The sequence below is a fragment of the Acinetobacter sp. I-MWF genome, from assembly GCF_025433935.1.
In the GTDB taxonomy this organism is placed as follows: domain Bacteria; phylum Pseudomonadota; class Gammaproteobacteria; order Pseudomonadales; family Moraxellaceae; genus Acinetobacter; species Acinetobacter guillouiae.
On sequence record NZ_JAMBAR010000001.1, the window covers coordinates 2,503,527 to 2,561,197 of the forward strand.

Below are 57,671 nucleotides of genomic sequence, written 5' to 3' on the forward strand. Positions count from 1 at the left end.
GTTTGGAAATAATCGGTTCCTGCTTTTTCAGGTTCCAACAGCATATAGTGACCATTGGATTTAGGTGCATCTGTCAATAAACCTAAACGAATACTTTGCACCACCAACTCGCCTGGTGCAGCAAAATCAATATCTGTCGCAGCTAAAGAACCACTACGATTGTTTACAGGATTGATAATACGGATGGATAATCCTGAACGTACCTCATCCCACTTTAACGCTACTGACCATGCCTGTTTAGAGTACATCACCCGCGCTCGATCATCCTGATTAGATTGATCGGAAGCAGCAAGACGCGAAGGCTCTTTTAGATTTACAGTACGTATCAGTTGGTTACCTTGATAAATTTCCGCTTGTAATTTATCAACATCACCCATTGAAACCAAAGGTGTAACCAACAACAATGCATCTTTTTGCGTGGTTAAGCGCGGCATTTTATCCTGTTCATTATTCTTCGGATTTACCACATGGCTTTGGGCAAACTGTAGCATTGCAGCAAAGTTACCATTTAAATCATTGCGTAATAAGCGATTTCCACCCTGTGCATTAAAATCATAAAAGCCTAATACACTGCTTGAGATTTTATTTTTAACTGGTTCTGGATATTTTTCGACTACAGGTGGTGTTGTACCTGTACCACCATTTGAGCCGCCCGAACCACTCTCAGGAGGTTGTGTTGTACCACCATTTGAACCGCCCGAACCACTCTCAGGAGGTTGTGTTGTACCACCGTTTGAGCCGCCTGAACCATTCTCAGGAGGTTGAGTTGTACCACCATTTGAACCGCCTGAACCACTTTCAGGAGGAGTCTCCGTTGATCCACCTGAACCGTTGTCTGGGGTTTCCGGTGTACCATCTCCAGGTAACTCATTTGTACCATCGCCAGGGTTTTGCGGTATATTCGATGGCTGATCATTTGTAGAATGGCTATCACTACCGCCCCCACATGCGATAAGCATTGCTGAAAGCGTACAAATTGTTAAATATTTAAACCGTAATTGCATCACATATCTTCCCCATATTTATAACGACTTATCTCTATCCCTAGTTTCTGAGATTAAATTAAAATAATTATATATTTCAATTATTTAAATATATCATATTGTTTGTAATCATGTGATTTTTATTTAAAAATATAAAAAGGACGTATTGCTCTAAATTTTACTCTTATGGATTTATTAAGTTTCAGGTTGTTATTTAATCACACCTAGTCTGCTTACAACATGGTGTTAGCAATACCATCTAACTTAAGACTTTTCTTTTTACATGCTATTGCTATCGCGTGGCGACTGGTGTCGCCCATTGTGTGTGGGTATGCAGGGGATACAGATTTAGTAGTGCAAGATGAAGCATCGCCTACACAAAGAGAGAAGGAACTTTCAATATCAATATGATTCGCTCAACATAATTATTTTTGGATTTAAAAAGCAACTATTGCTGAAACTCTCGTATCGACAATTCACCACGTTCGCCTCGCCAAATCCATTTTAAATGACTATCTGCAAAACGCTCGCCTTCAAACCAAACAAATAGACCTTCCATCATCTCAGGCCAATCACTTTGACTGATATAGGTACGTTTTGAAATCACCGCAATAATTGCAGCAAGAATCGTATCGTGGCTCACAGCCAAACTAATACCGTTGTTTAGCGTAGGATGCGTTTCATAGATTAATTCAAGCACATCCACCACACCCGTAATAGGATGTTTCATACCAGGTAAGGCATTATTTACAAAACTGTTGATAAAACCTAAAGCACCTTGTGCTCTAAAATAGGGAGCGGCCTGTTTAATATCCAGCACAAAACTTCCTGGCTCAACCAATAAGCCCTTTTCTACAATTTCGATATGATGGGTATTCGGGTAAGGAGAAATTCCGTCAGCGCCTTGAATCATCAAAGCCGCGGTATCGACACAACGCTGAATGGGACTTGAAATACAATGTTGGATCACTCGATCCGTATTTTCAATCAAATAACAGCCCCAAGCTTGGGCTAAATCACGACCTTGGGAAGTTAATTGCAGATCATAGCCTGCCAGCCCCTGCCCATTCACAACCTCACGAATTGAATGACGCGTGAATAAGGTTACAGGTGTTTTCGCATCGGGCAATAAATCTATTGCTTTTAGCATACTGTTCGGCAATAAATCTAAGGCCATATCAACTTAAAACTCATTTTTATACAAGCTTACTATAACATATGCAGCCAAGCGCTCAATCTAGGGTCTGTTAACATTTCATAAATGGCTTGCGTTGTAGGTTAAAATTGAGCAGGCAAGGCAGGAAACGAGGAGAATAGCGAGACTATTTTCGAGTTTCATAACGTAGGCTGAGATAATTTTAGCCACAACCCTCTCAATCTAGGGTCTGTTAACATTTCATAAATGGCTTGCGTTGTAGGTTAAAATTGAGCAGGCAAGGCAGGAAACGAGGAGAATAGCGAGACTATTTTCGAGTTTCATAACGTAGGCTGAGATAATTTTAGCCACAACCCTGAGCAAGAACAAAGCACTGCTTTGTTTGCAGCGCAAGGCGCAGCGGGGGACTAGCGTGTTTTTTGCCGTTACGTCGTTACGAACTACTTATTTAGAATGACTAAATTTCGTATTTCGTGCCTAGTATCGCCTAAAAAACACACGTAGTCGCAAACATAGACGAATTGTCAACAGACCCAATATCAAAGTGTTAAATTATCTATAAAATGCATATGTATATCAGATTAAAAGCTCACATTGCTTAATGCTTCTAAAGCAATTTCTTTATTTTCGACATTCCGAAATGCGATAAATCCATCATTTAACACGGTATCACGTTGATTATAGGTAAATGGTACCGCAGCTAAACTCAGTAATCCGCCACCAATACTTTCCAATAATCCTTGTCCTGCACTGGTATCCCACTCAGAGGTAGGATGGAATCTTGGATAAATATCAATTTCGCCTTCAAGCATCATACAAAACTTATAGGCACTGCCCGCTTCGCGTCTAATGACAGGCGACTCTTGTTCAATATAATCAATATATTGCTGATACTTTGGATTTTTACTGCTATGGCTTAGTCCAATTTGAATTGCATCTTCCTCTACAGCTTTAAACTTGCAATAACGTTCCCAAGTACGATGAATAAAGCAATATTTATAAGGCAATTCTGTTAAATATCCCAAATACATCACTTGCTCTGTTGGTACAGCAATGATTGAAAATATGGTTTGGTGGTTGTGAATTAGACTTAAATTAATCGTAAACTCATCACGTTCATGAATAAATTCTTTGGTTCCATCCAAAGGATCCAACATCCAGCAGATATTCCATGTATGTCGTTGAGAATAATCGCTCTCTTCTGATAGCACTGGAATTTCAGGAGTGATTTTCGCCAATTGTTCAATTAAATAGGCGTTCACTTTTAAGTCAGCTTGGGTAACAGGTGACTGATCATCCTTTTTATCAATATTAAACGCATTTCCAGCACAATAATTTTGGTATTCCTCGAGCAAGATTTGACTTGCAGATGCCAAAACTGGAACTAATTTTAAAATTTGTTCATCTTGTGGTGCTTGAGTGGTAATAAACATTGATCCGACCTGTAGGATGTCTGATTTTTGTCCACAAGCCTACCATTTTTTTATGTTGAGTGCATGAAAACAATAGCTTTTAATTAATAAATATCCTGAGTTTGGGGTGATAAAAAGCACCTAAAGGTGCTTTGTGAGTTTATTTACCACACTGTGAACAAATCCATCGATTTGCAACAGCAGAAGCAGGTTTTGCGATCATATGCCACAATAAAATAATAATCCAAATAATCAGCCATAAACCGCCAGTAAAAATGGTTAAAACCAAATGCATTAGCCAGCTCATCTCTTTGATGTTTTTTTGATGTAATGTTTGTCTCCCACAAGATTTACACATCATCATTTGTTGGGCTACTTTTTTTGCCATTTCATAATTTCCAAATATACATGTGAATGATTTTATTGAGGAAGTGTATCTTCTAAATCAAGAATATTATCCGCCTGAGAACTTGGCAGCTCTTGAACATCTTTTAATTTACGTCCAACTGCTCTTGTTCGGACTTGTGCCTGATCAATACTATTTGAAGCTTCTTCAAGTTTCTTTTTAACCTTATCTAATGCTTCACCATATTTAAACCATTCCGTTTTAACAGCAGCTAATGTATTCCATACTTCACTTGAACGCTTTTCAATTGCTAAGGTTCGGAATCCCATTTGTAAGCTATTTAATATCGACCATAATGTTGTAGAGCCTGCAAATACCACTCGATAATCACGCTGAACCATATCAACAAGATTAGAACGTTTGGTCACTTCAGCAAATAGACCTTCAGTTGGTAAATATAAAATTGCAAAATCAGTTGTGGATGGTGGTGAAATATATTTCCTACTGATGTCATTGGCACTTTGCTTTATACGTAATTCCAATTCTTTTAAAGCTGATTCAACCCCAACTGCATCAGCATTATCTTGCGCTTCGATTAAACGGCTATATGATTCCATAGGGAATTTAGCGTCAATAGGTAACCATACAATCTCTTGATCACTATTCTTACTTGGAATCTTCACAGCATATTCAACACGCTCAGCATTACCCTTCGTTGACACATTCGCTTCATACTGATCAATTGTGAGTACTTGTTCCAACATGGCACCTAATTGAACTTCTCCCCAAGTACCTCGAGTTTTAACATTTGTTAAAACTTTTTTAAGATCGCCAACACCGCTGGCTAAAACTTGCATTTCGCCAAGTCCTTTATGAACTGATTCTAACCGTTCGCTAATCAACTTAAAGGATTCTGATAATCTTTTTTCAAGCGTACCCTGGAGTTTTTCATCGACAGTTTGACGCATTTTCTCTAGTTGCTCAGAATTATCTTTTTGTAGGTTAATTAACTTTTCTTCAATCTTATTTCTAAGTAATTCTGCTTGTTGTGTTTGAGATCGATTTAGACTGTTAATTTGCTCTACAAAGGCATTTAAATGCTTTGTTTGCTCATCAGAAATCTGTTTTAGACTTTCTCGCATTGTCTGTGCATAAGTTAATAATTCTGCTTTAACTGTACCTCCAAGCTCCTCGCGATTAAATCTTGATTGCTGGCTAGATTCTTCCCTGTTTTTCCCCAATTCATTGCTTGTGAATCGCTCAATACGCTCAAAAGATTGACTCATCGGGGATAAAATATCATCTGTATTGAATTTCCCTGATTTTTTTAATAATAGCAATATTTGTAAAATTGCAACGATGATTATGGCAACGAGTATAATTATTTGTATATTTTCCATTGTGTTAGTAGTCTCAGTAATTCATAAAATTAGTTGTAATTTTCACATCTACAGAATTTAAAGCTAAATATATGGTCGTTGAACTAAATCGTATAACAACACATAATAATCTATTCATTTATATCCCCTTTTTATATAGACAGAATATCTTTTGCCTTATTATTGTGCAATATGAAATTCAACCGCCTGTTACTTGTTTAAAAAATTATCGCTAATTTATTAAAAATGAACTCGTTTTACAATTTCAGATGAACTTTGTTAAACTTTAAAATTCTTAGGAGTTTCTTGAATGGAAAAACCAATCCTTCTTTTTGACATGGACGGCACACTCCTTGATTTAGCTTTTGATGATCTGATCTGGAACACAAAACTCCCTGAACGGCATGCAGAAACCCATCAATGTAGTTTAGAGCACAGTCAGAGCATTCTAAATGCATTTTATCAACAACATAATCATACCCTCTGCTGGTATTCTTCAAAATACTGGTCTGAAAAAGTTGGGGTTGATGTCTTACAGTTACAATATGATTTTAAAGATAAAATCACCTCAAGAATGGGCTGTTTTGAATTATTAAAACAATTAAAAGCACAAGGTTATCGTTGTTGGTTACTGACCAATGCAGATTGTTCTGGCTTAAAACTTAAACTTGAAAATGTTGATCTCAGCCCTTATTTTGAAGTAATGATCAGTAGTGAAGAAATTGGCTATTCCAAAGAGTTTATTGAGTTTTGGCAAATCCTGCAGAAAAAGCATCCATTTGATCCACAAAATGCATGTTTCGTGGATGACACCATCCCTGTATTAAAAGGTGCTGAAAAGTTTGGTATAGCGCACTTAATCACGATTACCCAACCTTCCAGTGGTCGTGCTTCACGTCATCAATTAGAATTGGAATACCCTGCAATCAATCATTTAACTGAGCTTTTACCTTTACTGAAAAACGTAGCGTTAGCAAATTTACCGTCAACAGATTTAGAACATAAGGATGTCGATGTCAAAACAGCCTGAGAAACAACAACTTGAAACAATGCGTGTAGACAAATGGCTTTGGGCTGCTCGTTTTTTTAAAACACGCTCTATTGCCAAAGATGCAATCGAGGGTGGTAAAGTTCATCATAATAATGAGCGTGTTAAAGTCTCAAAAGAGATTCGTGTTGGAATGGAGCTCACCATACAACAAGGTTTTGATCGTAAAACGGTAGTGATTAAAGCACTCTCCGTTGTTCGTGGCGGCGCACCGATTGCCCAACAACTTTATGAAGAAACTGAGGTGAGTGTGGCACGTAGAGAGTTGATTTCATCCCAAAGAAAATTGCATAATCTAGCGCGCCCTGATCATCGACCAAGTAAAAAAGATCGACGACAAATTAGCAAATTTAAACAAGAAAATGATCAACAATTTGACCAATCTTGGTCCTATGATGATGACTGAATTCGTTTAGGTTGGGTACGACATCTTATGTCGTACTAATGTTTTTTAATATAGAACCATTTTTTATTTTCTGTCACTATTACTGCCGTGGACGAAAGATCAAATTTAATGACATCCACTTAAGATATTAGTGATATTACATCGTTTGAGGTTTACGAGATGGATGATAACAAAAGCAAGGCACTGAATGCGGCACTGAGCCAAATTGAGAAACAATTTGGTAAAAACACAGTGATGCGTTTAGGTGATAACACTGTTCAAGCGGTTGAAGCGGTTTCTACAGGCTCTTTAACACTTGATATTGCATTGGGTATTGGGGGCTTACCAAAAGGTCGTATCGTTGAAATTTACGGTCCTGAATCTTCTGGTAAAACGACAATGACACTACAAGCCATTGCACAATGCCAAAAAGCAGGTGGAACATGTGCCTTTATTGATGCGGAACATGCTTTAGATCCACAATATGCACGTAAACTTGGGGTAGATATAGACAACCTTTTAGTTTCACAGCCAGATAATGGTGAGCAAGCACTTGAAATCGCAGACATGTTGGTTCGTTCAGGTGCAATTGATATGATCGTTGTCGATTCTGTAGCAGCGTTAACCCCTAAAGCCGAAATCGAGGGCGAAATGGGTGACTCTCACATGGGTCTACAAGCACGTTTGATGAGCCAAGCTTTACGTAAAATCACAGGTAATGCCAAGCGTTCAAACTGTATGGTTATCTTTATTAACCAGATTCGTATGAAAATTGGGGTGATGTTTGGTAGCCCTGAAACCACAACTGGTGGTAACGCATTGAAGTTCTATGCTTCTGTACGTTTAGATATTCGTCGTATTGGACAAGTTAAAGAAGGCGATGAAATTGTAGGTTCTGAAACCAAAGTCAAAGTTGTAAAAAACAAAATGGCGCCTCCTTTCCGTGAAGCACTTTTCCAAATTATGTATGGAAAAGGTGTAAACCACTTAGGTGAATTGGTTGATCTTGCAGTTGGACAAGAACTTGTACAAAAAGCAGGGGCTTGGTACTCATATCAAGGCGACAAAATCGGTCAAGGTAAAAACAATGTCATTCGACATTTAGAGGAAAACCCTCAATTGGCTCAAGATCTTGATCGTATGATTCGTGAAAAGCTTTTGACTACTGCCAATGCTGCACCAGCAGAAGAGAAAGAAGAAGAGCCTGACTTTTTAGATGTGTAATCTACATATTTAAAGCTCAACAAAAAGCACCTCATGGTGCTTTTTGTTTTTATATCGCATCATAAACGCTAATAGATCTTATTCGATAAACCAAAATATGATCATTTCAAATCAATCATATTGATATTGAAAGTCCCTTCTCCCCTCGGGCATAGGTATCTACACATCTTTTTGTAGAGACTCTAATGCAATTTCAGCAATCAGCTTAAGGTCATCAACCGAATGTTCAGATAATAATTGTAGTGTATTCAGTAATATTGACAGACCAGCCAAAATTGCAGGAGCACGCAGTGCTTTGTTCTTGCTCAGGGTTGTGGCTAAAATTATCTCAGCCTTCGTTATGAAACTCGAAAATAGTCTCGCTATTCTCTTCGTTTCATGCCTTGCCTGCTCAATTTTAACCTACAACGCAAGCCATTTATGAAATGTCAACAGACCCTAATTTCCCCTCCCCTGTTTATTCAATCAAAGGAAAAAATTAAGGTTATGTTCAACAACAACAAATCATTTAAATGTTTTAAAGTAAGATTAGCCGTTACGTTGAGCAAAATCATCCATAAAGTTGACAAGTGCTTGTACGCCTTCCAAAGGTACAGCGTTATAAATACTTGCTCGCATACCACCCACTGAACGATGACCCGCAAGATTGAGCAAATGATTTTCTTCAGCTTCTTTCAAGAATAATTTATCCAGTGCTTCATCTGCTAAAGTAAACGGTACATTCATGATTGAACGGTTTGGAAGTGCGATCGGGTTATTATAAAAATCACTAGAATCAATATAACCATATAGCAGTTTAGATTTTTCAAGGTTGGTTTTATACATTGCGTCTACACCGCCCTGCTCAAGTAACCATTCAAAAACCAAACCAGACAAATACCAAGCATAAGTTGCTGGCGTATTCACCATAGAATCATTCTTCGCTTGTGAACCATATTTTAACAAGCTTGGAATTTCAGGTTTTGCTTGATCCAATAAATCATCACGCACGATCACGAGGGTTAAACCTGCAGGACCAATATTCTTTTGTGCTCCAGCATAGATCAAACCAAACTTAGATACGTCTAATGGTGCAGATAAAATACTTGATGAAAAATCAGAAACTAAAGGTTTATCTGTTTCTGGAATATTGGCAAATTGAATACCGCCAATTGTTTCATTTTCAGCATAATGGACATAAGCTGCATCGTCTGACAAGTTCCATGCACTTTGCTCAGAAATTGCAAGCTTTCCATTGATGCTTGTTGCCGCTTCAACGATATTGATATCGCCATAACGTTGCGCTTCTTGAGTAGCTTTTTCTGACCAAATCCCAGTATGAATATAATCAGCTTTAGAATTTTTACCCAATAAATTGAGTGGAATTGCAGAAAACTGAAGTGATGCACCACCTTGTAAGAACAATACTTTATAGTTCTCTGGAATGTTCATCAATTTACGTAAGTCTGCTTCTGCTTTTTCAGCGACAGCCACATAGTCTTTGCTACGATGGCTCATTTCCATGATGGATAAGCCTTTACCATGCCAATCCAATAACTCAGCCTGAGCTTTTTCTAAAACGGCGGTAGGTAATGCAGCAGGACCAGCACAGAAATTGTACGCGCGCATGATTTTTCCCTTTTTAAAAGTGAAACGAATGAAATAGGCGCATTTAACCACAAATCGACCTTTCATGCAGTAGCTTTGTCAGTCAATATTTCAATCTGTTTAGAGATTTAGAGTTGATAATTCAATTAACTATCGATATTGAGAGAAGCAAAATATTGTCGCTAGACTGCTCATTGATATTTTTAAACACAACGCTAAAACAATGACTTGTTATCGACCTGCTTTTCTAGCTGACTGCACAAGACTAGAACATTCGTTGTGCATAACCATATACCAATAGAAAACTCAATTTATCAGCTGAACTCAGTTATAATTTATCCAGCTTAAACTTTATTCATTGGTAGATGTTCAATGCCAGCATCAAATCATCAGGATTGGATTCGCACAGCATCGGAAACAGATCGATTTGAACGTATCGAAGCATTTTTTAATGATCATGCCTATGAACCGCATCGGCATGATACCTATGCCATTGGTCGCACACTTTCAGGCGTTCAAAGTTTTCATTATCAAGGTGTCATGCAACATAGCCAGCAAGGTATGACCATGGTGCTGCATCCTGATGAAAAACATGATGGTGAATCAGGTACACAAGATGGTTTCCGCTATCGTATGGTGTATATAGAACCTGCAAAAATTCAATCTATTTTAAAGGGTAAACCTCTCCCCTTTATCCAACACGGGATCAGCACAGATCCTCGATTATTTAAAGCCACCAATACTTTTCTACAAAGCATCGAAAATCATATGGAAGTCTTGGAAGAAGAAGATGCGCTGTATGATCTGGCCATGGCTTTGAATGAGATTTCTGTTCAACCATTATCACAACGACTGAGTTTTGATTATCGTGCAGCAGAACAAGCTCGAGAATTTATTCATGCTGTATCTGAACGAAATATCAGTTTGGACGATTTAGAAAAAAATATTGGACGCGACCGCTGGAGTTTGTCACGCGACTTCCGCTTATTGTTTGGAACCAGCCCACATCGTTATTTAACTATGCGCAGGCTGGAAAAAGTTAAAATCAATTTAATCAAAGGGGCTTCTTTGGTTGCGGCAGCAACAGATGCTGGATTTTATGATCAAAGCCATATGACCCGACATTTTAAACAAGCGTTTGGGCTCAGCCCTGCACATTGGAAAAAGATCAATCACTTACCTTAGGCCTAAAATACACACAGATTCATTTCAAACTGGTGACTGATCACAGCAAATTCATTCCTATAATAAAATCACGTAGCATTCCAAGTCCTGTAACAATCAGCATGATTGCCATAATTTTATTTAAATAATTAAACCATTTAGGATCAGAAATTTTATCCCCTAAAAACTTGCCTGCCAAAGCATATACAAACGGCGCTCCAGCTGCACCCATTGAAATGATCAAAGATACAACGAAAATCATGACGCCTGTAATTTTAGCAGCAGGATACATAATTGTCGTGACGGGTAAAATAACCAGAATCCCTTTAGGATTAAACAATTGAATTAAGAAACCATTTAAGAAGCTCAGTTGATGTTCGGCTTTTCCAGTACTTTCTAAATAGGCTGTCAACATTTTAACAGCCATATAAAAGGTATACACCGCCCCGACTAAAGAAATATAATGTAGCCAGTTGTGAGGAATAACAGCTTCACCAACATAGCCCAAGGTCAGAAATAGAAATAACATTGCACAACCCACCCCAATGAAAAAACCGATGGATTGTTTAAGCTGCCCAAGCAGTCCTGAATTCAATCCAATGAAATTTACAGGACCAGGGCTATACATCACACTCAAGGTATAAAGAAAGATTTCCACAACAACACTCAACTTTAATCTAAACGAATTTCAGAAGATCAAAGTAAGTCTGTGGAAATGTTTTGTATTGTACGTTTGTGCAGAACTAAACTTTATTTTCTACATAACGAGCAAAATTATCTAAAATTGCTTGCCAACCTGCTTGCTGTTGCTCAATCGGATAGATCGTTTCAGGATCAAAACTAATTCTCACCACAACAGCATCATTTTTCTGTGCAAAGTGAACTTCAGCATTTCGCTCGCCAAAAGAATAGGCAATTTTTTTATGCGGAATAATTTCAGTATATGTACCCGCAAAATCAAAGCCCATACTGCCATCTTTGGCTTCCATACGATTTGAAAATTGACCACCCACACGTAAATCATTTTTAGAATTGACCGTGTGCCAATCCGATGAAGCGGTATTCCATTGCTGTATATCCTCAGGATTATTATAAATATCCCAAACCAATTCAATTGGTGCTGTGACCACGGACTCAACGGTAATTCTTGCCATTTTTATTCTCCCTATATCTATTTTGAGATTTAATTTATTGATTGAATTATCATGGTTTTGATTATAATTTAATCGGATTTATACTGATGATCGAAACTACAAAAACCACACATATTAAAGTATACATTTAGATTATTTATTCTAGTCATTCAAGGTTAGAATAGTCTCAAATTTAAACAAATGCTGATGATTTTTCAGATGAAATTTAAAACTTGCTATTCACTTAAAGCATTATCAAAATTGATACAAGTAAGCAGTTTTGCAGCCTTAAATACGGCCTTTGTATCTGTCACCTTTGCTGAAAATCTAAGCTATGTACAAGCAGAACAATATTTACTTGAAAATTCTTATACCACCCAAGCCAATCAAGCACTCAATCAAGCATCTAAACTTCAAGCAGAGGCTGTCAAAAATATTGGTCTACCTCGCATCGATTTAAATATACGTGCCTATAAGTTTCATACTGAAACAGATATTCCGCTAAATGGGGTCAAAAATAATCTGGAACAGACGCTTTCACAAGGGGTGAATGATCGGGTTGATCAATGGCAATCTGAACAGAACATTCCATCGAATATCACAGATCCTTTAAAACAAGGACTAAACCAAGGAATTCATAGTGGTATTGGCTTAATTCCAGATACAGCCAATGTTGTCCTTGAAGATGAAGTTGTTCGCCCTACAGTTTCTGTGATGATGCCAATCTATACTGGCGGGATTACCTCAACAACAAAGCAAATTGCCAATTTAAAAGTTGAACGTAGTCAACTCGATGCTAAACAACAGCAAGATACACAACGTTTTGAAGTGATTCAGGCGTATTTTAATGTGCAATTACAACAACAGCTGTTCAATGCCAGTCAATTCAATCTGAGTGCAATGCAACAACACTATGACAATTCACTCAAACTTGAAAAACAGGGATTTATTAGCAAAGGACAGCGCATGCAATTTGAAGTTGCGCGCAATAATGCCCAGCGTTCAGAACAAAATGCTTCGGCAAATTTACAAGCCAGTCAGTTCCAACTTCAAAATTTATTACATAAATCTAAAATTGATCAACTGACGACACCCTTATTTGTCAATCGCCAGCAAAGCCAATCACTCAACCAACTCCTTGCTTCTTATCCTGAAACTTCAAGCCTAGTTCGAAAAATGCAAATGGATACGCAGCTTGCCAATCAAAATGTCAAAATACAGAGCGCCGCAAAAAAACCAACCCTTTTTGCGTTTGGGGAATATAGTTTAGATCAAAACCAAAACTGGATTGTGGGTGTTGCTGCTCGCTACAACCTATTTTCAGGGATTGATAAAAACAAAAATGTCCAAGCCGCTGAATTACAAAGATATGCAACAGAGCTTATGACAGCGCGCACCCAACAAGAGATTGAGAATATTATCTACAAATCCTATAGTGAGCTCGCCACAGCACAGCAGTCCAATCAATTACTGCAACAAAATGAAAAAGCAGTGTTAGAGAACTTAAGAATTCAACAATTATCATTTAAAGAAGATATGGGCACCGCCACTCAAGTCATCGATGCACAGAATCAACTCAGCCTACTCAAAACAGAAAAAGCACTCAATGCCTATAAATACGTGCTCTCTCTAGCAACTTTGCTACAAAGCCATGGTTCTATTGAACAATTTAAAGACTACGTCAATCAAACCAATACAGATTATATTCGTTAAGATGGAGCATAAAATGACAAAACAGCATGACCATCACAATGGACAAAATGATTCATCTTCAACTTCGCAAGCTGATGCAAACTCAGATATTTCATCAAATGAAAATTTAGTTCATCCAGAAATGAATACACAAAACAATTCAGATCCAACTGCTTTATCTGATACAGCTGTAGCACAACAACCTACAGCCGATCAAATTGAAGCTGAAAAAGAAACACCAATCAGAGACTCAGCACAGGAACAAAGTGCTGCGACAAACATCAACGCTGATCAAAAACCTTCTAAAAAGAAAACAATTCTGGTCATTGGCGCAATAATTTTAATTCTATTATTGGGATTGATTGCGTTTGGTCTATGGAAAAGTTATCAACCTAAAACAGTCGATGTTCAAGGACGTGTTGAGGCTGAAACATTACATGTCAGCACTAAAGTTCCAAGTCGGATAGAAGGCATCTTTGTCAGCGATGGTCAAAAAATTGAAAAAGGACAATTGTTAGTTACCCTAAGTAGTCCAGAAATTGCTGCCAAAAAACAACAAGCACTGGCAAGTTTACAATCCGCCTTAGCCTTACAATCGACTGCTGACAGAGGTTCTCAACAAGAAAATATTGATACCTTATATGCCAATTGGCAAAGTGTAAAAGCGCAAGAAAATCTTGCAAAAACGACCTATCAACGTGGTGCTAACCTCTTTGCACAAGGGGTAATTTCGCGTCAACGCCGTGATGAAATGCATGCCGCTGCGCAATCAGCCACACAAATGAGTGAAGCCGCTTACCAGCAATATGCACGTGCAAAACGTGGCAGTACCGCTGAACAAAAGTCTGGGGCTGATGCACAAGTCGAAATTGCAAAAGCCGCTGTTGCAGAAGCCAATGCTTTAGAGGCAGAAACCAAACTATATTCTCCTGTAAACGGCACTGTATCTAAAACTTATGGTAAACCCTCAGAACTGGTGGCTATTGGTGTCCCTGTTGTGAGTATTATTCAAGATGAAGAAAATTGGGTCAGTTTAAATGTCCGTGAAGATCAATACACCCAAGTTTATCAAGCAAAAAGCTTAGATGGTTTTATACCTGCACTCAATAAAACAGTGTCATTTAACATCAAAAATATAGATGCTGAAGGTGAGTTTGCAACTATTAAAACCACACGTCAGACAGGTGGATATGATATTCGTAGTTTTAAAGTCAAGCTTACTCCCACTGAAGCCGTGCCTGAATTAAAAGTAGGCATGAGCGTGATCTTTAAATTAAAAGAGAGCCAATAAACATGTGGGCAGGCATGTTAAGAGAGCTTCAATATTTGCTCAAGCATAAATGGGATTTATGCTTAGTCACACTTGCCCCGCTCTTTGTGATTATTTTATTCAGTAGTATGTTTTATGCAGGAAAAGCTGAACATTTACCGATTGCAATTATTGATCAAGATCAGAGTGAACTCAGTCGCAATATAGAAAAGTATCTTAGTCATAATCACACGCTTTCAATCTACACTGTATCAGACAATCCCAATGAAGTTGAACATCTGCTCAATCAGACCAAGATTTGGGGATATGTGCATATTCCAGCAGGTGCTGAACAACGTATGGTTCAAGCACAAGATGCACAGATCAGTATTGCTTTTAATCAGTCCTATTTTAGTATTGGTAATGGAATTTCTTCAGCAATGCTGCTCTCTACAGTTGAAGCCATTGCTGATTTTGCCAAAAATTCATATTTTGAAAATAAAATACCTTATGCTGAACTTTCCACCGCAAATATAAAAATTTCTCCCCTGTTCAATCCAAATCTCAGTTATGAGTTCTATTTAGAACCCTTTATGATTCCAGCAATTTTGCACTTATTGCTGTGTTGTTGTGTGGCTTTTGCAGTGGGTCAAGAATTGAAATACGGCACTTTAAATCAATGGGTCCAAGACAAATCTGTATTGAATGCACTTTTGGCAAAAAATATGGTCTATGTGTTAATTTTCTGTTTTTGGACTTGGGTATGGCTGTTTTGGCTGGTGGTGATCCGAGGTTGGTTTATTGCTGGCAGTCTATGGATGATTTTACTTGGACAGTTCTTACTTTATTCAGCCTATGCACTGATCAGTAGTACCGTCGTTCTCGCAACTAAAAATTTATCTAAAACTTTTGGATTTATTGCAGTCTATGGTGGCTCCTCGCTGAGTTTTGCAGGCGTAACGCTTCCCTTAAATAATGCACCAATTTTTACCAAATTTTGGGCCAATATTATTCCCTATACACCTTATGCGAAATTACAAACTGAGCAATGGGTTGTTGGCAGTCCTAGTTTTATTTCGATGATTCCTCTAGCTATTCTTGCCGCATATTGTATTTTCTATTTTGCATTATCAAGTTTACTCCTCAATAAAAATTTAAAGGGAGTAAAACATGATTAAATTCTTTAAAGATCTTGCTCGATACTATATAGACACTTTTAAAAATATTGGGAAAAACTCGTCTATTTTGACCACCATGGTGCTTTCAGTATTTTTTTATAGCATTTTTTATCCTACAGCCTATAAAGCGCAAACTGCTGAAAGTTTGCCTATTATTATTGTAGATGAAGAACAAAGCTATCTGAGCAATACCATCATTACTGAAGTTGGCAAAAGTCCCAATGTAAAAATTACTGAAATTACTGGAAATTTTGAACAAGCAAAACGGATGGTTCAAGAGCAAAAAGCCGATGGTATTTTGTTATTACCTGAGAACCTATCCAATAGTGTGGTTCGAGGTGAGGCTGGTGGTATTGGTTTATATCTCAGTAGTGCTTATTTTCTTAAAACCAAACAGATTGGTTTAGGCTTAGCCACTGCAATTGAAAATGCTGTTGCAGAACAAGCCGAAAGGTTTGGCAAAATTTCACATTTCCAAGTCGCGCTTCCGATCCACCAAATCCCGTTGTTTAACACACTTTCAGGATATGGCAGTTATATCTTTCCTGCAATTGCACCGCTGATCATTCACCAGACTATTGTTCTGGGTTTGTGCATGTTGATTGCGGGGTATCGTGAACGACAATGGCGAGCCACAACCGCTGAGTTTTTTGGAATCTATCTAGCAGCACTCACGATTGGCTGCCTCGGCTGCTATTATCTATTTGGTTTTACTTACTGGATCAATGATTACCCGAGAGGCGGCAATTTCTGGGGCATGCTGTTTTCCGTTCCAATTTTTATTAGCTGCGTGATTGCAATGGCAATGCTTTTAGCCAGCTATCTAGATATTTCAGAACGTGCTGGGCATCTGATTGTTTTCACCTCAATTCCATTGTTTTTACTATCAGGTGCAGCTTGGCCCCTGCAAGCAATGCCAACTTGGATGCAGTATTTTGCTCACCTCTTCCCGTCCACTCAAGGGATTAATTTATTTATTCAGTTAAATCAAATGGGTGTGCCGATTCAAGTGGTTATTCCTAAGTTAATTTATCTCGTATGCTTAACAGGAATTTTGATGATATGGGCATATATACGCCTAACGCAAACATATAAAAAATAAGAATAGTTGTGTGAAATTTAATTTATATAATGAATTAAAATTAACAATAAAATCGAATATTTTAATCAAACTGAACTATTTTTAATCATTTGAACGCGTTTTTGATAAAAAAGTTAGTATTGCTGACGCAAATAGCGTCAGAATAGGCCATTTTCGAAATACTCTGAATACTCAGAATCTCCCACCCTAAGGCACCCACATGCTTTAGCGGGATTTCTTTTGTGTTTTTTTGATAGAGTTTTCCTTTTCGCCAAAATCTGAATTTTAAGGGCTCAGTATGAAGAAAATGAGAATTAGCCTTGCTTGGCAAATTGTTATTGCGCTCTTCTTAGGTATTCTTGTTGGTGCTTTTTTGCACAACGCACCTGAAATTCGCGGTGACATCATTGCAAACTTTTTACAACCATTGGGTAAGATTTTCATCAATCTGATCAAAATGATTGTAATTCCACTTGTGCTTTCCATGCTGATTTTAGGAATTGCCAATGCGGGTGACAGTAAAAGTGTCGGTAAACTTGGTTTTAAAACCATTGTTTATTTTGAGATTATTACGACAGTTGCAATTATTGTAGGCTTAGTTGCTGCCAATGTATTCCAACCTGGTGCAGGCATTGATATGTCTACACTGACAACCTCTGATATTTCGCAATATAAAGAAACGACACAGGAAGTCAGCCATGAAGCTCATGGCTTAGTGAATACAGTTCTTTCACTTATCCCACCGAATATTTTTGCTGCAATGGGTGATGGGCACATGTTGCCGATTATTTTCTTTGCAGTGATTTTCGGTATTGGTCTAGGTTCATTGTCTAAAGAAACCAAGCAACCGTTAATTGACGTGTTAAAAGCTGTTTCTGAAACAATGTTCAAAGTAACTCACATGATCATGATGTTTGCACCATTTGGTGTATTCGGTTTGATCGCTGCGACTGTAGCAAACTTTGGTTTTAGTTCATTATTACCGTTAATTAAACTAGCCGTTTTAGTTTATGGGGCAATCTTGTTCTTTATCTTTATTGTGCTTGGTTTTGTGGCTAGATTCTGTGGTTTTAGTATCTGGACAATTATCAAAATCTTAAAAGATGAACTTATTCTTGCCTACTCCACTGCAAGCTCTGAAACCGTTTTACCACGTATGATGGAAAAAATGGAAGCTTATGGTGCGCCAAAATCAATTACCAGTTTTGTTGTTCCTATCGGTTATTCATTTAACTTAGATGGTTCGACACTCTATCAAAGTATTGCTGCTATCTTTATTGCACAACTTTACGGTATTGATTTAACCATCACTCAACAGCTTGTTTTGGTTTTGACCCTGATGATTACCTCTAAGGGTATCGCAGGCGTTCCTGGTGTGTCTTTCGTGGTTCTATTGGCAACTTTAGGCAGCGTGGGGATCCCACTAGAAGGCTTAGCATTTATTGCAGGTATTGACCGTATTTTAGATATGGCTCGTACGGTATTAAATGTGATTGGTAATGCACTTGCTGTTCTCGTGATTAGTAAATGGGAAGGCAAATTCGATACTGAAAAACAAAAATCTTATAATTTTGATGCCACACATTAATTTTTAAGATCAGAGAAACCACCTTCGGGTGGTTTTTTTGTACATGCTTGACTGAGATTACCTCCCTTTTAGACTGCTTTCAATTCCACAAATCGCTCAAAAGATTGAATATATGATATGCAGAATAATTAACCTTTTAGCATTGATAAGAGTACTGTTTTAATGGCGTTTTACCCTTCTTTAAAATGATTTTAATCTGCGCTTTTTTACCTACTTCGACAAATTCTTGGGTGATATAACCATCTTTTGCAAGGCATAGATTCCAATCCTAAACTTGCACCCCATGAATCATTAAGCTTTCAACTTTCCATTCGGCCTGTTTTTCAAAATTCACTATCCCCAATTTATTTGTAAACTTTTCATCATATTGATCATCTAATTTTGCAGGATGTACTGCCGTTACTAACACGACTTTTACATCAGGAATTGCTACTCCCTGCTCATTTACAACAGTCACAGTCACTTGAGGCTTCTGTGTTTTATATATCGGATAACAGCTAGTTAAAGAAATCAGGATTGGTACTAGAAATATGCTTCTTTTCATAAACTCATCTATTTAATTTTTTTGATTTTTCTAAATCAATTTTGACATATGGGAAATTATAGTCACCTTATTCTAAGGGTATTGTTCTGGCATTTTTGATTCACTTTTGGATCTTCCAAACTTTCTAAATGTATATCAAAAATACTTTTATCTGAAATACTATAATATTGCTTTTTATAGCCTTGTTTAGATACACAGAGCGACCATGTATATTTTCTCTCCACCCCCATATTCAGTGCAAAAGATCTATTAACATCAAAATACGCTTTGCCATTTTTAGTATATTGGGTCTTGTAGTTTTTGATCGTTTTACCCTCTTTAACTGTCGTCGTTAAAATGACATAAGCAAGATCCACCAATTTCCCTTCAGAATCTTTTACAGTTACTTCAATTTCAGGTATGGTTTTTCTATATATGGATAACATGCGCTAAGTGAAATCAGTATTGGTATTAGAAATATATATCTATTCATTCATTTACCTTGTATAGCCACAGCTCAATTTTGAGTTTCCTTGTGGTGTTTCATCTAAAGCGTTCTCAATATTCCAATCATCACCCACAACCTTACGTAAATGATAGAGCACCGTTGTCGGTGTACCCTTAAATACAAAATAGTAACCATTGGATTGAGTTTTACCCGATTTATGTTTTTGTAAGGCAATTTTGATCAGTTGTGATCCAAAAACATGATGATCTACTGCTAAATCATCCTGTTCAGTATGTGCAGTTTTATAATAGCGATAACCTTGCACACCATAATATGTATTATTATCAATAATCATCGTCTGTTTAGATTTATTCAGCTTTACATTTTTCTGCCCATCGCGGCTAAAATCTTGTAAAAGTACAGCTATTTTACTTTCAGGATGTTGAAAAAGTGCATAACAATTGATCGCTTTAGTATCGATAAGCGTGTCTATTTGAATATTCTGAGCATTTACCAATTGTGTAGAAATCAAACCGACGATTAGTAAACTTATTTTATTTATATTCTGAAACTGTTTCATAGATTATTTTCCAGCAGTCGTTTGTGAAAGCAATAAGTTTTATAAGGACTCTAAAGTCACGATTAGGTCATTTATTTTTATGAACAAAAAATTATAAAAATTCATAATACACAAAAACCACAATAAAGTGGCTTTTGTCATTAGCATTTAAAATTATCAATCAGAAAACGTACTCGTTTCTTTAGCTATGCAATTAAATATGCACTGAGAATAATCAGCATTTGTACAACTAAAATAACACTAAACCATTTCCAGCCTTTTTGGCGAAGGATGACCTTATCTGCTGTTGAATAATTGACTGTTCTTATCATTTTATCACCTCATTCTTGCTACATCATGGAACATCTTTGGGGCAAAACATCAGTCTTTTAATAGACAATGTATAACATGCAAAAAATAAACCAACGTTAAAACTGTAACTAAAATTATCTTATACTTATCTATATAATTAACTTGATAGAAATCAACTCATTCTGATGTTTCATTATTTAATCATACATAGTGCCACTATCACACGTAGCAGCATAAATCTCACCCTTGAGTGGAGATAATGAAAATATTGATCAGTTTAAAACAAAAAAGCCCCTTACGGGGCTTTTTTAATCTATTGGTCTAGTCTAATTAACCAATAAACTTACGCGCATTACGGAACATACGTAACCATGCACCATCTTCAGTCCACTCTTCAGGTTTCCAAGAATGCTGAATAGCACGGAAATTACGTTCAGGATGCGGCATCATAATCGTTGCACGACCATCTTTTGAAGTAACCCCAGAAATCGCTTCAGGAGAGCCATTTGGGTTCAATGGGTATTGTTGAGTTGCATTACCCAAGCTGTCTACATAACGTAAAATTACTTGATTACCAGCATTTAACGCGGCAAAGTTTTCAGCAGAAGTTTCTGCACGACCTTCACCATGTGCAACAGCGATTGGTAAAATAGAGCCTTCCATGCCTTCTAAAAGAATCGATGGAGATTTCTCAACTTTCACATTCACAACACGTGCTTCAAATACTTCTGAAGTATTACGGCGGAAACGTGGCCAGTTGTCTGCACCTGGAATGAGTGGCGCAAGCTGAGCCAGCATTTGACAACCATTACAAATACCTACAGAGAAAGTATTATCACGGTTAAAGAATTTCTCAAATTGATCACGAAGTTTAGGATTAAATAGTACAGACTTAGCCCAACCACCACCTGCACCTAAAACATCGCCATAAGAGAAACCACCACAAGCAACCAGACCTTCAAAGTCGTCTAAATCTACACGACCTGAAAGTAAATCACTCATGTGAACATCAACCGTATTAAAACCAACTTTATCGAATGCCGCAGCCATTTCAACATGACCATTTACGCCTTGTTCACGTAAAATCATCATGTTTGGACGGCGTTCATTGATATAAGGTGCTTCAACAGGCTCATTTAAATCAAATGTTGGTAATGCAATTATACCTTTATGGTTTTTATCACCAATTAATGCAAATTCTGAATCAGCGGTTTCTACGTTATCACGTAAACGTTGAATTTGATGTGACACCTCAGTCCAAGCTTGTTGCAATTCAGCACGATCAAGTAGCAAACCGTTCACTGACAATTTATCAGAATCATTGACAGTACCAACAACGCAAATCGCTTCTTTTAAACTTGAAGTTGCAACCTCATCTGCCAGACTTGCCCAGTCTGCTCTAGAAATTTGCAATACTGCACCAATTTCTTCGGCAAATAAACTTTCAGTAGATTGATCTTCAAGTGCTACACCTAAGCGTGAAGCAAACATCATTTCAGCAACAGTTGCCAATAAGCCACCATCACCAATGTCATGATATGCCTTGATCAAACCGCGATTATTCCAATCTTGTACCAATGCAAAGAATGCTTTGAACTCATCAAAGTTATCAACATCAGGTGTAACAGAACCAATTGCCTTATACACTTGTGCAAGGATCGAACCGCCTAAACGGAACTGACCTTTAGATAAATCAATACGTACCAAAACTGAATCTTCATTTTTCAATTCAGGTGTCAATGTTTTACGAACATCCAACACAGGTGCAAATGCAGTGATGACACCAGACATTGGTGAAGTCACAGATTTATCTTCGCCGTCGTCATTCCAAGTCGTACGCATTGACAATGAGTCTTTACCCACTGGAATTGCGATACCCAATGCAGGACACATTTCCATACCGATAGCTTTTACGCCTTCGAATAATGCTTGATCTTCACCTTTTTGACCTGCGGCCGCCATCCAGTTAGCAGACAGTTTAATATCGCTGATCTGTTCAATATTGGCACACATGATATTGGTGATGGACTCAGCCACAGCCAAACGTGCCGAAGCAGCAGGATTTAACAATGCAACAGGAGGACGTTCACCCATTGCCATTGCTTCACCGGTATAGCCTTGTAAGCTTGTTGTGGTTACCGCAGCATCCGCAACTGGAACTTGCCAACGACCCACCATCTGATCACGCGATACCATACCTGTAATTGAACGGTCACCAATGGTGATTAGGAATGATTTTGAAGCCACTGTCGGGTTTTTCAATACACGGAAGATCGCATCTTTTAAATCGACTTTAGATGCATCAAACTCGTCACCTTTACGTTGAATCGTTTCGTATGAACGGCTCATACGTGGCGTGCCACCAAGCATGACTTGCATTGGCATATCCACTGCTTTGTTTTCAAACAATGGGTCGTTTACAGTCAATTGACGTGCTTCAGTCGCTTCACCCAATACCGCAAATGGGCAACGTTCACGTGCACAAATCGATTCAAATAACTCTAATGATTCTGGTTTGATGGCAAGCACATAACGTTCTTGCGCTTCATTTGACCAGATTTCCATTGGCGACATGCCTGGTTCAAGCGATGGGATTTTACGAAGATCAAGAGTTGCACCCAATTCGTGATCATTCACAAGTTCAGGCATTGCATTGGAAACACCACCCGCACCTACATCGTGTACAGATACGATCGGGTTAAAGTCTTCCATTCTCCAACATGCATCAATCACTTCCTGACAACGACGCTCCATTTCTGGGTTTTCACGTTGTACAGAAGCAAAATCTAGGTTTTCACCCAATTTACCACTATCTACAGAAGAAGCTGCACCACCGCCCAAACCAATGAGCATCGCAGGGCCACCCAGTACAATCAGTAAATCGCCTGGCTGAATTGCATCTTTTTCAACATGGTCAGGACGGATATTTCCGTAACCACCTGCAATCATAATCGGTTTATGGAAACCTTTTACTTCGCCATTAACATTTTGCTCAAAAGTACGGAAGTAACCATTTAACGCAGGGCGACCAAACTCGTTGTTAAATGCTGCACCACCTAAAGGACCATCAATCATGATCTGAAGTGGTGATGCCATACGAGATGGTTTACCGTAGTTTTCTTCCCAAGGCTGTTCAAAACCGGGAATATTAAGGTTAGAAACCGTAAAGCCCGTTAAACCCGCTTTTGGTTTACCACCACGGCCTGTTGCACCTTCATCACGAATTTCACCACCAGAACCTGTCGCAGCACCTGCAAATGGAGCAATTGCTGTTGGATGGTTGTGGGTTTCCACTTTCATGAGAATGTGAGCAGCTTGGCTCTTGTATTTATAAATATGGTGGCCCGTAGCTTCATCTTTTTTCGGATAGAAACGCTGTGTGTCAAAACCAACAATTACAGAAGCATTATCTTTATATGCTGACAAAACATCTGTAGGTGATTCTTTATAGGTGTTTTTAATCATTTGGAACAATGATAATGGTTGTTTTTCACCATCAATTGTCCACTCTGAACCAAAGATTTTATGACGACAATGTTCTGAGTTTGCTTGAGCAAACATCATCAACTCGATGTCGTGTGGGTTACGCCCCATCTTATTAAATGCTGCGGTTAAATAGTCAATTTCTTCATCTGACAATGCAAAGCCAAACTCAGAGTTTGCTTTAACCAGTGCATCTTTACCTTGCCCCAAAATATCAATTGAGTTTAAAGGTTTAGGCTCAGTTTCAGAGAATAAAGCTGTTGCGTCATCAATTTTATTGAAAACGCTTTCTGTCATACGGTCATGTAAAATTTGTTTTACTTCATCAGAAATTTCAGAAATTCCCTTTAAAGTAAACAAAACACCGCGTTCTAAGCGGTGTACAGGTGTATTACAGTTGGCAAAAATATCGGTTGCCTTAGATGACCACGGTGAAATTGTACCGACACGTGGCGTGACTAAAATCTGGACTTCGTCACTTGCAGCCTGACGAACTTCAAACGATGCGCCATCGTTTAAAAGCTGTAAAGCAGATTGCTGTTGTTGCTCGTTGAGCGTTTGGTCGAAAAGGTAAACCCATTGGCTTTCTATTGATTGAACAGAACTGATCGACGCAAGGCGTGTTAATAGTTGTGTTTGCTTAAAAGAAGAGTGTGCAGGTGCACCGGCAACGATAAACATGCTGTTTTTGGCTCCACGGGCAGGTTTTGGCAACCTACCTCAATGTGACTTGAAGAGAGCGCATATTCTACTGTGAAAGCAAGATTTCAGCTAGTCATATCCCACTTAAAAAACGCTGAAATCTTGGTTTTAAATATCCGATTTACTTTGACTTTCGCCTTTAAACATGATTCGTAACAATTGAATTATTGAGCTGTATAATGAAACTCACCCGTTTTAGGATCTTCTTTCGCAATGATTCCACTTTTTTGATAAAAGACTTTTCCACAAGAAATCTCAGGATCGATTTCACCATCAATATCGTAGGATAATTGGACATTGATATATTCTAAATATGGGTTTTGAGATGTAGAGTCAATGAAAAATACATCTAAACTTTCCATGTTATAGCACACATAGATTTTTTCAGGATGCGAGTTCTTATTCAGATCAATTGTATAGGTATGATCCGCATTTTGAGTCATTCGATCGAGTTTCAGTGCCACCGCATTGACCAAATCACCACTTTTATTGATCGCATATGCATAGTTTGCCGTGTCATTTTTATAAGCTTCATTGCAGTTTTTAATTGGTTGCCCAATCCTCACCTTGCTAGGCGTAAGATCCTCTATTGTAAATTTAGCTTTTCCATTCAACATACTGCTTGGTAAGATGCTCCAATACTGTTTATTTTGCGCATTTGGATCATCTGTCCAAATACAATTATTTGTAAGATGACCATCTGGCGTTTCTTGAAAGGCAAAAGTTGCTAAAGCTTGATCTACTGCTTCAGGCTTGGCAGGAATGCTTTCTTCGATTATAGGTTTGCTCACTTCAATCTTTTTCTGAGTTTCGATTTCTTTGTTTTGATTGGATCTATTTTTATCAGTGGGGCTACACCCTGCAAATAGAATAATCATAGTTAATAAGAAGAAATTTTTATTCATGCTTTACTCTTTTTTTAATGATACAAGGATAATGCTTATTCATATTAACTGTTTAAAAGTCTAAACATATTAACTTTAATCATGGAAATTTTCCTAGTGTTTGGACTATCTAGATTATAAATTGCTTTACAGATTATTCAAAAATTTACTGCTCAATATTTAGTGGATAGAAAAGATCAAAAATTAACAGACGATTGTATTATTGGATAATTTTTAGGTGAGGGTGAACAGCTTTTAATTCGCCTTGATTCTGAAAAACCTGATTATGGCTCTGTTGTTGTCGTGAATCCAATTATAGCGAGAGATGATTAGTTTAGTGTTGAGGCCAATTTTTATAACTTCATTATGAATTATTTTAAATATAAGGGTGAAAAATACTGGGAAAATATTTCTCAAATATAAACCGACCAAGACAACTTATGTCGCCCGCCCCTAGTACATTTTCAATAAATTTGGCATCATACGATTAACGAAAGAATGAATAATGATAAATGACTCAAATGCGTTGGTTAGAACTCCTTTCAACAGTTCGTTTAGGTAGTAAAAAGCAAAGTACAGAACAGGCACGAAGTCCATTTCATAAAGATTATGACCGCATTATATTTTCGCAAAGTTTTAGACAACTCAATCGTAAAACTCAAGTTCATCCACTGACCCAACATGATGGTATTCATACACGGCTTACGCACTCTTTAGAGGTGTCATGTATTGGGCGTTCTTTGGGAATGCTCGCTGCTGAAAAAATCAAAAATGAACTCCCCGTTTGGATCTCCCCAGCGGATGTAGGGGCAATTATTCAAGCTGCATGTTTGGCACATGATATTGGTAATCCACCCTTTGGACATGCTGGTGAATACGCGATTCGTGAATGGTTTGATGACGCTGCACATACAAATTTTTTACAAGACCTGAGCCCTGAACAACAAGCAGATGTACGACAGTTCGAAGGTAATGCCCAAGGTTTAAGACTGCTTACTAAAATTGACTATCATCCTCATGATGGGGGTATGCGTCTTACTTACGCAACGTTAGGAGCTTACTTAAAGTATCCTTGGCTCTCAAAAACCATCGAATCTCAAGGGAATACCCCTGCAAGCAAACGTGCTAAATTTGGCTGTTATCAAGCTGAAAAAGAAATTCTTAAACAGATTGCAGATCAACTCGGTTTAATTCAATTGGGTGAGTATCATTGGTGTCGTCATCCGCTGACGTATTTACTCGAAGCTGCTGATGACATTTGTTATGCCTTAATTGATTTAGAAGACGGCATTATTCTCAATATGCTCAGCTATGAAGAAGTTGAACCTATTTTTCTCGATTTATTAGGAGATTATGGTGTTCCCGCTGAACTCAGTATGCCGTATATGACTTGGCAACAAAAAATTGCCGCTTTGCGTGGTCGTGTCATGAAACGTTTGGTCGATGAAGTAACCACTGCTTTCTCAAAACAACATTATCAAATTTTGTCAGGACAGCTAAAAGGTTCATTACTGCAATACTGTGCTGAGGACATTGAGATCGGGATAGATCGAGCAAAAAATCTTGCTCGTGAAAAAATCTTTGAACACCCGCAAAAATCAGGTTTGGAAATTATTGCTCATCAAAGTTTACAGCATATTTTAGATGCCTTTATTCCCCTTACCACACCAAATAAAACATTAAGTTTTAAAGATGGTCGTTTACTGTCTATTTTAGAACGGTTTGGTGCACGCTTTAGTGATCATCACTATGACAATATTATGCAAGTCTTAGATATCGTGAGTAAATTTTCAGATCATCAAGCCTATAACTTAGCGCAAGAACTCCAAGGTAATAAAGTAGGATTCTTTTGATGAAACGGTTTGTAGATGATGGAATCACATTGAATAGATTTTCTCGGCGACCTATTTTAGTAGAATGTCCATTTTGTTTAAAAAATGCCACCGTCTATACGAAAAAAATTGATGATGTTGATTTCGAGCAACCCTTTTTTAGTTGCCAAAATTGTTGTAAATCATTTGACCAAAAAGCCAAACAGGAAAATAACTTAGGCTATTTCTCTGGGGTTTATTTAGATATTGAAGAAACTTGTCGTTGTAAACGTGGAAAATTTCAGTTTCATCAATACTATGCAAAAAGGAGTTTTGTTCCTCAATTTATTGAATTGAATTGCAACTTTTGCCCAATTTCCAAACGGATCTATCCTAACCAATTTGATATACGCAAACAATTTAATCGCGGCTTCAATACAGATCCTTATTTTGGTTATTGCCTAACACTATGTGTATCAACAAGAAATGGACTTGTTTTCGCCTATAATCAAGAACATGTTAACTGTTTAAAAGATTATATTTCTGCAAACCTTAGACAAAGAACTTATTTAAATACCAATAAAACCTATTTTAATCGTTTACCTGCTTGGATAAAATCTGCCCGAAATCGCAAAGAAATTCTTAAAGCAATTTTGCGTTTAGAGCAAATGGCATCTACTATTCAACCATTAACAAATAAGTGAACAAACTCAATGATCGGATGTCTTATTGGTGAAGTCTTAGCTTTAGAAGCACCTACCGTACTTTTAAATGTAAATGGCGTGGGGTATGAGATCGACACGCCACTCTCAACATTTTGCCAATTACAAAAAGGTCAAAAAGTTACCTTATGGACACATTTAGCCGTCCGTGAAGATGCTCAATTACTTTATGGCTTCTCTAACGCTCAAGAAAAAACCATCTTTCGCACCCTGCTAAAAGTGAATGGTGTCGGCCCTAAAATGGCTTTAGGCATTCTCTCTACACTGAGTGTGGAAATGTTGGTACATACTGTTGAGAATGGTGATGTGAAAACTTTAGTTAAAGTCCCTGGCGTTGGTGCGAAAACAGCCGAACGTTTAATGATTGAACTTCGTGATCGCTTTAAAGCCTTTGCTACAGGTACCACACCGAGTAATTCGACTTCAACTCAAATACAATTTACGGGCAATTCTGCTGTTGCTGAAGCTGAAGCGGCATTGCAATCTTTAGGTTATAAACCTTTGGAAGCACAAAAACTGATTAATGCCGTGAAAGCAGACTATACTGAAGCAAGCGACATTATCCGTGCTGCACTTAAATCCATGAATAAATAAGACAGATTAAGACACTCATGCAAGACCGTTTAATCAGTGGGGCTGAAAAACCCGAAGATCATTTTGATCGTGCCATTCGTCCAACCTCTTTGGATGATTATATAGGCCAACCTGTTGTACGAGAGCAAATGGAAATCTTCATTGGTGCTGCTCGTGGTCGTGGTGAAGCACTTGATCATACCTTGATCTTTGGCCCACCCGGTTTAGGTAAAACCACATTGGCCAATATTATCGCCCGTGAAATGGGGGGGAATCTTAAATCTACCTCTGGTCCAGTACTGGAACGTGCAGGTGATTTGGCTGCAATGCTGACTAATCTGGAAGAAGGTGATGTGCTATTTATTGATGAAATTCATCGCCTCTCTCCAGTGATTGAAGAAATTCTTTATCCCGCGATGGAAGATTACCAACTCGACATCATGATTGGTGAAGGCCCTGGTGCACGTTCGATAAAATTAGACTTACCACCATTTACCTTGGTTGCTGCGACAACGCGTGCAGGTCTACTCACCTCACCTTTGCGTGATCGCTTTGGAATTGTGCAACGTTTAGAGTTTTATTCAGTTGAAGATTTAACTCATATTGTGGCGCGTTCAGCAACATTAATGAATGTTCCCACAACAGCAGATGGTGCAAAAGAAATAGCTCGTCGTGCACGTGGTACTCCCCGTATTGCTAACCGCTTGTTACGTCGTGTCCGTGACTATGCGCAAGTTAAAGGTACTGGTGAAGTTACTCAACACATGGCACAACGTGCATTAGATATGTTAAATGTTGATAAAGATGGTTTAGATACGTTAGACCGTCGTTATTTATCGATGCTATTAGAACGTTTTGATGGCGGCCCTGCTGGTGTTGAAGCTTTAGCTGCAGCAATGGCTGAAGATTCAGGTACGCTAGAAGATGTGATTGAACCTTATTTGATTCAGCAGGGTTATGCTATGCGTACCGCTCGTGGGCGTATTGCAACCAACCAAGCCTATTTACAGTTTGGGATGACACCACCTGAACCAAAATAATATAAATAAGGGAGTATTGAATATTCCCTTGTTTATATTATGGTTTTATATAGAAAAGCCCTATACAAATAGGGCTTTCCTAATGCAAATCGAAGATAAGTTTTATTAGAATTTAAACGTTGTGCTCAATTGAACACGGCGTCCTTCTTGAGTGTTTCTATATCGATTATAGTAACTGGAACCAACTTTCTGATAATCAACAAAGTTTTTATCAAAAATATTATATAAACCCACAGCAATATCCCACTGATTATTTACATTAAAGTTCGATCCCATATGCATCAAGCCATATGCTTTAAAATCACCCAATGCATCATAAACGCCTTTTTCAACTGCTGTTAAATTATTATAAGTGGAGGTGTATCGAGCACGTTCACTCCGGTACTCGCCTCGCGCCCATAATTGAATTTTATCATCTGCTTGCCATTTTAATGATGCATTAACAATATGTTTAGGCGTATCATTTAAAGGCGGATTACCCAGAGTTTTGTCCTTAATTTCTGTTTCGGTCCATGTATAGTTTAGGCCAAATTTCCAAGTCGGTACAAACTCCCAATTTAAGCCTGTTTCAATACCATAGATATCTGCTTTTTGAGCATTGGTTGGGCGTCTTACACTCCAAGTTCGTTTGTCAGTATCACCAGACTCCATTAGCCATGGTGTACCAAGATTTGCCATAAATTCTTCACATGCAGCTTTATTAACCTTGGCATCACAGGTTCTCTCCACTGGTCCATTGACTATTTTATCTTTAATCTGACTGAAAAATGCTGTGATGTTGGCATCAAAATTAGAACCGTTTTTAAAATAAGTACCCAGCTCAAAGTTATTACTGGTTTCAGGTTTTAAATCTGGATTTCCAAAAAGAGGGCTTCTACCTTGTCCACCAACATTATAAATTCCATTGGTCAGGCGTTCTAAGCGAGGCGCTTTATAGCCTTCACTATAGCCACCTTTAAACGTCCAATTGTCATTTGCATTCCAAACTAAATACGCTCTAGGTGTCCAAAAGCTACCAAAAGTATCGTGATTATCAAAACGTAAACCCGTCGTTAAAGCTAGATCAGGGGTAAGTGCCCATGTATCTTCAGCAAAAAGACCCAATTGCTGAAACGACACCTCTTTATTTACCCTTAATCCATCTTTAATACTCGCATCCCACCATTGCCCACCAAGGGTAATATTGTGTCCTTTAAAATATTGAGTGGCCAATTTAGTATCAAAAATCGTATCCTCACTTTCTAAAAGACGTGGCGTGATTACGTTTGAACCCGCTTGGGCACGTGATGGAATAAGGCGACCAATGGTTTCAGTTTGAGTATTACTTATACTCGACTCCAAATTCCCTATTCTATTGCGCCATGTATGTACAAATATTAGCCGATCTCTATTAAATTCTTTCGATTTATCATAACCACCATTTGCACCAAGCGTACCGAGTTGACTCTTACTGTTATCGTACCATTGCTCAGTTTTTTCATATTCTACCGAGAGGTCATGTTGCTTTGTTGGGGTAAACGTTAAACGAGCACCAATGGTTTCTAAATCTGATTTGGTTGGATTATTCCCCATGTTCAACTCTACTGAATTATCATTTACATCGAGATAACCCACATTGGATTGACTCCGTTGAGCTTTTCGAGCACGAAGCTGCACTCCTAACAAATCCTTAATAATTGGACCAGTAATAAATCCATCAGCAGCACGTTGATTACCAAAATCAGAACTGTTTGGGAGTAAAGTCCCTTCTAATGTAATGGAGCCTGTCCATTCATTTGAAACTTTTTTAGTGATGATATTGATAACGCCACCCATGGCATCGGAGCCGTATAGTGTAGAAGCAGGTCCACGAATAATCTCAATTCGTTCAATTGCTGAGATTGGAGGAATAAAACTATTATTTGATTCACCAAAACCATTGGGTGAAATATCCCCTGTACTGTTCTGACGACGACCATCAATCAGAACAAGAGAATATTCAGAATCCATCCCTCGAATACGAATATTTAAACTACCAGTTTTTCCACCCATATTGCTAACATCAACCCCCTCTACATCGACTAAAGCATCTCCAATTGAGTTTATTCGTTTGTCTTTTAGGTCTTGTGCGGTGATCACAGTAATACTTGCCGGTGCATCTTTTAGTTTTTGCTCATAACCCGCAGCAGAAACAACAATCGTTGAAAGTTGTTGTGTAGCATCGGATTCTACCTTGCTATTTGCAAAGGCTGAAGTTGTTGTAATTCCTAAAAGTGCGATTGAAATAGGACGAAGGTTAAACTTACTCATAAATAGAATTCCAGTAGATGGACGACATAAACAATTGAAAACAAATAAAATACTTAAATACGAATGATAAGAATTATCATTTTCAATAAAAAGCATACAAAAAACAACAAGCATAGTAAAGAGTTATTACACATTAATTTAATTAAAACTTAATAAAAAACTTTTGTTGGTTTTAATAGGCTGATTTAATTACATTGCTCTCATTAAAGACTTGTTATTTAAGGCCAATAAGTTATTGTTAATATTTAATTTTATTATTTTATAAAATTATCCTCGATACATCCTTTTCACTCAGCTCTGGATATAGACTCCTACATTCAATTGGCTGTTCATAAGTAGTTTAAAGATAAAAAACACCAAAGCATCATATAACCATGCTGGTTATTTAAACAATTACAAAAAAATAATTTTGGAATGAACGGGTTTGTTGAGAGTTGAAGTTATGAAATATAGAACGGATGTTCAATTGACATCATTTATTTCACGTTGCAAATGCAGATTGGCATACATTTTTGATTGATGAGTTTTTCTTATTGTACGTTTAAAACTTTAAATTTATAAAAAAGCCAATTCAATGTTAATAATTTAATAAAAGGACAGTTGCTAATTTTGACTGAGCAACACAAAAAAGGAATCAAATTGAGTGAACTTGCATGGAATGTGAGTTTAGAAAAAATTTAACAGTGCATATACCTAAAGCTCATTCGAGAGTCTTTTATACAAATCTTCAAACTCACTGATATTGATCGTTATCGCCCGAAAATCAATATTTTCAACATGGATGTACTGGTTTCATAATCGAATAAATAGGATATTTAAATATGGATAACACTCAGAATATATTACAAAAATTTGCAATAAAAGTCAGTGATTGGTCAGAAAAATGGTTTCCTGATTCCTATATTTTCGCCCTGCTAGGCGTCATCATTGTCGCCATAGCTGCGATTGGAATAGGAGCATCTGTTCAGGATGTCGCAATTTCATTTGGTAATGGTTTTTGGAGTTTGATTCCATTTACGATGCAAATGTGTATGTTGATTGTCGTTGGTTATGTGGTTTCAGTATCTAAACCCGTCGAAATGCTGATCCAAAAAATGGCTCAGATTCCAACATCTGGAAGAAATGCTATTGTTTTTGTAGCGACCGTCAGTCTGTTGATTTCACTGATTAACTGGGCCATGAGTACAGTTTTAACTGCCCTTTTAGTGATTGCACTATCCAAGCGTAAAGAGCTCAACATGGATTATCGTGCAGCTGCCGCAGCCGCTATTATTGGTATGGGTGCAACTTGGGCACTGGGTATTAGTTCTTCCGCTGCTCAGTTACAGGCAAACAAAGCGAGCTTACCTGAACCGCTTTATAACTTAACCGGTATCATTCCTTTTACTGAAACGATCTTTTTACCACAGTCTATGATTATGACTGCCGTATTGATTATCGTGTCAATTGCCATTGCATTCTGGTCTGCACCTAAAGGCAATAGCATAAAAACCATTGATGAATTTGATATTCATTTTGAAGATGAAAAGACCGAAGTTCAAAGCAAAAAACGCCCAGGTGACTGGCTGGAAAACTCCCCTATTCTCAGTATCTTAATTGTGGTTTTAGGCCTAATCTGGATGTTTAATGAGTTTACAAAAAGTAATCCGATTATTGCCATTTCCAGTTTAAACACTTACAACTTTATCTTCTTAATGCTGGGTATTGCTTTACACGGAACACCTCGAAATTTTTTAAATGCAGTTTCTAAAGCTGTCCCTGCGGTTTCTGGCGTACTGATTCAATTTCCACTCTATGGAAGTATTGCTTTTATCATGACAAGTGCTATGAACGCACAGGATTTATCTCTATCTCATTATATTGCTGAATTTTTTGTATCGATTGCATCCAAGGAAACTTTCGCAATTGTCATGGGGTTATATTCGGCTATTTTAGGCTTTTTCATTCCATCTGGGGGTGGTAAATGGATTATTGAAGCACCTTATGTCATGCAGGCTGCACACGATCTGAAAGTACATTTAGGCTGGTCTGTTCAGATTTATAATGCAGCAGAAGCTTTACCCAACTTAATTAATCCATTCTTTATGTTACCTATGCTGGGAATTTTAAAGTTAAAAGCTAAAGATGTCATTGGATTTACAGTTACCCAGCTTGTCTTCCATTTACCTTTAGTTTTATTCTTATTGTGGATTCTTGGTCGTACTTTAACGTATCTGCCACCTACTTTTTAGGATGTAAAAGATTTCGTTGTAAAAAGTTATTTAAACGGCTTATTCAATATAATCTTCTGATGAATAAGCCGACATTTAAATTGATCATAGCAAGTATTGATCCTCTTACAAACGAGCTTTAATTAATTGTAGGAATATCGTTATGTTCTTTATTGATAGATATGCAATAAACAACACAGGAATGCATAGCAACATGAGTGATAAATTCGAATTCCAAATTCTAAAACTTATATTAAATGTAGCAACAATATCTGCCAGTTGCATAAGCTAAGGCTAAATCTTTTTGTGCACGTATATTTCCCTTTTCTGCAGACTCCTTTGTCAATTTAAAATCTAGTATTATTACACCATCAATAATTTCAGCAGTTCCATTTTCATCGTTTTTGGACATTCTTCTGCAAACACATTTTGTAAATTTACAAATAACTATATTGCTAAACTAGTTTAAGTTAAAAATTTCATATATGAGATATTCTTAATAAGTATAATTCTTCACTTAATTCCTTCCATCACTCGATGGAATATAGCTTAACAATCCTTCTTTAGAAACGAATAAAGGTAAATTTCCAGCAAGAGCATACGTTAAGTTTTTATTTTTCAAAAACTCAACTGTATTATAGGCAAATATCCACCCTGTCTCAATATCTCCTTTAATGCTATAAATCATACATTCCGTACCATTATCTTGTGATATTTCATTCAACTTATTATCTACTAAAAGTTTTGCTGACTCAAAATCAATCATATATTTTCCCTCATTAACTGATAATAAATAAACCCAGTCATATTTACTGAATAACCCGTAATAGAATTATTTTTCTGAGCATCATAAAATCTAATTATTTTTTCTTGATTAACTAAATTAAAGATATAGATTCAATTGAGTTCTATACATAATCGCTTCTTCTAATAAAAATTTTATCAAATGCAAATACTCAACATCAGGATATTTTTCAATATATGCTATTGTAAATTGAAAAATATCCTCTAAACATTTTTGTCCAGAGATAATCTCCTCTTCAGATTCACCCACCAAAAAATCAAATTTTTTATTTAATTCATTGAAGTAACCTATTCTCCACAATATTGCTAATTTTTTTCCTCTAAAGGAACAATAGTCATTATTTCTTGATCAAAAACACCGTAATTGTCTTTTTCAACAGCATCTTGATTATGTGGTACTATAAAATAAAGCATTATTTAATTCTCTTAAGGTAAAGCATTAAAATGTGATACCATTTGATATTCAGGGCCTATACACCCTATCTGCTTACCATTTTGTAATGTTTTATTGCTGAGACTTTCTCTGTTCAATCTCACAAACCGCCTTGTCGAATTAATATTAGTGTTCTCTATTCTAAAATAATTCCCTGAAAGATCTCATAAATAACTCTCATAGCAGTTGTTGGATTTTCAAAATATTTTTCTCTATTTGTACTATTATAAACTCGAGGGTTACTACCTGCAAATTGTCTAACTGTTCTACTAAGACTTGTAGATTGCCAATTCATTGTAAAACGCTCTTGTCTCACCCCTCCTTACAACCTTTCGATTGAGTTGTTATTTTGTTTAGTAAGGTCATTAAGCATTCGCTGTACTCGCGATACACCTCTTGCATTGTGAATGTTAATTGCCCTGTTAGAACTATCCGAGAATTATCATAGTTAGGATTACGTAACCTAATTTCTTGTTCTAATCTTTATACAGTTGATGTTAGAGCAATTTGAAGATGTACATGTTTCAGGTTTTGGATAATACTTAACAGAATTATTCGCAGGATCCAACACCCAATCCACCGCCCCTAATAACTGCTCAACAGCAAATGTAAGCGCATATCCAGCTATTCCACCACGTAAGACTTTGGCAACTTGCGAAGCATTAGGTGATATTAGGACTAATGAGGTAGCTGACCCTTTTGTTGCGTCATATAAGAAGGATCCTCCAACAGCAGTTGGATTTAATAGATTCCATCCATTAATTGTTACAGCATTAACCAATGCTGAATTCAATAAAAATAATAAGGAAGCTAGGAAAATTACTATTCTTCTAAACATGTATATTTCTCTCTTTGTAAGTTTCTAAGGAATATTAATAATTGTTTTCAACCTATTAGTATAAACATGCTCAAAAACAACATGAAAATGATGAAATGAACTTTGGTAAATTTACTCAAAATTATTTTAGTTGGGATGAGTTATTTACCGTTATTTGATTTTAAGCACGATTTTTTCCAGCCAGTGACAAACTCATTTATGACCTTCTGCTGTCCTAGCATTGTTACATACACGGGCTTAGATAGCGCATCAGCAATCATGTCCTCTAATAATTGAACTTGATGTTCCATTAACCCATCCTTTGTATCATCAAATACTTTCTTTAAATCAATCCCTCCTTGGCGCATTTGAATGATCATGTCGGCTGTCTCTTCAACAATTTTGCATTCATCAGCTTCATTTGCGAAAACAGAAGAACTTAACAATAAAAGTAATAGAATTTTAAATTTCATATTTTTGCTCTTAGAATTTGAAATATTAAATAAAAATTGGCTAAAACTAGTTACACAAACTAACATTTTATGAAACTTTTCTACATTACAATTTTATCAAAACTACATAAAAAGGGAATATATGAATAAATATCTAAAATATACACTGATTACGGTTGGGGTTTTACTTATTCTTGGAGTGCTATTTTTCTTAAACTTCATGATAATTTGTTAATTTAAATAAGCCCTCACTCAGAGGTCCATGCTTCAATCAATCTTTCTGAATCAGCTGCTTTACCATTGCGTGATATTTAGTAATTAAACTTTTACTTTTGAGTATGACAGTGAGGGTAATACTACACTCAGTGATACCACTTCATTTACAGAATCCCCTAACCTAATCTCCTTCGTCCCTTCTCTCCTCATTCGGATTGTAATCTTGTGCCATTTGAGAAAGCATGCCTTGTGCTAAAATTCGCGCCAAAGTCAGGGTTAAACTCTTGTGCAAATTTATAAGTGGGGCAAATCAATTTACTTTTCTACAACATAGCCTCTAAAGCTTATATACACGTACTGTTCAAGCAACCAGTCCGCTGTTCATGTAGATTTCAGTTTCTCTCAAAACATCTTATAGATGCTTTTGGCGTAGTTGATAGGTTTCCTTATAAATATTGTAAAATTCAATCAAGCAATCAGATCAGCAAGATAAAGCTCTTGTTTTTTCAACTGAATGATTTGAAATTGAATCAGCGCAAGTAAATACTGGCAAGCAATTGATAGATATGCAATAAACAACACAGGAATGCATAGCAACATGAGTAATAAATTCGAATTCCAAATCCGTGTATATATCGAAGATACAGATGCAGGCGGTATCGTATACCATGCCAATCATATCCGCTTTATGGAACGCGCACGGACAGAATGGCTACGTGCATCCGGTATTGACCACTATTGGCATCAAAAAGATTACAATTTTGTCGTGCATAAAATTGCATTGAAATATTCTCGCCCTATACTCATGGACGATCTTATTACTGTTACAGCAAGTGTAGTTTCATGTAAAGCTTCGTCATTTGTGTTGCAACAGAATATATATCGTGGTGAAATCATGCTTGCTTCTGGCGAGGTGGAATTAGCATGTTTAAGTACAGATATGAAACCTCGTAGAATTCCTGACGAAATCCGTGATTTAATTCTTCGAGAATTAGCTCACGAATAAAAAATACTTTTGGCACATGTAACTATGGCAACACAACTAGAATCTTCTTTACACATCTCTGATTTAATTTTACAAGCGAGCCCTGTGGTTCAATTGGTGATGCTAATCTTAGTACTCGCATCCGTTTTTAGTTGGTATTTGATTGCCAAGTTGCATATGGGCTATAAGAAAGCACATCAAGGCGATGAGCATTTCCAAAAAATCTTCTGGTCTGGTGCTGAACTCAATACCTTATATAACAATGCTCAGCTTAATTCTAAGCGAAGCGGTTTAGAAGATATTTTCTATCAAGGTTTAAGTGAGTTTTTAAAACTTAAAAAACGCCATGCAGAAACTGCATCGATGATTGAAGGTACTGAACGTATCTTGCGTGTAGGACTCAGTCGTGATCAAGGCCGTTTAGAGCAAGGCTTAAGCTCTCTCGCCAGTATCGGTTCTGTCGCACCTTATATTGGTTTATTTGGTACTGTTTGGGGCATTATGAGTGCATTCATTGGCTTAGCTCAGGTTGAACAAGTTACCTTAGCCACTGTTGCACCAGGTATTGCTGAAGCATTGATTGCAACTGCGATTGGTTTATTTGCTGCAATACCAGCGGTACTAGCATTTAACCATTACACAGCAAAAGGCGAAGAGATTTATTCAGATCGTGCATTATTTGCAGAAGAAATGGTGGCGCTATTACAACGTCAGTCTGTGGGAACTACACAGGAAGATGAATAATGACAATCCAACGTTCTGGACGTTTTGAGCGCGTCAAAAAGCCTTTAAAAAGTGATATGAATGTCGTTCCATATATCGACGTCATGTTGGTTTTATTGGTTATTTTTATGGTGACAGCACCCATGATTACCACGGGTGTTAAAGTTGATTTACCTCAAGCAAATAATAATCCAATTCAATCTGAAGACCGACCAGCCATCGTGACTTTAGAAGCAGATGGTACGATTAAACTTGAAGACAAAAACCATAAAAATGAGGTTTTAACTTTAGATGAGTTAAAAACAGTACTTACAGAAAATCAGCAACAGGCTCAAGCAAATAACAAGCAATTGAGTGTCTTGATCAATGGTAGTGAATCACGCCCTTATGGTGAGGTCATGAAACTCATGTCTACACTACAAGATGCTGGTTTAAGCCAAGTAGGTTTACTGACAGAGTCTGTAAAGTAAGTTATGAAAAATATTCAAAAGCCACAATCTAAAGAAAAAGCGATTGCACTTGGATTTACCCTAGGTATTCATGTGGTGGCGATTACTGGCTTACTTTTTCTCGGTTTAAGTCAACCACCTGAGCCACCCAAGCAAATTAAAACCGTTTTAATTAAGCCTGAAGATTTACCACCGCCTGAACCCAAGCCTTTAGTAGAAACTGATGCCACTGAAACGGCAGATAGCAAGGTTGCAGAAAATACTCAGCAAACAGCGGAACCCGATCAAACTGCACCAGAAATTCCAACTGAAGCAAATAACACACCAGATACCAAGGCGATAGATGCACAAAAAGCTGCCGAACAGGCCAAGGCAGCCGCATTAGAACAGCAATTGGCTATGGCAGCGGCTAAAGCAGCACAAGAAAAAGCCTTAAAACTTTCTCAAGCTAAAGCAGATGCTGCTGAAAAAGCCAAACAAGAGGCCGCTGAAAAAGTAAAGCAGGCTAAAAATGCTGCTGAGAAAGCTAAGGCTGAAGCTGAAGCAAGATCTAAAGCAGATGCAGCAGCAAAGGCCAAGCAAGAGGCGCTTCAAAAAGCCAAAGCAGATGCTACGGAAAAAGCTAGACTCGCAAGACTCAATGCCGAAGCAAAAAGCAAAGCAGAAGCTGCGGAAAAAGTCAGGAAAGAAGCCGCAGATAAGGCCCAACAGGCCAAAGCCGATGCTGCCGCAAAAGCCAAGGCAGAAGCTGCTGAAAAAGCCAGAGCGGATGCTAATGCAAAAGTTAAAGCGGACGCTGCTGCAAAGGCTAAAGCAGATGCTGCTGCAAAGGCTAAAGCGGATGCTAATGCAAAAGCCAAAGCGGACGCTGCTGCAAAGGCTAAAGCAGATGCTAATGCAAAAGCCAAGTCAGATGCTGCTGAAAAAGCCAAAGCGGATGCTAATGCAAAAGCCAAGGCAGATGCTGCTGCAAAAGCTAAAGCGGATGCAAATGCAAAAGCCAAGGCAGATGCTGCTGCAAAAGCCAAAGCGGATGCGGACGCAAAACGTAAAGCTGATTTAGCACGTGAATTAGATGAAGAAAAAGCCTCTGCTGCTGAAAAAGCAAAAGAAGCTGCTGCAAATAAAAAGGCAGAAGCGAGAACAATTGCCTCAAATGCAACACGTGATTTTACAAACAAAGTTAAATCAGCATGGAACGTTCCATCTGGAACAACTGGAAAAAAAGTAAGTGTAAGGTTTACTTTATCTGATTCAGGTCAAGTTCTTTCTATTGTCCTTACAAATCCTAGTGGAGATGAACAATTGGATGCAAGTATTAAAGCAGCAATTAAAAATGCAGCTCCATATCCTATGCCATCTGACCCAACAGCCAGAAATCTTGCTAAATCTGTAACCTCTACATTTACCGCGAAATAAGATAGCTCCCTGCTTCGGCAGGGTACGCATATGCTTCAATATATGACTAACTGATTTTTTGAAAATTTTATTATTCATTTTTATCAAAGTACTTTAGCAAATCTAAATTCTCAAAATACTGAACCTAATTTTTTATCTATCAATCATTCAGAATTGACTGCAACTACTTCGGCCCTTAGAAAATAAAGAAATCTTACCTATGGGCAAAAAACTGAAACTAAAAAATAGCATTAAGTGCGAAAAAAATTTTGCACTTAAAATTCTCAGAGCTTGGCATATGCCAGTAGTTTCATCTGGCCAAGAAGCCAATACACGTATTAAACTCACAAAAAATGGTGCAATCGACTCAATAATTGTTAATTTGGAAAATAAAATGCAGTTTAAAATAGTATTTATAACGACTTCTCTCTTTTTTCTCACACCGCTATCTCTTGCGAAAAATATTAATGTAAACATATCAATCGAGGCCAATACCCAACAAACAGCTTCAAATCAATTGCTACATGAAATTTCACCATCTGCTCCACTTATACAAAGAAATGCACCTATACAAGCTGAGCAATTCGAACAATCACAAATCATCGGCCAAATTTATAAGAATAGAGCCAACCGCATTACAAAATATTGGAAAAGACCAGCAACTCATTTAATAGAAAGGGCCAATGTACGGGTTTATTTAGATAACAAAGGAAATGTTAAAGATATTTTAATGGATGGGCAGTTTAGTGATGAGTTTGCATTATCGATAAAAACAGCGATTTATAAAGCAGCACCATTTGAAATGTCAAAACAACCCGCGTTCAATAACCAGCTACAAGAAATTCGTATTCATTTCACCACAGAGTAATGCCCAATCATTAAGCAAGACTCATCATTTTTACGATTTTTGCAAAAGTAGAAACTGTAATTCACCTATGTAATACAATTAGATTTAATTTTTATCAACAAATAAGCGAATTATAATCTTTTATTCATAATTACATGCTTTATATAGATTAAAATAATGTCTTTGTGCTACAAAGCTAAGCATAGTTAAAAATTGATATTTGAGTACATGAAGTCCAATGAAAATCATACCTAAACGTCTATTAGGATTAGCGATAATTGCTGCATTGAGCCCTGCATTGATCACCACATCATATGCACAATTGCATTTAGAAATTGCCAAAGCACCTGAATCTGCACCTAAAATTGCCATCATTCCATTTAGTAATGATCAATCTATCTACCCTATTGTTGAACAAGATTTAAATCGCTCTGGGCGCTTTACCAGTTCATCAAAAAATCTTCCTGCAACTGCAAACATAAACAATATAAATGCAGAAGCATGGAAAGCAGCTGGGGTTCCTTATGTGGTTTTAGGTGACTCTAAAACCAATGCAGATGGTTCATTGGCAGTACATTACCAACTCTATGATGTTGAAAAGCAGAAATTCCTATTAAATGAATTGCTCTCAATCCCAGCATCACGTGTACGTTCTGCGGCACATATGATCAGTGACGCAATTTATCAAGCGCTTACAGGGATTCAAGGCGACTTCACAGGACGTATTGCTTATGTGTTACGTAACCCTGCAACACCAGAGACTCGTTATACCTTACAAATTGCAGATACCGATGGTGAACAACCTAAAACGGTATTAAGTTCAAGAGACCCTATTCTCTCACCTGCTTGGACGCCAGATGCGAAAAAAATTGCATATGTTTCATTTGAAACCAAGCGCCCTGCTATTTATATCCAAGACTTAGCCACAGGTGCACGAGAAAAACTCGCTGCATTTCGCGGTTTAAATGGTGCACCAAGTTTCTCTCCTGATGGTAAATCAATGCTGTTTACTGCATCGATGCATGGAAATCCTGAAGTTTATCAAATGGATTTAGATTCACGCCAAGTGAAGCGCATGACCAACGATAGCGCAATTGACACAGAAGCACGTTATGCTCCAGATGGAAAATCATTTATTTTCACATCTGACCGTGGTGGATCAGCACAAATTTACCGTTATAGTTTTGATGATGGCTCGACCAAACGTTTAACTTTCCGTGGTGCATTTAATGCACGTGGTACATTAAGTGCCGATGGTAAATATGTGGCATTGGTACACCGCCCTTCTGGTAGTAACTACAAAGTTGCCATTCAGGAAATTTCTACGGGTATCACCAATATTTTGACACCAACAAGTTTAGATGAATCACCAAGCTTTTCTCCAAATGGGCAAATGGTGGTTTATGCAACACGTGAGGGTAATCGTGGCTTATTGGCAATCATGTCTACAGATGGTCGCTTCCGCATGAACTTACCAAGCGAACAAGGTGAAGTACGTGAACCTGCTTGGGCCCCTAAATAATTTAATCAAGATGTAAATCACTTATTTAAAATTGAAATACCGGAGATCAACATGAAGTCAATTCAATATCTAGCTTTACCCTTATTAGCAGCAAGCTTGGTGATGACAGGTTGTGCAAGCCGTAAACCTGCTGCCACTGTCGAGTCAGGAACCAATCCAAATAGTGCGACGACAGTAAATACCAGTGGTTTAAGTGAAGATGCTGCTTTAAATGCACAAAATTTAAATGGTGCTTCATCTAAAGGCGTGACTGAAGCCAATAAAGCATTTTTAGCAAAACGTGTGGTACATTTTGATTATGACAGTAGTGATCTTTCCAATGATGACTACCAAACACTACAAGCACATGCACAGTTCTTGATTGCCAATGCCAACTCTAAAGTGGCATTAACAGGTCATACAGATGAACGTGGTACACGTGAGTACAACATGGCTTTAGGTGAGCGTCGTGCTAAAGCCGTTGAAAGCTACCTGATCACCAATGGTGTTAAAGCAAACCAATTAGAAGCAGTTAGCTACGGTAAAGAAATGCCGATCAATGCTGGTCATGATGAAGCGGCTTGGAAAGAAAACCGCCGTGTTGAAATCAACTACGAAGCCGTTCCTCCTCTTTTAAAATAATGCCAAAGTTGCATTATTAAAATAGACCATAAAAAATGCCCAATTGAATTGGGCATTTTTACCAGAGCTTATTCTTATCAGCGCTTTCCCATTTCAAGATAAAGTTTTGATTTAGTACAATAAAATAAGAAACCGCTTAGCATGTTCAAGGTAATTTATATTAATAACGCCATTTCTTGAGTATTTGCTCATTAAATAACGCAATAAACCGTTCCTCTACCCATTCATCCACCTCATCTGGATGCGCTTCAGCAAAAAACTCAGACTGTATTAAAATCAGACAACCTTTAATATAGTCATCCACACAGTCCAATATTTTACTTAAATAAGGCGTGTCGTCATGATCAAAGTAATAGATTTCTTTGCTGATGTCATGAAAGCAAAACATATTGCCATTACCAAGATAATCACTAAATGTAATCAGATGAGGTAAAACTGCTAAATCAGTCTGACTAAATTCAGGCGCATATTGCGGTGCATTTGCCCAAATATCTTTTAAGTAGCCAATATCATCAAATTGCTGTAATTGTTCACCAATATCAGCAATCCCAAAGTGTTGATAGAAGATCTTTAAAGATTCAGGTAAGCGACAATTTAAACGCTGTTCAAGTTTTAAAATTTGCTCATCATCAATTGCAGGTGCAATCTCATCATCATTTAAATCAGCAAGAGATTCTAAAATTAGGCGAGTCTTAACATCCCACTCCAGTTCACCAATTTTATTAAACGGAATGATAATGTCTGTTTTGTGATCAATCTCTATCATGAAGATTTATTGTTCGGAGTTAATATAAAATAAATGAATAGAAAAAGCGCTCATATCGCAATGAACGCTTTTTATTGATTAAGCCTTTGACTCATCTGGCTTGGGGCTTTGCATAGATTCAATCATGTCATGCTTATTGAATTCCTTGAATTCAGGCTTAGCTTCGTAATTCTTCCATGCTTCTTTCACTTTTTCAGCACTAATATCTTTTAAATCAATGCTTTCATTTGGAGTCGGAGTCGCTTCAAACTTTGTCGTTGTCATGTCAGTGCTCCTTTACGCTATTGTACGTATATTCAACATAACACTTTCTAAAATACTTTCAAGGGTAATTTCACGACAAATAACACAGGATAATTTCTATTTTGTGCTGAACTCATCTAAAATAGCCTCCATTATTTGGTTTGTAAAAATTTATCGCTTTTGGAGCACCTCTGATATGTCATATCGCACCCTATCCCAATATTTAGAACAACAACAAGGGAACTTAACACCTGAACTTGCCAATGTGATTGAAACAATTGCCAATACCTGCAAAACCATCGATCAGGCTTTACAAAAAGGTGCTTTAGCGGGTGTCTTGGGGAGTGCACAACATGAAAATGTACAAGGTGAAGAGCAAAAAAAACTTGATGTGATTTCAAATGATTATTTGATTGATGCTTTAAAAGCCAATCCAAATGTAGGCGGACTCGCATCTGAAGAATTAGATGAATTTACCCCAGCTCAAGACAATGGCAAATATTTGGTTTTATTTGATCCATTAGATGGTTCAAGCAATATTGACATTAACATGTGTGTAGGAACAATTTTTTCTATCCTTCCTGCGCAAAATGCTGTAACGCAAGCTGAAGACTTCATGCAAGCAGGGATTCAACAAGTTTCAGCAGGTTATGTGCTTTATGGCCCATCGACAATGATGGCTTTGACCGTTGGTGCGGGCGTTGTGTTCTTCACTTACGACCCTGAAGAAAAGCAATTCTTACTCACTTCTGAAAATATTCAAGTTGCTGCGGATACCAAAGAGTTTGCGATTAACTCATCAAATCAACGTCATTGGGAAGCACCTGTAAAACGTTATATCGAAGAACTACAAGCAGGTAAAACATCTATACGTGAAAAAGATTTCAATATGCGTTGGGTGGCGTGTATGGTAGGTGATATTCATCGTATTTTATGCCGTAGCGGTATTTTCTTATATCCATACGATACTAAAGATCCTAAAAAAGCAGGTCGTTTACGTTTAATGTATGAAGCCAACCCAATGAGTATGTTAATGGAACAAGCTGGCGGCGCATCGACTACAGGTCGTACACGTATTTTAGAGATTCAACCGACTGAGTTACATCAACGTGTTCCTGTTATCATTGGTTCTAAGAATGAAGTTGAGCTTGTTACCAGCTACCACAACTAATTCTTCTCTCTTTTCTTACTCTCTATTTAGGGAGTAACGCCAGCTAGGGTCTGTTGCAATTTCTTTATAGAATGATCACAGACCCTACTTAATTTTTTGGACGTACTCTCCCATGCCTACAATTTTCCTTGAATCAAAAGACAATCCCAAAATTAAACACCTCAGAGGTTTAATTGAACAAAACACTTACCGTAAAAAACAAGGACAAACTGTACTTGAGGGAACGCACCTTACGCTTGCATGGTTAGAAAAAGGTCGAAAGATTAATTCAATTTTTACCACTGAACATGCCTTAGATCATGAAGATTTAGGCAGTATCCTTGACCAATATCAAGGTATCGTGTTTGTGGTCGGTGAATCTTTATACAAAGATTTAAGTACCCTTGGAACCAGCCTTGCATGTCTAGCCATTGTGGATTTACCAAGTTCAACTCAGGCACTGAATTTTACTGAAGACACGCTAATTCTTGAAAATGTCCAAGATCCAGGCAATGTAGGTACATTACTCAGATCAGCGGCCGCTGCGGGTATTGAACAAATTGTCTGTACCAAAGGTTCTGCATCATTATGGTCACCACGAGTATTACGTGCCGGTATGGGGGCGCATTTTTCATTACACACATATGAAAACGTGATCCTTGAAGACCTGCTCAAGCAATTTAAAATTCCTGTGTATGTGACCAGTTCGCATCAGGCAGAAAGTCTTTATACTAAAAACCTGCGCAAACAATGTGTTTGGATTTTAGGTAACGAAGGTCAAGGTGTTTCAGATTTCGCCCTTAAACGCGCAGAAGCGGTATCTATTCCGCAACCCGGTGGTCAAGAATCACTCAATGTTGCAGTTGCAGGCTCGATTTGTTTCTTTGAAATGGTTAGACAACGACTATAAGGTTAATTTATTTTAAATATTGCCCGTTATTGGAAAAAATCATTTAAACTGAAAAAAATAATTGATTTACATGTCAACCCAAACCATTTTTTTAACGTTATAGAGATATGAATTTAAAATAATGGTGGGTACCCATGACGGGATTTTCCATCTCTATGGACTTAGCACCAAAGAAGTCACAGTCTGAAACAGCAAGTGCTCAAACGAGTACGAGCGAGCAGCGCCTGCGTTTTTTCATGCAGGACGTGACGGGTCGTGCCCTAGTGATGATGGAAAATGCAACCCAAGGTCACAATGGGATTGCGATGGATTTGGTACAGGAAGCATTTATTTCCTTACATAAATCTTATGCTGAGAAATCTACCGAAGAATGGTATCCACTGTTCTATACAATTTTAAATAACAAATTACAAGATTGGCGACGCAAAGAAGCACGACGCGCTTCTCCATTTTCGTTATTTCGAAAAATTGATTTAGATTCTGATGATGAAGAAGCTATGGAAATTGTGGATGAATCCACACCTAATCCACTTCAATTTCTAGATCAAGATGTCACCGTTGAGGAAATTCAAGAAGCCATTAGCCGCCTCCCTGTACGCCAGCAACAAGCATTTATGTTACGTGCTTGGGAAGGATTTGATACTCAAACCACTGCATCTATTATGAACTGTACAGAAGGTAGTGTAAAAACTCATTATCACAGAGCTATTCAAGGACTAAGAACTTCGCTCTCACATTTAAATCCGTATGGAGGTTCATCACATGAATAATGATGATTTCACCAAACAAGTGACGGCAAAACTGGATGAAGCTGCACGTCATCACCGCAATAAAGCAGTGGTGATGAACAATGTGCTTGACCATATCCAAGATAAACAAACCTCACGTTTTGGTCACTGGAAAATGACTGGTTTTGCGCTTGCAGCGGCAATTACTGGTTTTGTTGTGATTCCTAATGCTTTTGATATATCACCAGAATCACAAACCCCACAACAAGTGGTGATTAGCCCTAAACTTTCACCTCAAATGATGGAAGATTTAGACATGTTATCGGTATTTGGTGAGGATAAAAATTCTCATGGCAGCTAGAAAATTAGCTTTGGCATTCTGTGCTATTGGTTTTCTACAAACAAGTTTTGCTGGATTTGAACGTTTTTGGATTTTTTCTAAAGATGCGAACAGTCAAGTCAATGAAACATGGGATGCTCTTTCTGAGGATGAGCAAAAGGCACTGATTAAGCGCTATCAAAATTTAAAAGAAATTCCGACTGATCAAAGTGCAGCACTGCAACAACGCATGGATTGGTTTACTCAGCTTCCTGAACAAGAAAAGCAAAAAATGCGTGAAGTCTGGCAGCAAATGAGCACCGCTGAACGCAACGAAATGCGTAAAAAAATGCAAAAAGCGTCAACATCTGATGAGCGTAATGAAATTCGTGAACAATATATGGTGAAATATCAACAGAATATCACGGGTTCACACTAAACATTATTTTTTAAATTTCATTCATTGCCAGTTATTTAACTGGCTTTTTATCATTAAACTCAGCATCTTCAAACTCAATATCGTCAAAATCCAAACACAGCATTACTGACAATTCTCCCCTCTCATAATTTTAAAATTAAAATGCTGAATTTCTAATTTTCATGCATAAAAAAACCTGCACAAGGCAGGTTTTTCATCACTTAAATTCGAAAACGAATTACAAGCTATAATACATATCAAATTCAACTGGGTGAGTCGTTGTATTTAAACGACGTACATCTTCAGTTTTAAGCTCGATGTATGCATCCAACATTTCTTTTGTGAATACACCACCTTTAAGAAGGAACTCATGATCCGCTTCAAGTGCTTCAAGCGCCATATCTAGGCTATGCGCAACTGTTGGGATTTTAGCTTCTTCTTCAGGAGGAAGATCATATAAGTTTTTATCAGCTGCTTCACCTGGATGGATCTTGTTTTGAATACCATCAAGACCAGCCATCAATAATGCCGCAAAACCTAAGTACGGGTTCATCATTGGATCTGGGAAACGCGCTTCAATACGTTTGCCTTTAGGGCTAGAAACGTATGGGATACGAATCGAAGCAGAACGGTTACGTGCAGAATAAGCAAGCATAATTGGCGCTTCGAAATGAGGAACCAAACGCTTATACGAGTTAGTAGAAGGGTTTGTGATCGCATTCAATGCACGTGCATGCTTGATGATACCACCGATGAAATAAAGCGCCATTTCTGAAAGACCAGCGTATTCATCACCAGCAAACAAGTTCTTGCCATCTTTAGAGATAGACATATGAACGTGCATACCTGAACCGTTATCACCAACCATAGGCTTAGGCATAAACGTCGCAGTTTTCGCATATTGATGCGCAACGTTCCAAACAGCATATTTGAATTGTTGAACTTCGTCAGCTTTACGAACCATCGTATTGAAGCTTACACCAATTTCTAATTGGCATGATGCAACTTCATGATGGTGCACCTCTACACGACCAGGGCCCATGATGTCTTCAATACGAGCACACATTTCAGCACGCATATCTTGTGAAGAATCTACTGGAGGAACTGGGAAATAACCACCTTTAACACGAGGACGGTGACCAGAGTTACCTGCTTCGTAGTCTTTACCTGTAGACCAAGCAGCTTCTTCAGCGATTAATGTATGGCGAGCGCCAGACATATCGATGTCCCATTTAACTTCGTCAAAAACAAAGAATTCTGGTTCTGGACCAAAGAATGCAGTATCACCAATACCTGTTGATTTTAGGTATTCTTCCGCACGACGAGCAATCGAACGTGGATCACGGTCATAACCTTGACCAGTAGATGGTTCAATAACATCACAAGTAACGACGATGGTTGCTTCAGCAAAGAACGGGTCAAGGAAAGCTGTTTCAGGATCTGGACGTAAAATCATGTCAGATGCTTCAATGCCTTTCCAACCAGCAATTGAAGAACCATCAAACATTTTACCATCTTCAAAAGTATCTTCATCGATAGTGTCTGATGGGTAGCTTACGTGCTGCTCTTTACCCTTAGTATCAGTAAAGCGAAAATCGACCCATTTTGCGCCACTTTCTTGTATGAGTTGAAGGACCTTGTTCGCCATGCTCATTTTGCTCCAATGAATTTTTGTTGCACTTGTGAAGTGCGTGTTAGTAGTTGGTATTTATATAGCAAGTAGCATACCAACTTTTAAAATAATTGCTAAAATATTGAATTTCTTATCAGAAAATAAGCTTAGCAACGATTAAATTCCATCTATTATACTGAGTGCAAATAGAATTGCACCATATTCAAACACTCTTCTCATTTTAAAATTATTACGCACAATTTTAACGCACTATTTTTGTGCAAACTGAATAAAATGTTTTATCTTGGTGCTTATATTACGCGAACAACACTTTTTATCGACTATTTTTTAAGATGATGGCAATTTTTTATTTCAAAAGCATTAAAATAAGGCGTATTCATTATGTATACGCCTTTAACATTGTTCTATACAGCCTTTAATAAAGTAATGTGATTTTATAATCTACGATCTACTATATCGACAATTAGCCAAATTCGACTTCGGCTCTTGCAATAAGCGCTTCAACCATAACCAATACATCATCTTTTTTTCTGGCATCCACCGCAAAAATTGGCATGGTCAATTGATTTAATTGCATCCAATCTTTATACGGTTTTAATAGATGCTGCGGATTTTCATCTATGTGGGTCACACCAACCACAATATTGTTGAGATGTTCTTTAAAACTTTGAAAATAAAATTTTAAATCCTCAAGTGCATCTTTTTGCGTATGATCAATCAACACCACCGCACCGATTGCGCCTTTACATATCACAGACCAAACAAAATCAAAGCGATCCTGCCCTGGCGTACCATATAATCCAACAATAACGCCTTCATCTAATTTGATTTCACCATAGTCAATCCCGACAGTGGTCAATGCCTTACTGTGCGCTTGCTCATCTGTATTTTGTGCTTCTGTAGATAAGACTGAAATTTCAGATAATGATTTGATTGCTTCTGTTTTACCAGCACCCATTTTACCGCCAAAAACAATTTTATACTTTTGTAAGATCACATCATCACCTATTTTTTAAACTTATCACTGCATCATATAAACTGGATATAGATTTGCTTATCGTGTCAGTTTAAACAAACTTGATTTAAGGGTTAATTTTTACAAGCCTTATTTGATTTGTATGTTTTTAGACACTTAAAGCCCTAATTTTTTCCTTAACTTACCAAAAAACCCACGTAAAATGCCTGAAGATTGTTTTTCCTCAGTAAGTAGTTTTGCATCTTCAACCGCTATTTTTTTTAGTGAATTGGTCAACACACCAATTGAAACAAATTTAGCGACTTGTTCTTTGCTAAAGCCTGTTTTCTGAGCCACTTGGGAAACACTTGCTCCCAATTCAAAACACGCGGCAATTTTAAAAACCATTTGCCGTTCATTTTGATGATTCGGTTGCGGCCAATCTAGTAGTTTATAACAATCGTTAGAACTGATTGGAATATTGACATCATCTGAATACCACAATAAATTCCACACCCAAGATCTAAGTTCTATACCTTGAAAAGTACTCACAGACTGTGCCATTTGCATAGTTGCATAAGTAAAATTTAAAGAAACATCCGTCCCTTGTACTTTTCGCAGTGGGTCTATCCAAACTTGCTGTGTGCGTATATTGACTAATGCAATGTTGCCTTTTGAGTCGAATACTTGAACATTGCCATTTCGTTCATTAAAAAGTTCAGGAACCACCTTGGTTAAATCGGCTTTTTTAGAAATCTGATTGACAATATTGACGGTTTTATCACTGACAGGTACATGTAGATAGCGATCTTTAAACCATTTTCGAATTTCATCTGAGGGTGAAAAAGGTAAATATAATTTATCTCCTTCTATTTGCCCTGATTTTTCATTCTTATTGACCAGACGTAAATAAGGGACTTTTTTGACACCGACCAAATTTTGAATTGTAGGTGAACTAAAAAACATATCATTCACAAGAAGAATATCTAAATGAGGGTCAGCAATATTCGCCCAACTTACTTGAAGTGAGTCATCATACATAGATCGTATTTTCTGCTTAATTGCATCGAGCACATTTAAACTCAAACCGAATATAGCGATTTTTATTTCTTCTTTCATTTAGCCCCCATGGCCTCATATAGAATGTGAACAGTTTATCATTTTTATTTAAAAATAAAATACAAAACACTATATTTGCTGTAAAAATTTTGTACAAATTTAATATACTATTAAGCGTATAAAATACAAGAATAGTTATTAAAAAAAATCTCAAGTAAAATTTAACCCAGATAACACAAATAAAATATGTTATTAAATTTCAATAATTTAATTTAAAATCAAGCTAAGCAAGTGATATTTTAGCTTAGTAATAATGCCAATCAACTTTAATAAAACTAAATGTTTTATTAAAAAATATTAATAACATTTGTATATTAATATCGATAAGATGAATAAATTTGTTTTCATTTGATCAATTAATCTTATATTGCTATACATCCCAATTGATTTTTTTAGCGTGTATCGGTTTACCCTGCTTATTAAATAAGTAATATAAAATGTTTTAAAAATAAATTAGTGATGCAGTTTTCGAGTATTTCACTGTGGCACAAAAATTTAAGATGAGCTGAGAATGACAACCTAGTTTTAGGAACTGTAGAGGGGGGATGGTAAGATGGTATAAAGGAAATCAATATATAGATATCGTACCTGAAAATAGAATTGTTCCATTTGGGAAAGAGGGTATTACGAATAATGACTAATGAGATTAGAAAAATTAACTTTAAGGTTATAAAAAGTGATGGTTTGTGTGCAGGGCTTTGTATGCAAATTATTCCCTCAAGTATTGAAAATAATAGGAATTATTTAAATTCTATTGTTATTGGCGAAACTGCTTTTTCTTTAATCGAGAGGTTTTTTTTTGAAGGTGAAGATAAATGGGCACATTGGAGAGATGTTTATCTTGATTCAAAAAAAGTTGAAGTGATAATTGGGAGATTAGAAGCTTATAGAATGTATTTGGATTCTAAAATAGTAATAAATGAAAATGATGATATCCAATTCATTTTTAATGAAAGTAAGTTAAATTTTATTGAAAACTTTGAATCATATAAAAATGATGCTATTGAAATGATGGATCAAATTGTTAATTTTTTAAAAAATATTTTAGAAAATAAAGTAGATGGAATAACTGTGATAGGGGTATGACGTTGTTGACTTCGAATAAAAATAGAGTGTACTAACTTGTAATAGCTTAAACCCGATCTGACAGTTACCCTTTTTTAAAGTGTCTGTCAGGTTAAAGTTGTTCAACATTTTTATCTAGCAATGATGGATATAAAATAACAGTTAATTCGCTAAACTCTTGATGTAACGTTTCTTTAGCATCTAACTAGTTTTGCTGTGCTCTAGGCAATGGTTTTGTTTTAAGAGGCTTCTTTTGGGTAAAGCTGGTGTATTACTTAATTTCCATTGATATCACCTATTGACAGCTCGCTCGAAGGAAGTTTGGATTTAATAAAATGAGTAAAATTATTGTTCAAGCCCAAATTAATATAATTTGATTTAATCCTGACGAAAAATTTGGATCGAACGAACCCTCATATTCACTAGCTTTATAATCTTGTAATGAGGAGACTTTTTACTCTACGCTCATCATTCTTATGACCCGAGTATTATAAAAAATCAGAAAATAAAACAAAAAATCCCGATTAATTCGGGCTTCTTAAATCTTCAATACAACTCTTCTCTTTTTCTTCCTTGTTACGTGCATCAACAGGATTCTTAACGCATTTACAATAATCGTAATATTTTTTCTTATCCAGCTCTTTGGGTGGGTCTATGCCCTGACATTCAGTTAGTACTGTCCCTAGTCTATGAAATTCTTTACTTTCTTTATTTTCTGAGGGAATACTAGGTTTATAGATAATTATGAATAGTGACACTATTATTGCTAAGAAAAATATATATTTCATACAATCAATAGCCTCCCTAACCCAAATATGCAAATCTGTTTATAAAGCAAACTTTGATATTAAATCAAGACTTGCTTAATTTAATCATCCTTCGCAGTTTGCCATTTGTAAGATTCAACACCTAAAGTCAACTGCCGTTGCTTATTAATATTAGAGTTAATCTGCAGCAATTAAGCACACCCATATGCTGTAGCTTGTCTAAGCAATGCAAAAGCCAATAATTCTTAACTGAACTAACTGCATCAATACCTTGAAGACTGGACTGATATGATCTGAAAAAGTTTTACTCTGAAATTAAGAAACGAAATATCAAACAACCGAATCGAATTTCCGAAAAAGATGTGTTCTTGTATGAGTCCTATCTAAAGCAAAAAGTGGAAGAATTTAAACAAGAATCTGATATCATAGCCTGCACCTAGCAGGCTTTTTTTATTTTGTGCTGTAACTAGGTACTTTTTTCAAAACGGGTAACCTAACGGGTATCCAAAACCACTAAACAAAATAAATTGATAAATTTCTATAGGTTAGTATCAACATGCTTCTAATGATCGATAATTACGATAGCTTTACGTATAACATTGTCCAATATTTTGGCGAGTTAAACCAAGACGTTAAAGTTGTTCGCAATGATGCCGTGACCTTAGAGGATATCGAACGATGGCAACCAAAGTACTTAGTGATTGGTCCTGGTCCTTGCTCACCCTCTGAAGCAGGAATCTCTATCCCTGCAATTCAGCATTTTGCAGGAAAAATTCCAACACTCGGTGTGTGCTTAGGTCACCAAGCGATTGGTCAGGCTTTTGGCGGCGAAATTGTACGTGCCAAAACGGTAATGCATGGTCGTTTATCTGACATGTATCATAGTGACCAAGGGATCTTCAGCAACTTACCTTCTCCATTTTCAGCAACACGTTATCATTCACTCGTGATTGATCAAGCCAGTGTGCCTGAATGTCTGGAAGTCACTTGCTGGACCAATGAAGCAGATGGTTCTATCGAAGAAATTATGGGTGTCAAACATAAGACATTGCCAATTGAAGGCGTGCAGTTCCATCCAGAATCCATTCTGAGTCAACATGGTCATCAGATCTTTAAAAATTTTTTAGAAATTTATGCTTAATATGCGTAGTACAAGATAATGAATATTCAACAAGCTTTAAATAACATCACTAAAAATATCGAACTCACTCAACCTCAAATGGAAGAAGTGATGCGGACCATCATGCGTGGTGAAGCCACAGATGCCCAAATTGGTGCATTTATGATGGGACTTCGTTTAAAAGGTGAAAGTATTGACGAAATCACCGCTGCCGCACGTGTAATGCGTGAGTTTGCAATTAAAATTGATGTGGGGGATATCCCGCATTTAATTGATATTGTTGGCACTGGTGGTGATGGACAAAACCTATTTAACGTCTCTACTGCCTCTTCATTTGTTATTGCGGCAGCAGGTGCAACTATTGCAAAACATGGAAATCGTGGTGTTTCTTCTAAATCAGGCTCGTCTGATCTTTTAGAACAGGCCGGGATTAACCTTGATTTAAATATGCACCAGACAGAACGATGCATCCGTGAAATGGGGGTTGGCTTCTTATTTGCCCCAAATCATCACAAAGCGATGAAATATGCGGCTGGCCCACGTAAAGAATTGGGCTTCCGTAGTATTTTTAATCTCCTTGGCCCGCTTACGAATCCGGCTGGGGTGCGTCGCTATGTGATTGGTGTATTTTCGACAGAATTGTGTCGTCCTCTAGCCGAAGTTTTAAAACAACTGGGGGCTGAACATGTCATGGTGGTTCATTCTAAAGATGGATTAGATGAAATCAGTTTGGCTTCCTCGACTTATGTTGCTGAATTAAAAAATGGTGAAATCACAGAATGGCTGATTCAACCAGAAGATGTAGATATTGAATCTCAAACCTTAACTGGTCTTTCTGTTGATAGTGCTGCTGAGAGCTTAGCATTAATCAAAGATGCGCTCGGTAAGAAGAAATCAGCAAAAGGTGAAAAAGCAGCCAGTATGCTGGCATTGAATGCAGGTGCTGGTATCTATGTTTCAGGTTTGACCAAGAGTTATAAACAAGGCGTCGCTTTAGCACATGATATTATCTATGGTGGGCAAGCTTTAGAAAAAATGGGCATTTTGTCTGAATTTACCAAAACACTCAAAGAGTATGAAGCTTAAGGATTAGAGGACGTTATCATGGTGGATATTGCCAATACAATGTTGGGTAAAATTGTTGATCGTAAATACGAAGAATTTGCTCAACGTTTAAAACAACGTAGTTTAAACGATGTTGAAGCGCTTGCCCAAGCTGCAACACCTGTGCGTGGTTTTGCAAAATCTTTATACAGTAAACGCCCAGGTGTGATTGCTGAAATTAAGAAAGCCTCACCATCAAAAGGGATCATTCGTGAAAATTTTAACCCTGCTGAAATTGCTCAACAATACCAGCAAGCCGGTGCAGCCTGCTTATCTGTTTTAACAGATTTAGATTTCTTTCAAGGTGCTGATGAAAATATTCAGATTGCACGTAGTCACTGTGAATTACCTGCGCTACGTAAAGATTTTTTGATTAATCCTTACGGCGTTATCGAAGCGCGTGCTTTACATGCCGACTGTATTTTATTGATTGTGGCTTGTTTGTCAGATCAACAACTTGAAGAAATGTCAAAGACCGCATTTGAGCAGAACCTTGATGTTTTGGTTGAAGTTCATGATGAGGCTGAACTGGAACGTGCATTGCAACTTTCAGAGCGTTGTTTACTGGGTGTGAATAACCGTAATTTAAAAACCTTTGATGTCGATTTAAATACCTCATTGCGTTTGAAGAAGTTACTTCCACCATCACGTTTACTGATCACTGAAAGTGGTATTGCAACACCAGATGATGTGCGCATGATGCAAGAACACGATATTCATTCGTTCCTTGTGGGTGAAAGCTTTATGAAGCAACCACGCCCTGATCATGCATTTAATGCGTTATTTGGTCTGCCTGAAACAGTGTAATTAAAAGTCAAAGGGTGAGTTCGCTCACCCCGTTTTTATCTTTCCCCACTCCCCCTTTAAATTTTGAAATTCCCAACATTCAAGTCACGATCAAAGCAGATATAACTGTGTGAATTCAATTCAGTTCAAATTTGACAAGATTCAGACTATACTGAGCGCCTAATACCGTCCATTTACTGTTTTTTGCAATTATGAGTAAATCTGATTCCACATTCTCTAAATCACAGCTTGATTTATTAAAACAATTCAAAAAGCAAATCACTTCTCCTCATTCTTCAAAAGTTGCAGTGCAACATGAAAGTAAGAATGCACAAGTAACAGCACCTGAAGAGTTAGATGATGCTGATTTGTTTAAAACCGCACTTGGCGGTGTAACCAAACTCGATAACGGCAATATTGCCAAAATCGAGCGTAGTGATTTGCGCAAAAAACCAGATGCAAAAACCCTTGCCAAACGCGCGGCGGCTGAAGGTGCATTTGAAATTAATGATGCAGAATTGTCAGATACTCAAGCGATTTTAAATCCTGTTGCAAGTCAGGCGGCTTTAAGCTATCGCATCGCAACACTACAACATAAAGTTTTTGAAGACTTAAAAGCTGGTAATCTACGCTGGTTTGAAGCTGTTGATTTACATGGTTGTACTGTTGAAGAAGCACGCTCTGCTGTATTGCAAATCATTCAAATGGCAAAAGATGAAAACCAAAATGTCATTAAAATTGTCCATGGCAAAGGCCCAGAAGCCATACTCAAAACTTATGTGAATGGCTGGCTTCGTCAACATCGTGATGTTTTAGCTTTTGTCAGTGCTCCTGAAAAACAAGGTGGCACAGGCGCAGTTTTGGTTTTACTGAAACGTGCTGAAAGAAATCCAAAATCAAATGGAAATCCATGATCATTTGTTTTAAATGATCAAAACTCTCTTAAGTGTCGGTTTATCTTGTAATTAGAAAATATTATTCATTTTTCTGATACAATGCCGTCCTTGTTCAAACCGTATAAGTGAACACGTTTTATGTCTATGCAGCAATCCTACGCGAATATTTTAACTGCCGTTGGCGAGGACTTAGACCGTCCTGGTCTGAAAGATACGCCTATGCGTGCGGCTAAAGCTTTTTCGTACTTGACGTCTGGCTATAGC

Annotated in this window: 57 protein-coding genes (2 of these 57 cut by a window edge); 32 read left to right on the plus strand and 25 right to left on the minus strand. The window is 37.3% G+C overall.

Translation table 11 applies throughout. The annotated features are described in order from the left end of the window. The 5 genes from M2R48_RS11625 to M2R48_RS11645 all read right to left on the minus strand — a co-directional run. Positions 1 to 1,004, minus strand: partial view of a M66 family metalloprotease gene (locus M2R48_RS11625; RefSeq protein ID WP_262086224.1) — the 5' portion only. Its footprint begins 1,954 nt before the window's first position; only the first 1,004 of its 2,958 coding nucleotides appear in the window; the start codon lies at positions 1,002 to 1,004; its stop codon lies beyond the left edge, outside the window. Positions 1,005 to 1,431: 427 nt separating this feature from the next. Continuing rightward, positions 1,432 to 2,160, minus strand: coding sequence for a histidine phosphatase family protein (locus M2R48_RS11630; RefSeq protein WP_151802373.1), 729 nt, complete (start codon positions 2,158 to 2,160; stop codon positions 1,432 to 1,434). A gap of 560 nt (positions 2,161 to 2,720) precedes the next feature. Continuing rightward, complete coding sequence (locus M2R48_RS11635) at positions 2,721 to 3,572, minus strand: 3'(2'),5'-bisphosphate nucleotidase CysQ (RefSeq protein ID WP_004719760.1); 852 nt, start codon at positions 3,570 to 3,572, stop codon at positions 2,721 to 2,723. A 139-nt stretch (positions 3,573 to 3,711) separates the two neighbouring features. Beyond that, on the minus strand, positions 3,712 to 3,939 hold the full coding sequence (locus tag M2R48_RS11640; RefSeq protein ID WP_239045488.1) for a hypothetical protein: 228 nt from the start codon (positions 3,937 to 3,939) through the stop codon (positions 3,712 to 3,714). A gap of 32 nt (positions 3,940 to 3,971) precedes the next feature. After that, complete coding sequence (locus tag M2R48_RS11645; RefSeq protein ID WP_262086225.1) at positions 3,972 to 5,297, minus strand: DNA recombination protein RmuC; 1,326 nt, start codon at positions 5,295 to 5,297, stop codon at positions 3,972 to 3,974. A 289-nt stretch (positions 5,298 to 5,586) separates the two neighbouring features. Between M2R48_RS11645 and M2R48_RS11650 the strand changes: the two genes are divergently transcribed. The 3 genes from M2R48_RS11650 to recA all read left to right on the plus strand — a co-directional run bounded on the left by M2R48_RS11650 (position 5,587) and on the right by recA (position 7,933). Then, positions 5,587 to 6,306 (plus strand): HAD-IA family hydrolase, encoded by a 720-nt coding sequence (locus M2R48_RS11650; protein ID WP_262086226.1) that lies wholly within the window; start codon positions 5,587 to 5,589, stop codon positions 6,304 to 6,306. Then, positions 6,290 to 6,730, plus strand: a complete 441-nt coding sequence (locus tag M2R48_RS11655) for an RNA-binding S4 domain-containing protein (protein ID WP_004719756.1) — start codon at positions 6,290 to 6,292, stop codon at positions 6,728 to 6,730. Before M2R48_RS11650 ends, M2R48_RS11655 begins: the two co-directional genes overlap by 17 nt. 159 nt (positions 6,731 to 6,889) lie before the next feature. After that, the gene (gene recA, locus M2R48_RS11660) at positions 6,890 to 7,933 is read left to right on the plus strand and encodes a recombinase RecA (RefSeq protein ID WP_262086227.1); all 1,044 of its coding nucleotides are present in this window, start codon (positions 6,890 to 6,892) and stop codon (positions 7,931 to 7,933) included. A gap of 528 nt (positions 7,934 to 8,461) precedes the next feature. On the opposite strand, the gene serC is transcribed toward recA, so the two are convergent. Beyond that, positions 8,462 to 9,541 (minus strand): 3-phosphoserine/phosphohydroxythreonine transaminase, encoded by a 1,080-nt coding sequence (gene serC / locus M2R48_RS11665; protein WP_262086228.1) that lies wholly within the window; start codon positions 9,539 to 9,541, stop codon positions 8,462 to 8,464. Between the two features lie 351 nt (positions 9,542 to 9,892). On the opposite strand from serC, the gene M2R48_RS11670 reads away from it, so the two are divergent. Then, complete coding sequence (locus tag M2R48_RS11670) at positions 9,893 to 10,705, plus strand: AraC family transcriptional regulator (RefSeq protein ID WP_004822608.1); 813 nt, start codon at positions 9,893 to 9,895, stop codon at positions 10,703 to 10,705. A 40-nt stretch (positions 10,706 to 10,745) separates the two neighbouring features. On the opposite strand, the gene M2R48_RS11675 is transcribed toward M2R48_RS11670, so the two are convergent. Beyond that, the gene (locus tag M2R48_RS11675) at positions 10,746 to 11,342 is read right to left on the minus strand and encodes a LysE family translocator (RefSeq protein WP_262086229.1); all 597 of its coding nucleotides are present in this window, start codon (positions 11,340 to 11,342) and stop codon (positions 10,746 to 10,748) included. 85 nt (positions 11,343 to 11,427) lie between these two features. Next, positions 11,428 to 11,838 carry an SRPBCC domain-containing protein gene (locus tag M2R48_RS11680; protein ID WP_262086230.1) on the minus strand — a complete coding sequence of 137 codons (411 nt, stop codon included), beginning with the start codon at positions 11,836 to 11,838 and terminating at the stop codon, positions 11,428 to 11,430. A 198-nt stretch (positions 11,839 to 12,036) separates the two neighbouring features. On the opposite strand from M2R48_RS11680, the gene M2R48_RS11685 reads away from it, so the two are divergent. The 5 genes from M2R48_RS11685 to gltP all read left to right on the plus strand — a co-directional run bounded on the left by M2R48_RS11685 (position 12,037) and on the right by gltP (position 18,605). Beyond that, a complete protein-coding gene (locus M2R48_RS11685) occupies positions 12,037 to 13,530 on the plus strand; it encodes a TolC family protein (protein WP_262086231.1) in 1,494 nt (497 codons plus the stop codon). A 13-nt stretch (positions 13,531 to 13,543) separates the two neighbouring features. Next, entirely contained in the window at positions 13,544 to 14,800 is a 1,257-nt protein-coding gene (locus tag M2R48_RS11690; RefSeq protein ID WP_262086232.1) for an HlyD family secretion protein, read from the plus strand. A 2-nt stretch (positions 14,801 to 14,802) separates the two neighbouring features. Then, on the plus strand, positions 14,803 to 15,936 hold the full coding sequence (locus tag M2R48_RS11695) for an ABC transporter permease (RefSeq protein WP_034613636.1): 1,134 nt from the start codon (positions 14,803 to 14,805) through the stop codon (positions 15,934 to 15,936). Beyond that, positions 15,929 to 17,038 carry an ABC transporter permease gene (locus tag M2R48_RS11700; protein ID WP_262086233.1) on the plus strand — a complete coding sequence of 370 codons (1,110 nt, stop codon included), beginning with the start codon at positions 15,929 to 15,931 and terminating at the stop codon, positions 17,036 to 17,038. Before M2R48_RS11695 ends, M2R48_RS11700 begins: the two co-directional genes overlap by 8 nt. Positions 17,039 to 17,315: 277 nt before the next feature. Beyond that, positions 17,316 to 18,605: a glutamate/aspartate:proton symporter GltP gene (gene gltP, locus M2R48_RS11705; RefSeq protein WP_262086234.1), complete on the plus strand. Its 1,290-nt coding sequence runs from the start codon at positions 17,316 to 17,318 to the stop codon at positions 18,603 to 18,605. Between the two features lie 268 nt (positions 18,606 to 18,873). On the opposite strand, the gene M2R48_RS11710 is transcribed toward gltP, so the two are convergent. The 6 genes from M2R48_RS11710 to M2R48_RS11735 form a co-directional block, all read right to left on the minus strand. Beyond that, positions 18,874 to 19,149 (minus strand): hypothetical protein, encoded by a 276-nt coding sequence (locus M2R48_RS11710; protein ID WP_262086235.1) that lies wholly within the window; start codon positions 19,147 to 19,149, stop codon positions 18,874 to 18,876. Positions 19,150 to 19,211: 62 nt separating this feature from the next. Continuing rightward, a complete protein-coding gene (locus M2R48_RS11715; protein WP_262086236.1) occupies positions 19,212 to 19,574 on the minus strand; it encodes a hypothetical protein in 363 nt (120 codons plus the stop codon). Positions 19,575 to 19,625: 51 nt separating this feature from the next. Continuing rightward, positions 19,626 to 20,156, minus strand: coding sequence for a hypothetical protein (locus tag M2R48_RS11720; RefSeq protein ID WP_262086237.1), 531 nt, complete (start codon positions 20,154 to 20,156; stop codon positions 19,626 to 19,628). A 185-nt stretch (positions 20,157 to 20,341) separates the two neighbouring features. Beyond that, a complete protein-coding gene (locus M2R48_RS11725) occupies positions 20,342 to 20,467 on the minus strand; it encodes a KGW motif small protein (RefSeq protein ID WP_004724391.1) in 126 nt (41 codons plus the stop codon). A 310-nt stretch (positions 20,468 to 20,777) separates the two neighbouring features. Next, positions 20,778 to 24,611, minus strand: coding sequence for a phosphoribosylformylglycinamidine synthase (purL, locus tag M2R48_RS11730; protein ID WP_262086238.1), 3,834 nt, complete (start codon positions 24,609 to 24,611; stop codon positions 20,778 to 20,780). 185 nt (positions 24,612 to 24,796) lie between these two features. Further along, positions 24,797 to 25,537: a hypothetical protein gene (locus tag M2R48_RS11735; protein ID WP_262086239.1), complete on the minus strand. Its 741-nt coding sequence runs from the start codon at positions 25,535 to 25,537 to the stop codon at positions 24,797 to 24,799. Between the two features lie 491 nt (positions 25,538 to 26,028). Between M2R48_RS11735 and M2R48_RS11740 the strand changes: the two genes are divergently transcribed. The 4 genes from M2R48_RS11740 to ruvB are packed head-to-tail and all read left to right on the plus strand — an operon-like array spanning position 26,029 to position 29,662. Continuing rightward, positions 26,029 to 27,369 carry a deoxyguanosinetriphosphate triphosphohydrolase gene (locus M2R48_RS11740; RefSeq protein WP_262086240.1) on the plus strand — a complete coding sequence of 447 codons (1,341 nt, stop codon included), beginning with the start codon at positions 26,029 to 26,031 and terminating at the stop codon, positions 27,367 to 27,369. Further along, complete coding sequence (locus M2R48_RS11745; protein WP_262086241.1) at positions 27,369 to 28,031, plus strand: hypothetical protein; 663 nt, start codon at positions 27,369 to 27,371, stop codon at positions 28,029 to 28,031. The genes M2R48_RS11740 and M2R48_RS11745 overlap by 1 nt, the downstream gene beginning before the upstream one ends. Positions 28,032 to 28,040: 9 nt before the next feature. Further along, positions 28,041 to 28,643, plus strand: a complete 603-nt coding sequence (ruvA, locus tag M2R48_RS11750) for a Holliday junction branch migration protein RuvA (RefSeq protein ID WP_004724404.1) — start codon at positions 28,041 to 28,043, stop codon at positions 28,641 to 28,643. 17 nt (positions 28,644 to 28,660) lie between these two features. After that, positions 28,661 to 29,662: a Holliday junction branch migration DNA helicase RuvB gene (gene ruvB / locus M2R48_RS11755; protein ID WP_262086242.1), complete on the plus strand. Its 1,002-nt coding sequence runs from the start codon at positions 28,661 to 28,663 to the stop codon at positions 29,660 to 29,662. A gap of 105 nt (positions 29,663 to 29,767) precedes the next feature. Here the strand turns inward: ruvB and M2R48_RS11760 are convergent, their stop codons facing one another. Continuing rightward, positions 29,768 to 31,951 carry a TonB-dependent receptor domain-containing protein gene (locus M2R48_RS11760; RefSeq protein ID WP_262086243.1) on the minus strand — a complete coding sequence of 728 codons (2,184 nt, stop codon included), beginning with the start codon at positions 31,949 to 31,951 and terminating at the stop codon, positions 29,768 to 29,770. An 821-nt stretch (positions 31,952 to 32,772) separates the two neighbouring features. On the opposite strand from M2R48_RS11760, the gene M2R48_RS11765 reads away from it, so the two are divergent. Then, positions 32,773 to 34,182 carry a short-chain fatty acid transporter gene (locus tag M2R48_RS11765; RefSeq protein ID WP_262086244.1) on the plus strand — a complete coding sequence of 470 codons (1,410 nt, stop codon included), beginning with the start codon at positions 32,773 to 32,775 and terminating at the stop codon, positions 34,180 to 34,182. Positions 34,183 to 34,414: 232 nt separating this feature from the next. On the opposite strand, the gene M2R48_RS11770 is transcribed toward M2R48_RS11765, so the two are convergent. From M2R48_RS11770 to M2R48_RS11785, 4 genes are all read right to left on the minus strand, one after another. Next, on the minus strand, positions 34,415 to 34,573 hold the full coding sequence (locus tag M2R48_RS11770; RefSeq protein ID WP_262086245.1) for a hypothetical protein: 159 nt from the start codon (positions 34,571 to 34,573) through the stop codon (positions 34,415 to 34,417). A gap of 105 nt (positions 34,574 to 34,678) precedes the next feature. Beyond that, entirely contained in the window at positions 34,679 to 34,927 is a 249-nt protein-coding gene (locus M2R48_RS11775) for a YrhB family protein (protein ID WP_262086246.1), read from the minus strand. Positions 34,928 to 35,861: 934 nt separating this feature from the next. Then, the gene (locus M2R48_RS11780) at positions 35,862 to 36,236 is read right to left on the minus strand and encodes a hypothetical protein (protein WP_262086247.1); all 375 of its coding nucleotides are present in this window, start codon (positions 36,234 to 36,236) and stop codon (positions 35,862 to 35,864) included. Positions 36,237 to 36,376: 140 nt separating this feature from the next. Continuing rightward, a complete protein-coding gene (locus M2R48_RS11785) occupies positions 36,377 to 36,688 on the minus strand; it encodes a hypothetical protein (protein WP_262086248.1) in 312 nt (103 codons plus the stop codon). 793 nt (positions 36,689 to 37,481) lie between these two features. Here M2R48_RS11785 and ybgC point away from each other — a divergent pair. From ybgC to pal, 7 genes are all read left to right on the plus strand, one after another. After that, on the plus strand, positions 37,482 to 37,889 hold the full coding sequence (ybgC, locus tag M2R48_RS11790; RefSeq protein ID WP_004724526.1) for a tol-pal system-associated acyl-CoA thioesterase: 408 nt from the start codon (positions 37,482 to 37,484) through the stop codon (positions 37,887 to 37,889). A gap of 24 nt (positions 37,890 to 37,913) precedes the next feature. Continuing rightward, complete coding sequence (tolQ, locus tag M2R48_RS11795; RefSeq protein WP_004724528.1) at positions 37,914 to 38,612, plus strand: protein TolQ; 699 nt, start codon at positions 37,914 to 37,916, stop codon at positions 38,610 to 38,612. Next, positions 38,612 to 39,061 carry a protein TolR gene (gene tolR, locus M2R48_RS11800; protein WP_004724530.1) on the plus strand — a complete coding sequence of 150 codons (450 nt, stop codon included), beginning with the start codon at positions 38,612 to 38,614 and terminating at the stop codon, positions 39,059 to 39,061. Before tolQ ends, tolR begins: the two co-directional genes overlap by 1 nt. Positions 39,062 to 39,064: 3 nt before the next feature. After that, complete coding sequence (gene tolA / locus M2R48_RS11805) at positions 39,065 to 40,459, plus strand: cell envelope integrity protein TolA (protein ID WP_262086249.1); 1,395 nt, start codon at positions 39,065 to 39,067, stop codon at positions 40,457 to 40,459. A 199-nt stretch (positions 40,460 to 40,658) separates the two neighbouring features. Next, positions 40,659 to 41,306 carry an energy transducer TonB gene (locus M2R48_RS11810; RefSeq protein WP_262086250.1) on the plus strand — a complete coding sequence of 216 codons (648 nt, stop codon included), beginning with the start codon at positions 40,659 to 40,661 and terminating at the stop codon, positions 41,304 to 41,306. A 217-nt stretch (positions 41,307 to 41,523) separates the two neighbouring features. Beyond that, positions 41,524 to 42,807 carry a Tol-Pal system beta propeller repeat protein TolB gene (gene tolB, locus M2R48_RS11815; RefSeq protein ID WP_262086251.1) on the plus strand — a complete coding sequence of 428 codons (1,284 nt, stop codon included), beginning with the start codon at positions 41,524 to 41,526 and terminating at the stop codon, positions 42,805 to 42,807. A gap of 51 nt (positions 42,808 to 42,858) precedes the next feature. Beyond that, positions 42,859 to 43,428, plus strand: coding sequence for a peptidoglycan-associated lipoprotein Pal (gene pal / locus M2R48_RS11820; protein WP_004822680.1), 570 nt, complete (start codon positions 42,859 to 42,861; stop codon positions 43,426 to 43,428). Between the two features lie 160 nt (positions 43,429 to 43,588). On the opposite strand, the gene M2R48_RS11825 is transcribed toward pal, so the two are convergent. Both M2R48_RS11825 and M2R48_RS11830 read right to left on the minus strand, forming a co-directional pair. Next, entirely contained in the window at positions 43,589 to 44,194 is a 606-nt protein-coding gene (locus tag M2R48_RS11825) for an SMI1/KNR4 family protein (RefSeq protein ID WP_262086252.1), read from the minus strand. Between the two features lie 78 nt (positions 44,195 to 44,272). Beyond that, positions 44,273 to 44,458 carry an NF038105 family protein gene (locus M2R48_RS11830; protein ID WP_004724542.1) on the minus strand — a complete coding sequence of 62 codons (186 nt, stop codon included), beginning with the start codon at positions 44,456 to 44,458 and terminating at the stop codon, positions 44,273 to 44,275. A 175-nt stretch (positions 44,459 to 44,633) separates the two neighbouring features. On the opposite strand from M2R48_RS11830, the gene M2R48_RS11835 reads away from it, so the two are divergent. From M2R48_RS11835 to M2R48_RS11855, 5 genes are all read left to right on the plus strand, one after another. Beyond that, complete coding sequence (locus M2R48_RS11835) at positions 44,634 to 45,608, plus strand: class 1 fructose-bisphosphatase (RefSeq protein ID WP_034611751.1); 975 nt, start codon at positions 44,634 to 44,636, stop codon at positions 45,606 to 45,608. 112 nt (positions 45,609 to 45,720) lie between these two features. Further along, complete coding sequence (locus tag M2R48_RS11840) at positions 45,721 to 46,497, plus strand: TrmH family RNA methyltransferase (RefSeq protein WP_004724547.1); 777 nt, start codon at positions 45,721 to 45,723, stop codon at positions 46,495 to 46,497. Positions 46,498 to 46,652: 155 nt separating this feature from the next. Beyond that, positions 46,653 to 47,267 (plus strand): RNA polymerase sigma factor, encoded by a 615-nt coding sequence (locus tag M2R48_RS11845; protein WP_016539489.1) that lies wholly within the window; start codon positions 46,653 to 46,655, stop codon positions 47,265 to 47,267. Then, positions 47,260 to 47,586, plus strand: a complete 327-nt coding sequence (locus M2R48_RS11850; RefSeq protein ID WP_105714121.1) for a hypothetical protein — start codon at positions 47,260 to 47,262, stop codon at positions 47,584 to 47,586. The genes M2R48_RS11845 and M2R48_RS11850 overlap by 8 nt, the downstream gene beginning before the upstream one ends. Next, complete coding sequence (locus M2R48_RS11855; protein ID WP_004724554.1) at positions 47,576 to 47,983, plus strand: DUF3106 domain-containing protein; 408 nt, start codon at positions 47,576 to 47,578, stop codon at positions 47,981 to 47,983. The genes M2R48_RS11850 and M2R48_RS11855 overlap by 11 nt, the downstream gene beginning before the upstream one ends. A 217-nt stretch (positions 47,984 to 48,200) precedes the next feature. On the opposite strand, the gene glnA is transcribed toward M2R48_RS11855, so the two are convergent. The 3 genes from glnA to M2R48_RS11870 all read right to left on the minus strand — a co-directional run bounded on the left by glnA (position 48,201) and on the right by M2R48_RS11870 (position 51,669). Further along, positions 48,201 to 49,616, minus strand: coding sequence for a type I glutamate--ammonia ligase (gene glnA / locus M2R48_RS11860; protein WP_016539490.1), 1,416 nt, complete (start codon positions 49,614 to 49,616; stop codon positions 48,201 to 48,203). A 442-nt stretch (positions 49,617 to 50,058) separates the two neighbouring features. Further along, a complete protein-coding gene (locus M2R48_RS11865; RefSeq protein WP_096735536.1) occupies positions 50,059 to 50,592 on the minus strand; it encodes a GTP-binding protein in 534 nt (177 codons plus the stop codon). Between the two features lie 135 nt (positions 50,593 to 50,727). Beyond that, positions 50,728 to 51,669: a hypothetical protein gene (locus tag M2R48_RS11870; protein WP_262086253.1), complete on the minus strand. Its 942-nt coding sequence runs from the start codon at positions 51,667 to 51,669 to the stop codon at positions 50,728 to 50,730. Between the two features lie 633 nt (positions 51,670 to 52,302). Between M2R48_RS11870 and M2R48_RS11875 the strand changes: the two genes are divergently transcribed. Then, on the plus strand, positions 52,303 to 52,755 hold the full coding sequence (locus tag M2R48_RS11875; protein ID WP_096734554.1) for a hypothetical protein: 453 nt from the start codon (positions 52,303 to 52,305) through the stop codon (positions 52,753 to 52,755). 503 nt (positions 52,756 to 53,258) lie between these two features. Here the strand turns inward: M2R48_RS11875 and M2R48_RS11880 are convergent. Continuing rightward, positions 53,259 to 53,522, minus strand: a complete 264-nt coding sequence (locus tag M2R48_RS11880) for a hypothetical protein (RefSeq protein ID WP_262086254.1) — start codon at positions 53,520 to 53,522, stop codon at positions 53,259 to 53,261. Between the two features lie 535 nt (positions 53,523 to 54,057). Between M2R48_RS11880 and M2R48_RS11885 the strand changes: the two genes are divergently transcribed. The 5 genes from M2R48_RS11885 to folE all read left to right on the plus strand — a co-directional run. Continuing rightward, positions 54,058 to 54,642, plus strand: a complete 585-nt coding sequence (locus M2R48_RS11885; protein ID WP_004724599.1) for an anthranilate synthase component II — start codon at positions 54,058 to 54,060, stop codon at positions 54,640 to 54,642. An 18-nt stretch (positions 54,643 to 54,660) separates the two neighbouring features. Next, the gene (gene trpD / locus M2R48_RS11890) at positions 54,661 to 55,707 is read left to right on the plus strand and encodes an anthranilate phosphoribosyltransferase (RefSeq protein WP_262086255.1); all 1,047 of its coding nucleotides are present in this window, start codon (positions 54,661 to 54,663) and stop codon (positions 55,705 to 55,707) included. A gap of 18 nt (positions 55,708 to 55,725) precedes the next feature. After that, entirely contained in the window at positions 55,726 to 56,532 is an 807-nt protein-coding gene (gene trpC / locus M2R48_RS11895; protein WP_262086256.1) for an indole-3-glycerol phosphate synthase TrpC, read from the plus strand. A 191-nt stretch (positions 56,533 to 56,723) separates the two neighbouring features. Continuing rightward, entirely contained in the window at positions 56,724 to 57,425 is a 702-nt protein-coding gene (locus M2R48_RS11900) for a Smr/MutS family protein (RefSeq protein ID WP_262086257.1), read from the plus strand. A 126-nt stretch (positions 57,426 to 57,551) separates the two neighbouring features. After that, on the plus strand, positions 57,552 to 57,671 hold the beginning of the coding sequence (gene folE / locus M2R48_RS11905; protein ID WP_171064926.1) for a GTP cyclohydrolase I FolE. It continues 429 nt past the right edge of the window; 120 of the gene's 549 nt are visible here — the first part of the coding sequence; it begins with the start codon at positions 57,552 to 57,554; its stop codon lies beyond the right edge, outside the window.

Coding starts and splice junctions, on each gene's coding strand:
- M2R48_RS11685 (WP_262086231.1), top strand. CDS start 12,037: ATGAAATTTAAAACTTGCTATTCACTTAAAGCATTATCAAAATTGATA.
- M2R48_RS11850 (WP_105714121.1), top strand. CDS start 47,260: ATGAATAATGATGATTTCACCAAACAAGTGACGGCAAAACTGGATGAA.
- M2R48_RS11710 (WP_262086235.1), bottom strand. CDS start 19,149: ATGAAAAGAAGCATATTTCTAGTACCAATCCTGATTTCTTTAACTAGC.
- M2R48_RS11715 (WP_262086236.1), bottom strand. CDS start 19,574: ATGTTATCCATATATAGAAAAACCATACCTGAAATTGAAGTAACTGTA.
- ruvB (WP_262086242.1), top strand. CDS start 28,661: ATGCAAGACCGTTTAATCAGTGGGGCTGAAAAACCCGAAGATCATTTT.
- M2R48_RS11635 (WP_004719760.1), bottom strand. CDS start 3,572: ATGTTTATTACCACTCAAGCACCACAAGATGAACAAATTTTAAAATTA.
- M2R48_RS11735 (WP_262086239.1), bottom strand. CDS start 25,537: ATGAATAAAAATTTCTTCTTATTAACTATGATTATTCTATTTGCAGGG.
- M2R48_RS11875 (WP_096734554.1), top strand. CDS start 52,303: ATGACTAATGAGATTAGAAAAATTAACTTTAAGGTTATAAAAAGTGAT.
- M2R48_RS11760 (WP_262086243.1), bottom strand. CDS start 31,951: ATGAGTAAGTTTAACCTTCGTCCTATTTCAATCGCACTTTTAGGAATT.
- M2R48_RS11670 (WP_004822608.1), top strand. CDS start 9,893: ATGCCAGCATCAAATCATCAGGATTGGATTCGCACAGCATCGGAAACA.
- trpC (WP_262086256.1), top strand. CDS start 55,726: ATGGTGGATATTGCCAATACAATGTTGGGTAAAATTGTTGATCGTAAA.
- serC (WP_262086228.1), bottom strand. CDS start 9,541: ATGCGCGCGTACAATTTCTGTGCTGGTCCTGCTGCATTACCTACCGCC.
- M2R48_RS11720 (WP_262086237.1), bottom strand. CDS start 20,156: ATGAAACAGTTTCAGAATATAAATAAAATAAGTTTACTAATCGTCGGT.
- M2R48_RS11870 (WP_262086253.1), bottom strand. CDS start 51,669: ATGAAAGAAGAAATAAAAATCGCTATATTCGGTTTGAGTTTAAATGTG.
- tolB (WP_262086251.1), top strand. CDS start 41,524: ATGAAAATCATACCTAAACGTCTATTAGGATTAGCGATAATTGCTGCA.
- ybgC (WP_004724526.1), top strand. CDS start 37,482: ATGAGTAATAAATTCGAATTCCAAATCCGTGTATATATCGAAGATACA.
- M2R48_RS11725 (WP_004724391.1), bottom strand. CDS start 20,467: ATGATAAGAACAGTCAATTATTCAACAGCAGATAAGGTCATCCTTCGC.
- M2R48_RS11695 (WP_034613636.1), top strand. CDS start 14,803: ATGTGGGCAGGCATGTTAAGAGAGCTTCAATATTTGCTCAAGCATAAA.
- M2R48_RS11630 (WP_151802373.1), bottom strand. CDS start 2,160: ATGGCCTTAGATTTATTGCCGAACAGTATGCTAAAAGCAATAGATTTA.
- M2R48_RS11785 (WP_262086248.1), bottom strand. CDS start 36,688: ATGAAATTTAAAATTCTATTACTTTTATTGTTAAGTTCTTCTGTTTTC.
- M2R48_RS11645 (WP_262086225.1), bottom strand. CDS start 5,297: ATGGAAAATATACAAATAATTATACTCGTTGCCATAATCATCGTTGCA.
- M2R48_RS11880 (WP_262086254.1), bottom strand. CDS start 53,522: ATGAAATATATATTTTTCTTAGCAATAATAGTGTCACTATTCATAATT.
- ruvA (WP_004724404.1), top strand. CDS start 28,041: ATGATCGGATGTCTTATTGGTGAAGTCTTAGCTTTAGAAGCACCTACC.
- M2R48_RS11775 (WP_262086246.1), bottom strand. CDS start 34,927: ATGATTGATTTTGAGTCAGCAAAACTTTTAGTAGATAATAAGTTGAAT.
- M2R48_RS11825 (WP_262086252.1), bottom strand. CDS start 44,194: ATGATAGAGATTGATCACAAAACAGACATTATCATTCCGTTTAATAAA.
- tolQ (WP_004724528.1), top strand. CDS start 37,914: ATGGCAACACAACTAGAATCTTCTTTACACATCTCTGATTTAATTTTA.
- M2R48_RS11885 (WP_004724599.1), top strand. CDS start 54,058: ATGCTTCTAATGATCGATAATTACGATAGCTTTACGTATAACATTGTC.
- M2R48_RS11640 (WP_239045488.1), bottom strand. CDS start 3,939: ATGGCAAAAAAAGTAGCCCAACAAATGATGATGTGTAAATCTTGTGGG.
- purL (WP_262086238.1), bottom strand. CDS start 24,611: ATGTTTATCGTTGCCGGTGCACCTGCACACTCTTCTTTTAAGCAAACA.
- M2R48_RS11655 (WP_004719756.1), top strand. CDS start 6,290: ATGTCAAAACAGCCTGAGAAACAACAACTTGAAACAATGCGTGTAGAC.
- M2R48_RS11900 (WP_262086257.1), top strand. CDS start 56,724: ATGAGTAAATCTGATTCCACATTCTCTAAATCACAGCTTGATTTATTA.
- glnA (WP_016539490.1), bottom strand. CDS start 49,616: ATGAGCATGGCGAACAAGGTCCTTCAACTCATACAAGAAAGTGGCGCA.
- pal (WP_004822680.1), top strand. CDS start 42,859: ATGAAGTCAATTCAATATCTAGCTTTACCCTTATTAGCAGCAAGCTTG.
- M2R48_RS11780 (WP_262086247.1), bottom strand. CDS start 36,236: ATGTTTAGAAGAATAGTAATTTTCCTAGCTTCCTTATTATTTTTATTG.
- M2R48_RS11765 (WP_262086244.1), top strand. CDS start 32,773: ATGGATAACACTCAGAATATATTACAAAAATTTGCAATAAAAGTCAGT.
- trpD (WP_262086255.1), top strand. CDS start 54,661: ATGAATATTCAACAAGCTTTAAATAACATCACTAAAAATATCGAACTC.
- M2R48_RS11650 (WP_262086226.1), top strand. CDS start 5,587: ATGGAAAAACCAATCCTTCTTTTTGACATGGACGGCACACTCCTTGAT.
- M2R48_RS11680 (WP_262086230.1), bottom strand. CDS start 11,838: ATGGCAAGAATTACCGTTGAGTCCGTGGTCACAGCACCAATTGAATTG.
- recA (WP_262086227.1), top strand. CDS start 6,890: ATGGATGATAACAAAAGCAAGGCACTGAATGCGGCACTGAGCCAAATT.
- M2R48_RS11745 (WP_262086241.1), top strand. CDS start 27,369: ATGAAACGGTTTGTAGATGATGGAATCACATTGAATAGATTTTCTCGG.
- M2R48_RS11840 (WP_004724547.1), top strand. CDS start 45,721: ATGCCTACAATTTTCCTTGAATCAAAAGACAATCCCAAAATTAAACAC.
- tolA (WP_262086249.1), top strand. CDS start 39,065: ATGAAAAATATTCAAAAGCCACAATCTAAAGAAAAAGCGATTGCACTT.
- M2R48_RS11740 (WP_262086240.1), top strand. CDS start 26,029: ATGACTCAAATGCGTTGGTTAGAACTCCTTTCAACAGTTCGTTTAGGT.
- gltP (WP_262086234.1), top strand. CDS start 17,316: ATGAAGAAAATGAGAATTAGCCTTGCTTGGCAAATTGTTATTGCGCTC.
- M2R48_RS11845 (WP_016539489.1), top strand. CDS start 46,653: ATGGACTTAGCACCAAAGAAGTCACAGTCTGAAACAGCAAGTGCTCAA.
- tolR (WP_004724530.1), top strand. CDS start 38,612: ATGACAATCCAACGTTCTGGACGTTTTGAGCGCGTCAAAAAGCCTTTA.
- M2R48_RS11690 (WP_262086232.1), top strand. CDS start 13,544: ATGACAAAACAGCATGACCATCACAATGGACAAAATGATTCATCTTCA.
- M2R48_RS11810 (WP_262086250.1), top strand. CDS start 40,659: ATGGGCAAAAAACTGAAACTAAAAAATAGCATTAAGTGCGAAAAAAAT.
- M2R48_RS11770 (WP_262086245.1), bottom strand. CDS start 34,573: ATGTCCAAAAACGATGAAAATGGAACTGCTGAAATTATTGATGGTGTA.
- M2R48_RS11855 (WP_004724554.1), top strand. CDS start 47,576: ATGGCAGCTAGAAAATTAGCTTTGGCATTCTGTGCTATTGGTTTTCTA.
- M2R48_RS11830 (WP_004724542.1), bottom strand. CDS start 44,458: ATGACAACGACAAAGTTTGAAGCGACTCCGACTCCAAATGAAAGCATT.
- M2R48_RS11835 (WP_034611751.1), top strand. CDS start 44,634: ATGTCATATCGCACCCTATCCCAATATTTAGAACAACAACAAGGGAAC.
- M2R48_RS11700 (WP_262086233.1), top strand. CDS start 15,929: ATGATTAAATTCTTTAAAGATCTTGCTCGATACTATATAGACACTTTT.